The 57236-nt window shown below is 70.8% G+C and carries 52 protein-coding genes and 2 riboswitches (1 of these 54 running past the window's edge); of the genes, 16 read left to right on the forward strand and 36 right to left on the reverse strand.

Features of this window, described 5'->3' with window-relative positions; translation table 11 throughout:
• Window positions 1-124 precede the first annotated feature (124 nt).
• The 8 genes from DQ384_RS21155 to betA all read right to left on the reverse strand — a co-directional run bounded on the left by DQ384_RS21155 (window position 125) and on the right by betA (window position 10273).
• Window positions 125-1285, reverse strand: coding sequence for a helix-turn-helix domain-containing protein (locus tag DQ384_RS21155; protein ID WP_114030610.1), 1161 nt, complete (start codon window positions 1283-1285; stop codon window positions 125-127).
• Window positions 1286-1919: 634 nt separating this feature from the next.
• Complete coding sequence (locus tag DQ384_RS41360) at window positions 1920-2084, reverse strand: hypothetical protein (protein WP_181871319.1); 165 nt, start codon at window positions 2082-2084, stop codon at window positions 1920-1922.
• Window positions 2085-2437: 353 nt separating this feature from the next.
• Window positions 2438-3355, reverse strand: a complete 918-nt coding sequence (locus tag DQ384_RS21165) for a CU044_5270 family protein (RefSeq protein ID WP_114030611.1) — start codon at window positions 3353-3355, stop codon at window positions 2438-2440.
• Entirely contained in the window at window positions 3352-3918 is a 567-nt protein-coding gene (locus DQ384_RS21170; RefSeq protein ID WP_114030612.1) for an RNA polymerase sigma factor, read from the reverse strand. The genes DQ384_RS21165 and DQ384_RS21170 overlap by 4 nt, the downstream gene beginning before the upstream one ends.
• A 136-nt stretch (window positions 3919-4054) precedes the next feature.
• Window positions 4055-5044, reverse strand: a complete 990-nt coding sequence (locus tag DQ384_RS21175; protein WP_114030613.1) for an ABC transporter substrate-binding protein — start codon at window positions 5042-5044, stop codon at window positions 4055-4057.
• Between the two features lie 20 nt (window positions 5045-5064).
• Entirely contained in the window at window positions 5065-7056 is a 1992-nt protein-coding gene (locus DQ384_RS21180; protein WP_220183050.1) for an ABC transporter permease subunit, read from the reverse strand.
• 79 nt (window positions 7057-7135) lie between these two features.
• A complete protein-coding gene (locus DQ384_RS21185) occupies window positions 7136-8197 on the reverse strand; it encodes a quaternary amine ABC transporter ATP-binding protein (RefSeq protein ID WP_114030615.1) in 1062 nt (353 codons plus the stop codon).
• A 429-nt stretch (window positions 8198-8626) separates the two neighbouring features.
• A complete protein-coding gene (gene betA, locus DQ384_RS21190; RefSeq protein ID WP_114030616.1) occupies window positions 8627-10273 on the reverse strand; it encodes a choline dehydrogenase in 1647 nt (548 codons plus the stop codon).
• A gap of 152 nt (window positions 10274-10425) precedes the next feature.
• Between betA and DQ384_RS21195 the strand changes: the two genes are divergently transcribed.
• On the forward strand, window positions 10426-11196 hold the full coding sequence (locus tag DQ384_RS21195) for an IclR family transcriptional regulator (protein WP_220183051.1): 771 nt from the start codon (window positions 10426-10428) through the stop codon (window positions 11194-11196).
• A gap of 12 nt (window positions 11197-11208) precedes the next feature.
• On the opposite strand, the gene DQ384_RS21200 is transcribed toward DQ384_RS21195, so the two are convergent.
• On the reverse strand, window positions 11209-12324 hold the full coding sequence (locus tag DQ384_RS21200) for an aromatic ring-hydroxylating oxygenase subunit alpha (protein WP_245966665.1): 1116 nt from the start codon (window positions 12322-12324) through the stop codon (window positions 11209-11211).
• Window positions 12325-12747: 423 nt separating this feature from the next.
• Here DQ384_RS21200 and DQ384_RS21205 point away from each other — a divergent pair, with 423 nt between their 5' ends.
• The 3 genes from DQ384_RS21205 (at window position 12748) to DQ384_RS21215 (ending at window position 14360) form a co-directional block, all read left to right on the forward strand.
• Window positions 12748-13107 (forward strand): VanZ family protein, encoded by a 360-nt coding sequence (locus tag DQ384_RS21205; RefSeq protein WP_220183052.1) that lies wholly within the window; start codon window positions 12748-12750, stop codon window positions 13105-13107.
• Between the two features lie 151 nt (window positions 13108-13258).
• Entirely contained in the window at window positions 13259-14011 is a 753-nt protein-coding gene (locus DQ384_RS21210; protein ID WP_114030617.1) for a GntR family transcriptional regulator, read from the forward strand.
• Window positions 14012-14135: 124 nt separating this feature from the next.
• A complete protein-coding gene (locus DQ384_RS21215) occupies window positions 14136-14360 on the forward strand; it encodes a hypothetical protein (RefSeq protein WP_114030838.1) in 225 nt (74 codons plus the stop codon).
• Between the two features lie 95 nt (window positions 14361-14455).
• Here the strand turns inward: DQ384_RS21215 and DQ384_RS41365 are convergent, their stop codons facing one another.
• On the reverse strand, window positions 14456-15883 hold the full coding sequence (locus DQ384_RS41365) for a flotillin family protein (RefSeq protein WP_181871320.1): 1428 nt from the start codon (window positions 15881-15883) through the stop codon (window positions 14456-14458).
• A 185-nt stretch (window positions 15884-16068) separates the two neighbouring features.
• Here DQ384_RS41365 and DQ384_RS21225 point away from each other — a divergent pair, with 185 nt between their 5' ends.
• Both DQ384_RS21225 and DQ384_RS21230 read left to right on the forward strand, forming a co-directional pair.
• Window positions 16069-16623, forward strand: coding sequence for a gamma carbonic anhydrase family protein (locus tag DQ384_RS21225; protein ID WP_114030618.1), 555 nt, complete (start codon window positions 16069-16071; stop codon window positions 16621-16623).
• Between the two features lie 89 nt (window positions 16624-16712).
• Window positions 16713-18065, forward strand: coding sequence for a hypothetical protein (locus DQ384_RS21230; protein ID WP_114030619.1), 1353 nt, complete (start codon window positions 16713-16715; stop codon window positions 18063-18065).
• Between the two features lie 505 nt (window positions 18066-18570).
• Here the strand turns inward: DQ384_RS21230 and DQ384_RS21235 are convergent.
• The 6 genes from DQ384_RS21235 to DQ384_RS21265 all read right to left on the reverse strand — a co-directional run bounded on the left by DQ384_RS21235 (window position 18571) and on the right by DQ384_RS21265 (window position 25023).
• A complete protein-coding gene (locus DQ384_RS21235; RefSeq protein WP_114030620.1) occupies window positions 18571-18852 on the reverse strand; it encodes a metal-sensitive transcriptional regulator in 282 nt (93 codons plus the stop codon).
• A gap of 64 nt (window positions 18853-18916) precedes the next feature.
• The gene (locus DQ384_RS21240; protein ID WP_114030621.1) at window positions 18917-20020 is read right to left on the reverse strand and encodes a glycosyltransferase; all 1104 of its coding nucleotides are present in this window, start codon (window positions 20018-20020) and stop codon (window positions 18917-18919) included.
• A complete protein-coding gene (locus DQ384_RS41370) occupies window positions 20017-21009 on the reverse strand; it encodes a hypothetical protein (protein ID WP_181871321.1) in 993 nt (330 codons plus the stop codon). The genes DQ384_RS21240 and DQ384_RS41370 overlap by 4 nt, the downstream gene beginning before the upstream one ends.
• Window positions 21010-21198: 189 nt before the next feature.
• Entirely contained in the window at window positions 21199-23358 is a 2160-nt protein-coding gene (locus DQ384_RS21255; RefSeq protein WP_245966666.1) for a (Fe-S)-binding protein, read from the reverse strand.
• 197 nt (window positions 23359-23555) lie between these two features.
• A complete protein-coding gene (locus tag DQ384_RS21260) occupies window positions 23556-24188 on the reverse strand; it encodes a TetR/AcrR family transcriptional regulator (protein WP_114030622.1) in 633 nt (210 codons plus the stop codon).
• A gap of 16 nt (window positions 24189-24204) precedes the next feature.
• Entirely contained in the window at window positions 24205-25023 is an 819-nt protein-coding gene (locus tag DQ384_RS21265) for a sugar phosphate isomerase/epimerase family protein (protein ID WP_114030623.1), read from the reverse strand.
• 106 nt (window positions 25024-25129) lie between these two features.
• On the opposite strand from DQ384_RS21265, the gene DQ384_RS21270 reads away from it, so the two are divergent.
• The 5 genes from DQ384_RS21270 to disA all read left to right on the forward strand — a co-directional run bounded on the left by DQ384_RS21270 (window position 25130) and on the right by disA (window position 29272).
• Entirely contained in the window at window positions 25130-25828 is a 699-nt protein-coding gene (locus tag DQ384_RS21270) for a class I SAM-dependent methyltransferase (protein ID WP_114030624.1), read from the forward strand.
• An 80-nt stretch (window positions 25829-25908) separates the two neighbouring features.
• Entirely contained in the window at window positions 25909-26289 is a 381-nt protein-coding gene (locus tag DQ384_RS21275) for a MerR family transcriptional regulator (protein WP_114030625.1), read from the forward strand.
• Window positions 26286-26600, forward strand: coding sequence for a thioredoxin (gene trxA / locus DQ384_RS21280; RefSeq protein ID WP_114030626.1), 315 nt, complete (start codon window positions 26286-26288; stop codon window positions 26598-26600). Before DQ384_RS21275 ends, trxA begins: the two co-directional genes overlap by 4 nt.
• A 72-nt stretch (window positions 26601-26672) precedes the next feature.
• Window positions 26673-28106: a DNA repair protein RadA gene (radA, locus tag DQ384_RS21285; RefSeq protein ID WP_114030627.1), complete on the forward strand. Its 1434-nt coding sequence runs from the start codon at window positions 26673-26675 to the stop codon at window positions 28104-28106.
• A gap of 77 nt (window positions 28107-28183) precedes the next feature.
• Complete coding sequence (gene disA / locus DQ384_RS21290; protein WP_245966667.1) at window positions 28184-29272, forward strand: DNA integrity scanning diadenylate cyclase DisA; 1089 nt, start codon at window positions 28184-28186, stop codon at window positions 29270-29272.
• A gap of 31 nt (window positions 29273-29303) precedes the next feature.
• Here disA and DQ384_RS21295 read toward each other — a convergent pair whose 3' ends face one another.
• Window positions 29304-30017 carry a hypothetical protein gene (locus DQ384_RS21295; protein ID WP_114030629.1) on the reverse strand — a complete coding sequence of 238 codons (714 nt, stop codon included), beginning with the start codon at window positions 30015-30017 and terminating at the stop codon, window positions 29304-29306.
• 210 nt (window positions 30018-30227) lie between these two features.
• On the opposite strand from DQ384_RS21295, the gene DQ384_RS21300 reads away from it, so the two are divergent.
• Entirely contained in the window at window positions 30228-31097 is an 870-nt protein-coding gene (locus DQ384_RS21300; RefSeq protein ID WP_245966668.1) for an HhH-GPD family protein, read from the forward strand.
• A 13-nt stretch (window positions 31098-31110) separates the two neighbouring features.
• On the opposite strand, the gene DQ384_RS21305 is transcribed toward DQ384_RS21300, so the two are convergent.
• The 5 genes from DQ384_RS21305 to DQ384_RS21325 all read right to left on the reverse strand — a co-directional run bounded on the left by DQ384_RS21305 (window position 31111) and on the right by DQ384_RS21325 (window position 38961).
• Window positions 31111-32055 (reverse strand): sugar phosphate isomerase/epimerase family protein, encoded by a 945-nt coding sequence (locus tag DQ384_RS21305; RefSeq protein ID WP_114030631.1) that lies wholly within the window; start codon window positions 32053-32055, stop codon window positions 31111-31113.
• A 383-nt stretch (window positions 32056-32438) separates the two neighbouring features.
• Entirely contained in the window at window positions 32439-34994 is a 2556-nt protein-coding gene (locus tag DQ384_RS21310) for an ATP-dependent Clp protease ATP-binding subunit (RefSeq protein ID WP_114030632.1), read from the reverse strand.
• 309 nt (window positions 34995-35303) lie between these two features.
• Entirely contained in the window at window positions 35304-35636 is a 333-nt protein-coding gene (locus tag DQ384_RS21315) for a histone-like nucleoid-structuring protein Lsr2 (protein WP_114030633.1), read from the reverse strand.
• A 1421-nt stretch (window positions 35637-37057) separates the two neighbouring features.
• Entirely contained in the window at window positions 37058-38299 is a 1242-nt protein-coding gene (locus DQ384_RS42235) for an RDD family protein (protein WP_114030634.1), read from the reverse strand.
• Window positions 38300-38415: 116 nt separating this feature from the next.
• On the reverse strand, window positions 38416-38961 hold the full coding sequence (locus DQ384_RS21325; RefSeq protein ID WP_114030635.1) for an amino-acid N-acetyltransferase: 546 nt from the start codon (window positions 38959-38961) through the stop codon (window positions 38416-38418).
• A 391-nt stretch (window positions 38962-39352) separates the two neighbouring features.
• Window positions 39353-39554: riboswitch (cyclic di-AMP (ydaO/yuaA leader) on the forward strand.
• A gap of 86 nt (window positions 39555-39640) precedes the next feature.
• Here DQ384_RS21325 and DQ384_RS21330 point away from each other — a divergent pair.
• Window positions 39641-40627 carry a C40 family peptidase gene (locus DQ384_RS21330; protein WP_245966669.1) on the forward strand — a complete coding sequence of 329 codons (987 nt, stop codon included), beginning with the start codon at window positions 39641-39643 and terminating at the stop codon, window positions 40625-40627.
• A gap of 124 nt (window positions 40628-40751) precedes the next feature.
• Here DQ384_RS21330 and DQ384_RS21335 read toward each other — a convergent pair whose 3' ends face one another.
• The 5 genes from DQ384_RS21335 to DQ384_RS21355 form a co-directional block, all read right to left on the reverse strand.
• Window positions 40752-40943 (reverse strand): helix-turn-helix domain-containing protein, encoded by a 192-nt coding sequence (locus tag DQ384_RS21335; protein ID WP_307784623.1) that lies wholly within the window; start codon window positions 40941-40943, stop codon window positions 40752-40754.
• A gap of 572 nt (window positions 40944-41515) precedes the next feature.
• Window positions 41516-42298: a type III pantothenate kinase gene (locus DQ384_RS21340; protein WP_114030637.1), complete on the reverse strand. Its 783-nt coding sequence runs from the start codon at window positions 42296-42298 to the stop codon at window positions 41516-41518.
• A complete protein-coding gene (locus tag DQ384_RS21345) occupies window positions 42298-44856 on the reverse strand; it encodes an L-aspartate oxidase (RefSeq protein WP_114030638.1) in 2559 nt (852 codons plus the stop codon). The genes DQ384_RS21340 and DQ384_RS21345 overlap by 1 nt, the downstream gene beginning before the upstream one ends.
• A gap of 109 nt (window positions 44857-44965) precedes the next feature.
• Window positions 44966-45844, reverse strand: coding sequence for a pantoate--beta-alanine ligase (gene panC, locus DQ384_RS21350; RefSeq protein WP_114030639.1), 879 nt, complete (start codon window positions 45842-45844; stop codon window positions 44966-44968).
• A 60-nt stretch (window positions 45845-45904) separates the two neighbouring features.
• Complete coding sequence (locus DQ384_RS21355) at window positions 45905-46795, reverse strand: Rossmann-like and DUF2520 domain-containing protein (protein WP_114030841.1); 891 nt, start codon at window positions 46793-46795, stop codon at window positions 45905-45907.
• A gap of 251 nt (window positions 46796-47046) precedes the next feature.
• Here DQ384_RS21355 and DQ384_RS21360 point away from each other — a divergent pair, with 251 nt between their 5' ends.
• Window positions 47047-48012 carry an SAM-dependent methyltransferase gene (locus DQ384_RS21360; protein ID WP_220183053.1) on the forward strand — a complete coding sequence of 322 codons (966 nt, stop codon included), beginning with the start codon at window positions 47047-47049 and terminating at the stop codon, window positions 48010-48012.
• Window positions 48013-48157: 145 nt separating this feature from the next.
• Here the strand turns inward: DQ384_RS21360 and DQ384_RS21365 are convergent, their stop codons facing one another.
• Complete coding sequence (locus DQ384_RS21365) at window positions 48158-49360, reverse strand: cytochrome P450 (protein WP_114030641.1); 1203 nt, start codon at window positions 49358-49360, stop codon at window positions 48158-48160.
• 89 nt (window positions 49361-49449) lie between these two features.
• The gene (locus DQ384_RS21370; RefSeq protein ID WP_114030642.1) at window positions 49450-50226 is read right to left on the reverse strand and encodes a TerC family protein; all 777 of its coding nucleotides are present in this window, start codon (window positions 50224-50226) and stop codon (window positions 49450-49452) included.
• A gap of 160 nt (window positions 50227-50386) precedes the next feature.
• Window positions 50387-50502: riboswitch (SAM riboswitch) on the forward strand.
• Window positions 50503-50553: 51 nt separating this feature from the next.
• On the opposite strand from DQ384_RS21370, the gene DQ384_RS21375 reads away from it, so the two are divergent.
• On the forward strand, window positions 50554-51894 hold the full coding sequence (locus DQ384_RS21375; protein ID WP_114030643.1) for an aminotransferase class V-fold PLP-dependent enzyme: 1341 nt from the start codon (window positions 50554-50556) through the stop codon (window positions 51892-51894).
• A gap of 18 nt (window positions 51895-51912) precedes the next feature.
• Entirely contained in the window at window positions 51913-53097 is a 1185-nt protein-coding gene (locus DQ384_RS21380; protein WP_114030842.1) for an NADH-quinone oxidoreductase subunit D, read from the forward strand.
• Window positions 53098-53381: 284 nt separating this feature from the next.
• Here DQ384_RS21380 and DQ384_RS21385 read toward each other — a convergent pair whose 3' ends face one another.
• The 7 genes from DQ384_RS21385 to ftsH all read right to left on the reverse strand — a co-directional run.
• Window positions 53382-53837 (reverse strand): DUF3180 domain-containing protein, encoded by a 456-nt coding sequence (locus DQ384_RS21385; protein ID WP_114030644.1) that lies wholly within the window; start codon window positions 53835-53837, stop codon window positions 53382-53384.
• Window positions 53838-53867: 30 nt separating this feature from the next.
• Window positions 53868-54374 carry a 2-amino-4-hydroxy-6-hydroxymethyldihydropteridine diphosphokinase gene (folK, locus tag DQ384_RS21390; protein WP_114030645.1) on the reverse strand — a complete coding sequence of 169 codons (507 nt, stop codon included), beginning with the start codon at window positions 54372-54374 and terminating at the stop codon, window positions 53868-53870.
• Complete coding sequence (gene folB / locus DQ384_RS21395) at window positions 54371-54733, reverse strand: dihydroneopterin aldolase (protein ID WP_114030646.1); 363 nt, start codon at window positions 54731-54733, stop codon at window positions 54371-54373. Before folB ends, folK begins: the two co-directional genes overlap by 4 nt.
• On the reverse strand, window positions 54726-55166 hold the full coding sequence (locus DQ384_RS21400) for a nuclear transport factor 2 family protein (RefSeq protein ID WP_114030647.1): 441 nt from the start codon (window positions 55164-55166) through the stop codon (window positions 54726-54728). The genes folB and DQ384_RS21400 overlap by 8 nt, the downstream gene beginning before the upstream one ends.
• Window positions 55163-56020, reverse strand: coding sequence for a dihydropteroate synthase (gene folP, locus DQ384_RS21405; protein ID WP_114030648.1), 858 nt, complete (start codon window positions 56018-56020; stop codon window positions 55163-55165). Before folP ends, DQ384_RS21400 begins: the two co-directional genes overlap by 4 nt.
• Window positions 56021-56117: 97 nt before the next feature.
• A complete protein-coding gene (folE, locus tag DQ384_RS21410) occupies window positions 56118-56705 on the reverse strand; it encodes a GTP cyclohydrolase I FolE (protein ID WP_114030649.1) in 588 nt (195 codons plus the stop codon).
• 4 nt (window positions 56706-56709) lie between these two features.
• Window positions 56710-57236 carry the final stretch of an ATP-dependent zinc metalloprotease FtsH gene (gene ftsH, locus DQ384_RS21415; protein WP_114030650.1) on the reverse strand. Its footprint extends 1489 nt past the window's final position, so only the last 527 of its 2016 coding nucleotides appear in the window; its start codon lies beyond the right edge, outside the window; it ends in the stop codon at window positions 56710-56712.

A 57236-nucleotide genomic window follows, 5' to 3' on the forward strand; every position in this document is an offset into this window, starting at 1 on the left:
CACGGACAGGATCAGGAGATCAACCTGGCCATTGACCAGGACTTTTGATGGCCGCCGACCAGGAACCGCTGTCCGTCAGCCTCGACTTTTCTGTCCGCTGATCAAGAGTTCCACGTGACCGCTCTCACGCTGCCACGGTTTCGTGCACGCTGGGGTGATATCGCGTCTGATCCGGCGCCACGTGTCTGGCGGTTTCCAGTGACTCCATCGCCTCTGCGTGGCGTGCCGTCCACACCTCGGCGCGTGCGCGGTCCACCCAGTAATGACCGGCCCGTGCCGCCGGATAGCCGTTCGGCATCCGTACCTTCGCGGCTCGCTCCAAGGCCTTTCCGTGCCTGTCTCGATCGCTGGCCATCGCCATGCCGTGAATCAGGCAGTTCGTCGGTCCGAACACCACCTCATAGGCAGGCGTCTCTCCCGTCTGTTCGGCGATGCGTGTCGCCTCCCCGAGCCAGTCCTCCGCACCGTCCGGATCGCCTTGGCGGCCGGTCAGGACGGCCGCCTTCAGGTGCAGGGCGCCGCGTACGGCCTGCGTGGCGACCTCGCCGTCGTCGTCCAAATCTCGGAGTGCCTGCTCCACGAGCCGCACGCCACGATCATGGCGTGCGGCGTCGGCCATCAACTGGGCGCGGTTCCATCGTTCGATGGCGACTTCCCTCGGATCGCCCGACTGCGCGGCCGCTGCCGCCATGCGGGACAGGCCGAGCCGGGCCAGGTCATTGAAGCCGATTCTGTGGGTGACGACATATACGGTCCGGCAGACCTCCGACAGAATCCAGTGAGCACGCTCCCGGTCACGACCAGGGGGGTCGTGCAACAGGACAAGGTGGTTGGCCTCCGCGATCAAAGCCGGTAGATCCTTCCCGATCTCGACGAACCTGCCCTGCGCGCGTTTTTCGATCAGGCCGCGGAGTTCTGTTTCCAATACGGGCAGCGGTCGTGGCGGTGGATCGTCCTCCAGTGGGTGGACGTCCCAGCCGTCAAGCGCCACGGCGATCGGGGCGAGGAGCGTGTCCAACTGATCCTTTTGGAGCATGTGGATGTAGGGCTGCCCGCGCAGCGTGGACATGTCGACTCCCATGGCACGGGCGACCGCCGCGAGGATGGGTTCGCTGGGATGCCTGTCACCGCTCTCGATTCGCGACAGCATCGACGGGGAGACGTGCGCGCGTTTCCCGAGATCCCTGAGTGAATATCCACGCAACGCACGCAGCTCAGCGATACGCGGCCCGATGCCCTTCTGCTCATGCTTGCCCTGATTTACTGGCGCAACACGCTCGTACATAGGCCCCGCCCTTGCCTTGAAGCATCGATGACTTCAGACTACGGCGTGGGGCTTTCTTGCTGCAGGATAATTGCTCTTGCGGATACGGTGACAGCACGGCGTTCTCGCTGTGGTGATCCCTTTAGATGACGGACGCGATGTCCATCAGCAAATTGATCCGCCAATCAGCTTCTACGGTTATCGGGTGATCAGCCCAAAGCTGTCCCCATGGGCCGCGACGTATGTGCGCAGCGGTCGACGCCGGGGCGCAGCAGCCGTACGGCCTCGGCGTTGTCAAGGCCCTGGGCGACGACGGCCCATCGAAGCCCACTTCGTCACCGCGTACGCCCAGCGCGCCGGAGTGCCGCCGGACTACCCTGCCGCCCAGGTAGCGGCCACGGCCGCCATCGCCACCCACTGCGCGCGGATGGCCGACAGCACCTCGCGCAAGGCCCTGTGGTCAGCGGCCAGGCGCTTGGAAACGACCACCCTGCTCGGCGCCTTCAAAATCCACCCGCTCACCGGAGCCCAGACCGCCCACCGAACCGTACTCGTACGCTGGGGAGCGGACGGGCTGACTTCGTCAGTGTGAGCGAGAGCGCTCGTAGGACAGCAATCAGGCGATCGGGTCGCCGATCACATGTTCGTTGCCGGGTCAGCAGTAGTCGGCGTGGATCTCCTGGCGGAAAGACTCTTCTGACTGTGGCGTCGCCTTTCCGATCCAGTTCACCACCTGGGTGCTGCCCGCGAGCTTCGGCGGCACTTCGTCCCGCAGGAACGCGGAGCCGGTGGGACGGTCGCTCGACAGTCGAACTTTCACATCAAGGTGAGGCGGCACGGGGGACGTCAAAGAATTCTCTTGTTTCGCGAAACCCCGCGCGTCCCCCAGAACGACCATTCCCCTCTGCACGTCTGGCCGATTGGGCTCTGACGCCTTCCATACAAGCCGTTCGGTCTCCCAGTCCGCCACCTCAAACGACGAGATAGCCTCACCATCGCATAACGGAACCACGAATCTGAGTTGGCCGTCGCCCGTGCGGCCGACTCCGACGGGCCGAGGGAGATCGTCCCCGAGCGGAGGACGACATGCCGCCAGCAGTAAGGCGCAGGACGAAATGAGAATCACCCTGGCCGCCGCCGGCTGTACTCGTGTCCAATCATGTGCGAGAGGACTCATTTCTGGCCGGCGCCGTCTACCAGCTTGGCGTCCAGGCGGGCCGTCAGGGTGAGCGGCGTGCCCGCCTTGATCTCCGGGTCGGTGCCGTCCGCGGTCTGGACGCCGTACGTGCCGAGGAAGCGGAAGTCGACGGGGTCGAGGATGAGGTCGTAGCGGGCGTCCCGGCCTGTGTAACTGAACGCGACCCCCCGCCTGCCGGCGGCGTCCGCGACGTCCTCGGTGACGCTCACTCCGGGGATCGTCGCGAGGCCCCGGAACAGCGCCGCCCGCACGTCCGGCGGGAGCGCCAGGGTGCCCATGAGCTGATAGACGGCCTGGAAGAGCTGCTCGTCCATGGAGGGAGCCGGCCCCGAACGCCACGTCCGCCGGTCCAGGTCCTCCAGCGTCACGCGGATCCTCCCCAGCACGCTCTCGGGGGTGACCGGCTGCTGGGCCAGGTCGGCCGCGCCGAGCCCCGGATGGTTGCCCTGCACGAGCAGCTTACCGTTGGGGAACAGGCTCGCCACCTGCTTGCCGTCGACGCTCGTCCACTCCTCGGAGACGACGCGCCGGGAGAGGTCCACGCCGAGGGCACCGCGGTACGGAGCCTGGAGTTCCTTGATGTACAGCCACTGGCCAGGGCCGGGCACCTGCCCACGGTCGTCGTAGGCGGCCTGCGCGGCCCGCTCGCCCAGCTCCCGCACGCTCGCCACCGGCACGGCGCGGGGACGGTCGCGTGCCACCACCACGGTGGTGCCCACCGCCACGGCCAGTGCGCCCGCGACCGCGATCCGTCGGCCGAGCCGCCTGGCGTGCCGCGGCCCATGGCGGAGCTCGCGTTCGCGCGCCGCCGCCAGCAGCCGCGCGCGGGCGGCATCCTCGGCCCGCGCCGTCATCGGCGGCGTGTCGCGCCTGAAGTCCTTGATCGTGCTCATATCGGCTCCTCGTCTCCTAGTGCGGCCCGCGCCTTCTTCCTGGCCCGGTGCAGCCGCGACCGCACGGTTCCCAAAGGAATGCCGAGCGCCTGGGCGACCTGCTCGTAGCTGAAGTCCTCCCAGGCCACCAGCAGCAGCACGTCGCGATCGCCGCGCGACAATGACGCGAGCGCCCCCGCCAGCTCGCGGTCCTTGTCGCGCGCGGCGACCCTGCTGACCACGGCGTCGGCCATCGGCTCCGGCAACGGATCCACGCCCGTGCGGGCCAGGGCTCGGAGCATGCGCTCCTCCTGACGCCTGTGCCGGGCGATGAGCGTGGTCGCGATGCCGTACAGCCAGGGCCGGGCCAGCGGGAACGCCGGGTCGTACGACCCGCGTCGCCGGAACGCGGCCAGGAAGGTCTCCGCCGCGATGTCGTCGGCGGCCTGCGTGCCCACCCGCCGCGCGGCGTACAGGTGGATCTGTCGTGCGTACCGGTCGAACAGCGTGGCGAACTGCTCCGGATCGCCTGCGGATCGCCGGATCACCTCGGCGTCGTCGAGCTCGGCCGTCTCAATGGTCAACGGCCCTCCTTAGTGTCGGTCGGTCACCCTGCTGTCTCCCGCACGCCCCGTAGAGGTTCTCGGAGGCGAAGGAAAGGTGACGTACGCCACAGGCTTGGAGGTATCGCCCACGCACGACGGCGACGGCAAGGAGGGGTCAGCTCGCTGGAAGCCAGGGCTTGATCTTGTCGGGGTTGGCGGTGACCCATTTCTCGGCGGCGGCTTCGGGGGTCATCTTGTCCTCGGAGATGTACTTGGCGACGAGGTTCTGGTCGTCGTTGGTCCAGGTGAAGTTCTTGACGAGCTGGTAGGCGGGGCCGGCGGCGTCGGCGAACTTCCTGCTGACGATCTTGTCGAGCTCGTAGGGCGGGTAGTCGCACGCGACCTTGGCGGCGTCGGCGTCGCAGCCCTCGGTGTAGGCGGGCAGGTTGACCTTGACCAGTTTCACCTCGGACAGGAACCACTGGGGCTCGTAGAAGTAGCCGATCATCGGCTTCTTCTGCGTCTCGGCCTGCCGGAAGCCGGTGATCAGCGCGGCCTCGCTCCCGGCGTAGACGACCTTGTAGTTCAAATCGAGGTTCTTCACCAAGGCTGCGTCGTTGGTGACGAAGGACGGGTCGCCGTCGAGCAGCTGCCCCTTGCCGCCGGACTCGGAGGTCTTGAACAGGTCCGCGTACTTGTTCAGGTTCTTGTAGTCGGTGATGTCGGGGTACTTCTCGGCCATCCACGGCGGCACGTACCAGCCGATCACGCCTTTGTTCCCCGTCGGACCGGCCTCGACGGCGACCTTCTGGTCCTCGATGTACTTCTTCTTCAGGTCGTCGTGGCCCCAGTTCTCCACGATCGCGTCGACCTCGCCGGTGGAGAAGCCCTGCCAGGCGACCTCCTCCTTGAGGTCCTTCTTGGTCACCGTGCAGCCGAGCTCTTTCTCGGCGACGTAGGCGATCACGGCCGCGTTGGCCTCGTACCCGACCCAGGGGTTGATCGCGAGGTTGAGCGCGCCGCACGCCTGCTTCGCCGAGGAGGAGCCCGAGCCGGACGCGGCCGGGGCCGCCGTGGTCTCGCCCACCTTGGCGCCGGCGCACGCGGAGACCGTGGACACGAGGAGACAGGCCGCTCCGGCGAGCGCGATCCTGGGAACTTTCATCAGGTCCTCCTGAGGGGGTGTCAGAGCCGCCCATGGGCGGCGGCGTCGGCGCGCCGGGCCGCGGCCTTGGTGAGCGCGGCGAGCATGGTGCCGAGCACGACGATCGCGAGGCCCGCGGCCAGGCCCTTGCCGCGAAGCTGGAGCTGGGAGAACCCCGACACCACGTCGTAGCCGAGCGCGCCCGCGCCCACGAGGCCGCCGACGACGACCATGGCCAGCACGTAGATCAGGCCCTGGTTGGCGGCGAGGGCGACCGCCCGGCGGGCCATCGGGAGCTGCACCTTGGAGATGACCTGCCACGGGCTCGACCCGGCGGCCGTGGCGGCCTCCACCGCGCTCACCGGCACGCCCCGGACGCCGTCGGCCACCAGCTTGATCGCCACGGGGGCCGCGTAGACCACAGCCGCGATGATCGCGGTGAAGCGCGTCGCGCCGAACAGGCCGAGGATCGGCACGAGGTACACGAAGGCGGGCATGGTCTGCCCCGCGTCGAGGATCGGGCGGATCACGCGGTCGGCGCGGCCGTCCCGTCCCATCCACACGCCGGTCACGACGCCGAGGGCCATGACGAGGACGGTGGCGACGAGCGTCGCGGCGAGCGTCACCATGCCGTCCTGCCACAGGCCGAGCGCGACGAGCAGGGCGAGGCAGGCGGCGCAGACGACGGCCACGCGCACGGTGGTGAGCACGAGGGCGGCCGCGGTGACGACGAGCAGCACGAGCCACCACGGCGAGCCGGTCAGCACGGCCTCGAACGGGTTGAGCAAGCCGTAGGTGACGACGTTCTTCAGGGCGTTGGTGTAGGTGTACAGGTTCGCCTGCGCCCACTGGCTCGCCGCGTCGGCGGCCCTGCGTACGTGGGAGCCGAGGCCGGCCTCGCCGGGGAACACGGCCGCCCACACGTAGACGTGCGAGAGGTACACCAGCACCGCGGTGGCGGCGAGGACGGCGGTCACCTGGACGCGGCGCCAGAGCGGGCGGCGGGCGCGCCCGGCGCGGCGGGCGGTCTCGACGCGCCGGCCCGCGGCGGAGGTCACGCGGTCGAGCACGATCGCCATGATCACGATGGCGAGGCCGGCGTTGAAGGACGTGCCGACGTCGAGCGTCTCCAGCGCCTTGAGGACGGTCTTGCCGAGTCCGGGCGCGTCGATGAGCGCGGCGATCGTCGCCATGGACAGGGCCGCCATGATGGTCTGGTTGACGCCGACGATGATGGTCCGCTTGGCGAGCGGCAGCCGTACCTTCGCGAGCAGTTGCCAGGGGGTGGAGCCGAGCGACGCGCCCGCCTCGACGGTCTCGGGGGGCACCTCCCTGATGGCGTGGGAGGTGATGCGGATCGCGGGCGGGATCGCGTAGATCATCGTCGCCACGGTGGCGCTGGCCGGGCCGATCAGGAAGAAGAGCGTGAGCGGCGCGAGGTAGACGAACGTCGGCATCGTCTGCATGAAGTCGAGCACGGGGCCAGCGAGCCGCTCGAACCGATCGCTCAGCCCGGCCCAGACGCCGAGCGGGATGCCGACGGCCAGGGACAGGACGACGGCCGCGAGCGTGAGCGCCAGCGTGTCCATGCTCTCGCGCCACAGGCCGAGCAGCCCGAACGAGGCGAACCCGGCGGCGGTCAGCAGCGCGACGCGCAGGTTGGCGTACAGGACGGCCACCGCCGTGGCGATGCCGGTGACGCCGAGCCAGCCGACCACGGGGACCGGGCGGCCGAAGGAGGGGGCGCTGATCAGGGCCTGGACGAAGGTGACGAACTGGTCGATGAACAGGCGGATGTAGTTGACGAAGTAGAGGAACAACGGGTTCTCGTTGCGGCTGTCGTCGATGACGTCGGCCGCCGCGCCGATGCGCTCGTGCAGGGGCGTCAGCTCGGCGCCGCCGAGCGGCAGGGTGGCCTGGCCCCGGAAGATCAGCCACAGGACGAGCCAGGCGGCCAGGATGCCCGCGAGGAGGTACGGGCGCGTCCATACCGGACGCCGGGCGGGCACGGGCGCCGTGACCTGGGACGTCACCACGCCGCCGCCCGCGTCGCGGCGAGGGCGTCGTGAGGGTGTCTCACATCGCGATCACGTCCGAGAACCGGAGGACGCCTCACTCCGCGATCACCTCCAGGACCTCGGCGGCGCCGACCACGCCGAGCAACTCGCCGTCCGCCACGACCCGCACGGGTCGGTCCGCGCGCAGGACGGTGGGCACGGCCTCCTTGATGACGACGTCCGGCCCCAGCTCGGGCCCGTCCAGCGCGTCGCCGGCCTCGGGCGGCCGCATGATCCAGCGCAGGGTCAGGACGTGTGAGCGGGAGACGTCCCTGACGAACTCGCGCACGTAGTCGTCGGCGGGCGCGCCCACCACCTCGTCCGGGGTGCCGGTCTGGACGAGCGCGCCGTCGCGCATGACCAGGATGCGGTCGCCGAGCCGCAGCGCCTCGCCGAGGTCGTGCGTGATGAAGACCATCGTCTTGCCGACCTCGCGGTGCAGCCGGATGACCTCGTTCTGCATGTCGCGCCTGATCAGCGGGTCGAGCGCCGAGAACGGCTCGTCGAAGAACAGCACCTCGGGGTCGCCGGCGAGGGCGCGGGCCAGGCCCACCCGCTGCTGCATGCCGCCGGAGAGCTGGTCGGGGTAGGAGTCCGCGTACCCGGTCAGGCCGACGAGGTCGAGCATCTCGGTCGCGCGGCTGTACCGGGGGGCCTTCTTCACACCTTGGATCTCCAGGCCGTAGGCGATGTTGTCCAGCACCCGGCGGTGCGGCAGGAGGCCGAAGTGCTGGAAGACCATCGCGAAGCGGTGGCGGCGGAGGTCGCGAAGTTGCTTGTCGGCGGCCCTGCGGATGTCCGTGCCGTCCAGGACGATCTCGCCCGCGGTGGGCTCCACCAGGCGGGTCAGGCAGCGGACCAGCGTCGACTTGCCCGAGCCCGACAGGCCCATGACGACGAACACCTCGCCGCGCCGCACCGAGAACGACGCGTCGCGCACGGCGGCGACGCAGCCGGTGCGCTCCTTGAGCTCGGCGCGCGACAGCTCGGCGAGCGGGGAGCCGGGGACGTCGGCCGCCCGTGGGCCGAAGACCTTCCACAGGCCGCGCACGTCGAGGATCGCCGGGTTCTCGCTCGCGGCCGTCGGGGAGGTCTCTGCCGGCGACGTCGCCGTCATGGTCACCTCGCGGGTCGAGGGGGGTGGAGGCCGGTCACGCCCCCAGGTGCCACCGGGACAGTGACCTGCCACGGACCACTCCAAAAGGCATTTCGGTTGCATATTGCGCACCGGAATGCTTAATGAGGAACAGAATCGACCTTCGCGGGTGCCCCGTCAAGGCTTGCCGGGTTTCCCTTCCCGACCGAAACCCGCACGGCGAGACCCCCCGATTCGTGAGAAGCACCGAACCCACGACCGCTCACGTGGACTCGCCGCACAAGGGCGCCGGTAACCACCGCCGCCCCTTCCCGCCGACGCGTCGCCGATCGTTGTCGCCACACCAGCGGAACGAAGCGGTGACCGCGCACGTGCGGCGCGGCGGCGGTGAGTGGGGCGGCACGGGTCAGGGCTGCCGAGGCGATCGGCCCAGGATCCGGTCGCCATGTCTCAATCGGTGGCCACGGGTGAGTGGCCGGGGTGGCGGTAGAACTCGGTGTGGTCCGGGGGCAGGGGGGTGTCGCCGAGGATGAGATCGGCGGATTTCTCGGCGAGCATCATCACGGGGGCGTAGATGTTGCCGTTGGTGATGTAGCGCATGGCGGAGGCGTCCACGACGCGCAGGCCGTCCAGTCCGTGGACGCGCATCGTCGCCGGGTCCAGCACGTCGCGGTCGCCGACGCCCATGCGGGCGGTGCAGGACGGGTGCAGGGCGGTCTCGGCGTCGCGGGCCACCCAGTCGAGGATCTCCTGGTCGGTCTGGACGGACGGCCCGGGGCTCAGCTCGCCGGCGTTGAAGTCGTCCATGGCGGGCTGGCCGAGGATGGCGCGCGCGACGCGGACCGCCTCCACCCACTCCCGCCGGTCCTGCTCGGTGGACAGGTAGTTGAAGCGCAGCGCGGGCCGCACGGCCGGGTCGGCGCTCCGGATCTTCACCGAGCCGCGCGCGTCCGAGTACATCGGGCCGATGTGCACCTGGTACCCGTGCCCTCCGGCGGGCGCCGAGCCGTCGTAGCGCACGGCGAGCGGCAGGAAGTGGAACATCAGGTTCGGGTACGCCACCTCGTCGTTGCTCCGCGCGAAGCCGCCCGCCTCGAAGTGGTTGGTCGCCCCGGGCCCCGACCGCAGGAACAGCCACCGCGCGCCGATGTCCAGGCGCCGGCGCCACTTCATCGCGGGCTGCATCGACACCGGCCGCCTGCACCCGTACTGGACGTACACCTCCAGGTGGTCCTGCAGGTTCTCCCCCACACCGGGAAGGTCGTGGACGGGCGCGACGCCCACGGCCTCCAGCTCGGCGGCGGCACCGACGCCGGAGAGCTGGAGGAGCTGCGGCGTGTTGATCGACCCGCCGCAGAGGATGACCTCGCCCGCCCGTACGGTGCGGCCGTTGTACTGGACGCCGACCGCCCGCCTGCCCTCGAAGAGGACCTTCGTCACAAAGGCCCGCGTCCTGACCTCCAGGTTGGGGCGGCTCTTCACCGGGTGCAGGTACGCGCGGGCGGCGGACAGCCGGCGGCCCCGGCGGATGTTCCGGTCGAACGCCGCGAACCCCTCCTGCCGGAAGCCGTTCACGTCGTCGGTCAGCGGGTACCCGGCCTGCTGGACGGCCTGGAAGAACGCCTCGAACAGCGGGCCGGACGCCGGGCCGCGTTCGAGCACCAGCGGTCCGCCGTGGCCGCGGAAGGGGGTGCCCGGGTCGGCCGTGCTGTTCTCCATCTTCCGGAAGTACGGCAGGCAGTGGGCGTAGTCCCAGGTCTCCATGCCGGGGTCGGCGGCCCAGCGCTCGTAGTCGAGCGGGTTGCCGCGCTGGAAGATCATGCCGTTGATGCTGCTGGACCCGCCGAGCACCTTGCCCCGGGCGTGGTAGATGCGGCGGCCGTTCATGTGCGGCTCGGGCTCGGACTCGTACTTCCAGTCGTAGAAGCGGCTGCCGATCGGGAACATCAGCGCGGCGGGCATGTGGATGAACACGTCCCAGGGGTAGTCCGGGCGACCGGCCTCCAGGACCAGCACCCGGACGGACGGGTCGGCGGACAGCCGGTTGGCCAGAACGCAGCCGGCCGATCCACCACCGACGATGACGAAGTCGTACATTCTTGCCCTCGTCTCGCTGTCGTCGCGCTCGCGCGGACGGAGATCGACGTTCGTTCGTAGCGATTGACGCACAAGGTTGCGGTGGACGCAACCATTGAGTATCGAATGCCCAAATGGACTTGGCCATCGCCGACCGCCTACAGTCCGGGGCTATGGGCAACGATTCGTCGGCCGGCGTGCAGTCGGTCGACCGGGCGATCAGCGTGCTGGAGATCCTCTCCCAGCGTGGCGAGGCCGGCGTCAGCGAGATCGCGGCCGAGATCGGCGTCCACAAGTCCACCGCCTTCCGGCTGCTCGGCGCGCTGGAGGCCAGAAGCCTGGTCGAGCAGGCCGAGGACCGCGGCAAGTACCGGCTGAGCTTCGGTGTGATCCGCCTCGCGGGCGGCGTCTCGGCGCGCCTCGACCTCACCCAGCAGGGCCGGCCCGTCTGCCGCCGGCTCGCCGAGGAGGTCGGCGAGACCGTCAACATCGCCGTCGTCCGCTCCCACTACGCGGTGAACCTCGACCAGGTGCGCGGCTCGTCCGCCGTCACCGCGCACAACTGGGTCGGCCAGCTCACTCCCCTGCACGCCACCTCCAGCGGCAAGGTGCTGCTCGCCCACCTGGACGACGGGCACCGTGACCGGCTGCTCGCCGCCGCCGGCCTGCCCCGGTTCACGCCCGCGACCCTCACCACGGCCGCCGAGCTCCTGCCGCAGCTCGACGAGGCCCGCGCCCGCGGGTACGCCGTGACGGTGGAGGAGTACGAGATCGGGCTGAACGCGATGGCCGCCCCCGTGCGGGCCTACGACGGGGAGGTCGTGGCGGCCGTGAGCGCCTCCGGGCCGGCGTACCGCTTCACCGAGGCGCGCATGCACGAGCTGGTCCCCGTCCTGATCGCCGGCGCGGCCGACATCAGCCACCGCCTGGGCTACGCGGGCTGAGCCCGGCGCCGGTCAGCGGGTGATGCCGAGGCGGCCCGTGACCCACTCGTGGAAGTCGGCGATGTGGTGCTCGCTCGGCACCAGCACGCCCCCGGCCGCGTACGCGCGCGAGGCCATCGCGGGCTGGCAGCGCTCGCACGCCTCGAAGTCCTGCACGTTGACCCGGTGGAACAGCTCGACGGAGGGGCCGAGGTCGCTGCCGCCGTCCACGACCTCGGGCAGGAACAGCCAGTCGCACTCCACGACCGTCCGGTCGGCGGCCAGCGGGAACATGCGGTGCACGATCGCGTGGTCGGGGACCAGGTTGACGAAGACCTGCGGCCTGATGGTGATCGCGTAGTACCGCCGGTCCTGGTCGTCACTGACTCCCGGAATGCGGTCCACGCCCGGCGAGCCGTCGATCGTGAACCCCTCGACCTCGTCGGCGAAGGCCGCGCCGTGGCCGACGTAGTACTGCGCCGCGTACCCCTCGGCGAACTCGGGCAGCACCGCGGTCAGCTCGGGGTGGATCGTCGCGCAGTGGTAGCACTCCATGAAGTTCTCGACGATCAGCTTCCAGTTGGCCTTGACGTCGTACGCGATCCTGCGGCCGACCTTGAGCTTCTCGATGCCGTAGTTCTCGATGGAGGCGAGGTCGCCGAGCCGGGTCGTCACCGCGCCGAGCACGTCCTGCTCGAAGGGCGGCGGTTCGGCGGCGAGGCAGACCCAGACGTAGCCGATCCACTCGCGGGCGTGCACGGTGACCAGGCCGTACTCCCTGCGGTCGATGTCGGGCATCTTGCTCAGGTTGGGGGCGGCGATCAGCGTGCCGTCGAGGTCGTACGTCCACGCGTGGTACGGGCAGGTGAAGGCGCGCCGCACCCGGCCGGACTCCTCGGTGCACAGACGGGCGCCGCGATGGCGGCAGACGTTGAGGAACGCGCGCACCGAGCCGTCCCCGGCGCGGCTGACGATCACGCTCTCGCGCCCGACCCGCGCGGTGCGGAACGCGCCCGGCCCGTCGAGGTCGGCGGACCTGGCCACGCAGAACCACATCGACTCGAAGATCCGCTCCTGTTCGAGGGCGAAGACGGCCTCGTCGGTGTAGAGGCCGCCCGCCAGGGTGGCGATCAGGCTGGACGTCACCACGACTACCCCTCGGGTTCTGAATGGCGGAACAGATCGCGCTGTGCGCAACAGACTGCGTCCCAGGTGAGCCGCCTGTCAATACGCCGCGAACCGCCCCTCACGGGTACGGGGTGTAGTCGTCATGGAGGGGGTCGGTGGAGGCCGGGGGCTTTCCCGGGGGCCATGTTTGTATTACTCGGTCCGGTCCGGCGCCGGGCGGTATTTCTTCCCGGGGGCCGGTGGCTATCCGGAAAGATGTCCGTCATGCGCCTCGAATGGCACCTCTGGGGATATGTCGTTATAGCTACAGTTCTATGCCTCCCCGCCGCCGTCCTCGCGGCGCATTTACTGGCCACTTGGCGCTCCCGCCGGGGTCGTCCGCGCCCATTTCGTACGGCGTACGCCGATGTTTTCTCCGTCACCGGAACCCTCCCGTGGATCTGGATGATCTTGACGCCGGGATCCGCTTCGGGGGTCACGCTGCTGCCTCTCAGCGATCTGGCCGAGCTCGCGACGGCCCCGCCGGGAACGGTGTTGGCGCAGGTGGGAGGCAACCTGCTCGTCTTCGCGGCGCTCGGCGCGCTGCTGCCCGTACGGTCGCCGCGCCTCGCCTCGGTCTGGCGCGTGGCCCTCCTGGCGGCCGCTTTGTCGATCACCGTCGAGGTGTTGCAGTACGGACTGCACCTCGGCCGGGTGTCCTCCGTGGACGACGTCCTGCTCAATTCGGCGGGAGCCGCGCTCGCGAGCCTCGCCACACGGCGGTGGCACGCACGCCCCTTGACGACCGGGACCGGTCCACAATAGCGACCCCAGAAAACCCCGGAGATCACCACATAGGCACGATTCGCTCAAAAGAAGCACGGGACCAACCTCCGTATCTGTGCGATCGTGGACAAGGCGGGGCAAGTTCTCTGGAGACGCGGACCGCATTGGTGACTGAGGGTGATAGAGAGTGATGGCATCTTCCCCGGTTCCACATGAACCCCCGATCTATCGCCGCATCGCCGATCGTCTGCGCCAGGCGATCCTGGCGGGCGAGTTCCGGGATGGGGATCGACTGCCGGGCGAGAACGCCCTCATGTCCGAGTACGGCATCGCCAGGGCGACGGCGCGGCAGGCCCTGGCCGTTCTCATCAACGAAGGGGTGGCCGTGCCGAAGCGCGGGTCGGGGGTCTACGTACGCCATTTCCGGCCGATCCGGCGCCACGGCTCGCGCCGCCTCTCGCGCGAGCAGTGGGGCACCGGGAAGGCGATCTGGGACTCCGACGTGACGGGCCGCCCCTTCACGGTGGACGACATCGTCATCGCGCGCGAGGCGGCCGCCGAGGACGTCGGCCGCGTGCTCGGATGCGGGGAGGTGTGGGTGCGCCGGCGGCGCTACTCGGTCGACGGACGGCCCGTGCAGCTCGCCGCCTCGCACTTCCCCGCCGACCTGGTCGAGGGGACGCCGATCACGGTGCCCGACACCGGCCCCGGCGGCGTCTACGCACGCCTGGGCGACCTCGGCCACGCGCCCGTGCACTTCACCGAGGAGGTGCGCGCCCGCATGCCGTCCCCCGACGAGGCCGCCAAGCTGCGGCTTCCCGCCGGGACGCCCGTGATCGAGGTGTGCCGGTCGGCCTTCGCGGCGGGCGGCACGGCGGTCGAGCTCAACAAGATGATCATAGACGCCGCGTCGTACGTACTTCAGTACGACTTCGACGCATGAGTCAAGGGTGACGTCAAGCGTTAGGTTGACCTGTCCCCACCGATCATTGATTTCTCTAGAGATGTCCCTCACCGTGAGGGTGAAAGGTACAAACCTGGCGCACCTCGTGGGAAGGGTGGACGGGATGTCGTTCGACCGGCACCTCGCCGAGATCGCCCGGGAGTTCCCCGACTGGACCATCTGGAGGAGCGACGCCGGGCGATGGTGGGCCACCCGGCACCGCCTGCTGACCGAAGAGGAACGCGAGGCGGGCAGTGCCATGACCATCGACGCCGACGATTCCGAGGGCCTGCGCGAAAGGCTGCTGGAGCAGCAGGAACTCCTGCCCCCGGCCGATCCCGAGACCTGATCGCCTGCGACGCCGGCGGCAGGAAGCGCGGAAACCTCCGACCCGATCGGGGGCGGAGGTTTCCGCGTCGGCCTCGTGGAGCGTCCCGCACCCGCCTACTGGCGCTGCGCGGACAGCCCGTCCTCGCCGGAGCGGTTGCCGGACACCGGCACGTGGACATCGGTGGACTCGAAGAAGCCGCGGACGCGTCCCTGCCCCGGAGCCTCGTGGTCGTTGGCCCCGTGCCCGTCGTTCGCCCCCGGCCGCCGGGCGTCGCCGTCGACCTCGACGGTGTCGTCCGGACGGATCGGCCGGCCCGCGAGCCCCTGCCCGGCCATGTCGTGCCGCTCGAACTCCACGTACTGCTCGTGGTCGTCGTACGCGGCGTTCACGGGGAGCACGGTGTCCTCGAGGCCCTCACGGCGCGCGTCCTCGCCCGGCCGCGCGCCGCCGTCCACAGCGGACGCCACGCCGCCCGTGCCCGCGCCGGGCCCGAACGCCTCGCCCCGCTCCTCGTCGCGATCGGCGCCTGAGCGCGGCCCGCCGTTCGCGCCGTCGGCGTCGTCGGCGTCGTCGGCGTCGTCCGGGCCGTGCGGGCCGTCCACGCCGTCGCCGTCCGCGTCGCCGAGCACGACCCGCACCGAGTCCTGCTCGTCGGCCGCCGCGGCGTCCCGCGGCTCGTCGACGTGGGTGAACACCGGACGCGGCGGCAGCACTGCGGCCTCGTCGATCAGCGTGCCCGCGGCGTTCTCGCGCTGGAGCAGGTCCGTCAGCACCGAGCCCATCTCGTTGAGACGGCGCATGACCTCGGTGTGGGTGTCGGTGAGGAACGTCACCCGGCGGCCTGTGTGGTCGTCCAGCGCCGTGGCGCGCTGCTGCGCCGAGGACAGCGTCTCGGCGGCCTCGGCCCGCGCGGCCTTGAGCGTCGCCTCGGCCTCGTCGGAGGCGGCCTGGCGCGTGGCCTCGGCCCGTGCGTCGGCCTCGGTGACCAGGCGCTCGGCCTCCAGCTGGGCGGCCTTCAGCGTGCGGTCGGCCTCGGCGCGGGCGTTGCGCAGCGTCTCCTCCGACTCGGCGCGGGCCGTGCCCAGCGTCTCCTCGGCGTCCGAGCCGGCCTGGGCCAGCAGACGCTCGGCGGCGGCGGTCGCCTCGTGGACGCGGCGCTCGGCCTCGGCCTGGGCGGAGGAGAGGATGCGTTCGGACTCGGCGTTGGCCTCCTCGCGCGTCTTGGCGGCGTCGGCGTCCGCGGCCTCGCGCTTGGACTTCGCCTCCTCCTCGGCGAGCTTCAGTATCGCGCTCAGCCGCTGGCCCAGCTCGTCGTAGTCCTGGGGGGCTTCGGCCAGGCGGCGGCGGGCCTCCGCGAGCTCGATGCGGCCCTGCTCGGCCTGGTCGATCGCCCGCGCCAGCCGTTCCTCCAGGTCACGGATCTGATTACGCGTTCGGACCATGTGATCGTGGACCTGGCGGCGGCTGTATCCACGCATCACGACCTCGAAGCCGAGGTCCTCGTGCATCATGTCGGGAAAGCTGTCGTGCTGGTTCGTCATGGCTGAGCCCTGGGGGTCTGGATTCGAGTGGGGGTCGTGCATCGGGTGGCGACACGTCAGGACACGACTTTCCTGCCATCTGCCGGACTCCGCAACCCGAACGCATGGCCTCATGCGGTCTTATAGCGCCTACCACCCTGTAACACGTGGAAACCGGCAGATGGCCGCATGGCATCCTCGGTGACATGAGTGAGTCCTCTCCGGCCGTCCCGTACGTCGCCGCGCTGGGCGCCGACGCGCCGTCCATCCACCCCGAGGCGTACGTGGCGCCGTCCGCCGTGGTGGTGGGCCGGGTGCGGCTGGGACGGGGCGCGAGCGTCTGGTACGGCGCCGTCCTGCGGGGTGACGACGAGGCGATCGAGATCGGCGACGAATGCAACGTCCAGGACCTGGCCTGCCTGCACGCCGACCCGGGGTTCCCGGCCGTCCTGGAGCACCGGGTCAGCGTGGGGCACCGCGCGGTGGTGCACGGCGCGCACGTCGAGGCGGGGGCGCTGGTGGGCATCGGCGCGGTCGTGCTCAACGGCGCGCGGGTGGGCGCGGGGTCGCTGGTGGCGGCCGGGTGCGTGGTGACGCCGGGCAGGCGTGTGCCGCCGGGGGTGCTGTTCGCCGGGGTGCCGGGCGCGATCGTCCGCGAGCTCACGGACGCCGACCGGGCCACCTTCGCCCGTACGCCGGACAACTACATGGCCAAGGCCGCCCGCCACCGCGCCGCCACGCCCGTGCCGCCCACGCCCTGACTCCCCGCCCCGGCCGCGTGCGAGGCCGCGGGCCGGGGGAAGGCGGGCGGGGTGCGCTCCCGGGGCCGGTGAGCTGCGTCACCAGTAGCATGGCCGCCGTGCAGTGGGACCCCTTCGAGGCGATCGAGCGGGATGTCCGCGCCATGCTCGCGGACCCGCGGTGGGCCGACGTCCCGGCGCCCACGCAGGCCCAGGCGATGGCCGCCCGCCTGCTGCGCACCGAGGACGGCGCCTGCTGGCTGTTCGGCGCGCACGCCCGCTGGTACCGCCACGACGCCTCGGACGGCGCCTGGCACCTCTCCGCGCCCCCGGCGGACCCGGGCGTGCGGGCCGCCGCGCGCGCTCCCCAGCCGCCTCCTCCGATCCCGGACGAGCTGCTGCCGGGCCCGTCGGACCTGTCGTACGACCGAGGCTCCACGCAGGCGTTCGTGGGGCCGGACGTGTCCCGCCAGATGACCGTGCGCATCCGCGAGCTGCTGGTCGAGGCGTGCCGTCCGAAGGAGGACGTCCCGCTGGTGTCGGGGCCGCTGCGCGAGACGTTCTACGCGGACGTCACGGCGGCGGTCGCGGCGATCTGGGGGACGATCATGTGGTGCGCCTACGCCCCGGCGTTCGACGGCAACGAGGTGCTGCTGTCGATGTTCGGCGAGTTCCTCGCGCGCCCGCTGCCCGGGGACGACTGGGTGCGGTGGCTGCCGCCGATGCCGCTGGAGGCGCTGACCGGCCTGTACGCCGAGCGGCTGGACCACGGCGCCCAGGGGCAGGGGTTGCGCCTGGCGGGGCTGATGGCCGGCACCGCCCGCGTCCTGGCCCCCGACCCGCGTTTCTCGCCCCGCGCGGGCGCCCTGCTGGCGATGGTGGAGCCCTTGCTGGCGCGTCCGTGGCTGGACCACCGGGCCCGGGGCGCGACGGCGGTCAGGGACGCCTGGCTGGGCCGCTGCCCGCGCCCTCTGAGGGCCGCCGTGCTGGCCGAGACCTCGCCGGAGGACCACTTCCGGCACCGCCTGTACGACATGGTGGAGGCGCTGTCGTTCGTCGCGTCCCACGGGGCGGACCCCCGGGCGGTGGCGGCCTCGCTGCTGGCCGCCGACGTCCACGAGCTGGCGCCCGGGGAGGCGGCGCGGCTGTACCCGTTGCTGGATCCCGAGCTGCGGCGGACGTACTACGCGGTGCTGGTCGGCCCGGACCATCCCCTGCGCGGCTGCTGGCCCCGGGACGGTGAGCCGCCGGACGCCCTGCACCCGCCCGACCGGGCCTCGGCGGCGGCGCTGCTGGGCGCGGGCTACGCGACGGGGCTGGCGTGGTGCGCGCTGACGGGGACGGCGCCGCCTCCGCGCGGGTTCCCCTCTTCGGCGGCGACGGTGAGCTGTCTGATCGGCGAGCGCGACGACCCGCTGCCCGAAGCCCCAGAGACCTCAGGTGAATGGATACACCACACCTGAGCCACCCGTCGTGACCTAAACGTTGAATTAGGTAATTTGATACTTACCTCGCGTATATCATTCCCCGCCCCCCTATACGGGGATTTGGCCGAATTGTGATCTACGATCCTGGAAATGGTTCCACGAGGACACGGGCGGCCCGGCGAATGGTCCCGATGGGCCATGTCGCCGAAAGCCACCCGGCCGTAACCTCGAAGTGGGTGTGGGCTGCGGAAGGAAGGACGACGCGGTGGGGCACGACAACCTGGACTCGAGAGTCCATGACCGTGTCGCGTTGGACGAGATCGCGCTCTACGCGGAGGTGCTCAGCGCCGTCGCTGTCAGCGAACGACAGCTGACGTTGGATGAACTCGACAACGCGCTCGGATTGCGTACTTCGGTGAGTCACTGAAGAAGGTCGCAGAACTGGTCCCGGACTCCTCGGGGGTTCGGGACGGTTTTGTGAAAAGGCCACTTACCACCCGGCGTGACTAGTCCGACCGGGCCGGGAAACGGCCGGACACTACTACGAGCGCACTAGCCTCGCTATCGCCGCCGAGGCCTCCTTGACCTTCGCCTCCGCCTCGGGGCCGCCGTTGTTGATGGCGTCCGTGACGCAGTGGCCGATGTGGTCCTCCAGGAGCCCCAGCGCCACGGCCTGCAGGGCCCGCGTGGCCGCCGACACCTGCGTGAGGACGTCGATGCAGTAGGAGTCTTCCTCCACCATGCGCTGGAGGCCGCGAATCTGCCCCTCGATCCGCCGAAGTCTGGTCAGATAAGCCTGCTTGTCTCCGCTGTACCCATGCATAACGTCTACAATACCGGTTCGGGGTATACCACAGCGGCGCGCGCGTCGGGCACCCGGGGTCGGCTCAGCGTCCCCCGGCCGCCTTCGCGCCGCGGCTTCGCAGCTCGCCGGCCAGTTCCTCCCAGCGCGCGGCGACGACCGGCGCGGCGTGCCGTGCCGCCGACTCCCGCGCCCCCGCCGACAGCACCATGCGCTGACGCTCGTCGTCGATCAAGGTCAGCATCGCGCCGGCGAACGCCTCGACCTCGTCCTCGCCCCTCGGCACCAGCACGCTGTCGCGGCCAGGGGTGACGAACTCGCCCGCGCCGCGCGCCCCCTCGAACCCGACCACGGGGACGCCGCAGCCGAGCGCCTCGATCACCGTCATGCCCGGGCTCTCGGCCAGCGAGGTGACCGCCACCAGGGACGCCTTGGCGAACTCGCCGGGCAGGTCGGGCGTCGTGCCCATGAAGTACACGTTGTTGTGCAGGTTCAGGCTGCCGACCAGCGCGCGCAGCCGCTTCTCCTCCGGCCCGCCGCCGTAAAGCCGCAGCCGCCAGTCCGGCCGCTTGTCCGCCACGATCGCGAAAGCGCGGACGAGCTGGTCGAACGCCTTGCCCGCCAGCCACCTGCCGCCCGCCGACACGATGCGGTTGTCCATGCGCGAACGCGGCCACGGGCCCTGCGCGAGCGCGTCCGGGACGACCTCCAGCCTCGGCCCGCCGGCGCCCTGGAAGATGCGGGCGAAGTCGTCCCTGACCGTCTCGGTCGAGGTGACCACGGCGTCCAGCTTGGGGTAGAAGCGGCGGACCGGGTCCGGCACCGCCGGGCGGCTCCACTCGCGGGCGACGCGCAGCATCTCGCGCGAGACGTGCCGGGCGGCCTGCACGCTGAGCCCCGCGCGGGTGGTGACGAGCAGGTCGGCGCGCATCCCGCGCAGGGCCCGCCACAGGGCCATCTCGGTGCGCATCTGCCCGCCGGGCAGGAGGTGCCGGACGCCGGGCCGCGCGTCGATCAGCCAGCGCACCGAGAGCCGCCGGTCCACCGGGAAGAACGGGGTCTCGCGGACCCGCCGGACGCTGACGATCTCCACCTCGTGCTTGGACGCGAGCGCCGCGGCCAGGTTGAGCACCGCCCGCGTGTCGCCGCGCATGCCGTACACCGAGGGCACGAGAAAGCAGATCTTCATCCGCCCACCTCGAGGCGCAGCTCGTCGTCGGGGGTGTAGCACGGGCGGACCGGCACCCCGTCCACCCGGGTGTCGGGGTACTGGACCCGGCGTCCCTTGCCGTCCACGTCGTCGATGTGCGCCCCGAGCGGCAGCGGGACGTCGAGGCCGTCGACCTCCAGCGACGGCTCCCACAGCCCCTCGTACTCCGGCGTCGCGGCGATCACGTCGCACAGCGACAGGGCGGCGTGGAAGCGCACGCCCTTGACGGTCGCGGTGGCCGTCACCGCGGTCTCGGGGCCCGCCGAGCGGCGCAGGGCGAGACGGGCGGTGTGGTGGGAGTCGTCGTCGTCGAAGCCGGTGTAGGCGAGCAGGCCGGTGACCTCGAACCTGCCCTCGCGGAACCACACCGCCCGGACGTCCGCCACCGGCTCGACCTGGAAGATCTTGACGGCGAGGTAGCCGCCCCGCGTGCGGTAGGCGCGGTAGGCGAGGGTGCGCCGGCTGAGCGCGTAGGCGTCGAGGCGGTCGAGCGAGAAACCGGGGTCCACGCACTGGACGCGCGTGCGCCTGACCCGCAACCCGGACCGTTCCCACGTGGGGCGACCCGCGTCCCCGTCCGGGGGCTCCGCGAGAGCGGGGGCCGGGCCGGGCGGCTTCGCGCCGGGTTCGGCGTCGGGCTTGGCGTCGGGCTTGGCGTCGGGCTTGGCGTCGCCAGGCTTCTCGTGGCCGGCGAGATCGCCGCTTTCCAGGTGGTCACGGCCGGGTTCGTCGTGTTCGAGGTAGGCGTCCCAGCGGCCCGGCGTCAGGCCGAGCGGCGCGAGCGACACCGCGACCGACGCCTCCCGCACCTCGGCCCCGGACGTGCCCAGCACCACCTGGGCCTCGGTGCCCGTGCCTCGCTGCCGCAGGACCAGCCGGGTTCCGTCGGCCAGCGGCTCGGCGATGGCGAGCCGGAGCGAGAGGACATCGGCCATCGTGACCTCGGCATCGGTAACGACAACGCGCACCGCGCCCCCTCCCCGTCGATTGAGCCGCGCGACGTTGAGGTTACCGTGATTTCTCCGTTATGTGGAGAAAGGTTTTCGGGTCCTGCCTTTCGCCTGTTGGCGAAGGACGGAGCCGGGCCCTGGACGACGGGATTTTCCACCGGTACGGCCGTCTCGGGCCCGGCTCGGGAACGCCTCCCGGACGGACGCTCAGGCGCCGACGGGCTCGTCCATCTGCCCGTGCCGGCCCCGCTCGCCCTTGACCGAGGTGATCAGGAGCTGGGCGACGTCCACGACCTCCAGCGACTCCTTGGCCTGGCCGCTGTTCTTCTTCTCGTTGATCGCGTCGCCCAGCATCACCAGGCAGAACGGGCAGGCCGTGGACACGGTGTCGGGGTCGGTGGTCAGCGCCTCGTCCACCCGCTCGGTGTTGATCCGCTTGCCGATCCGCTCCTCCATCCACATGCGCGCCCCGCCCGCGCCGCAGCAGAACCCGCGCTCCTTGCACCGGTGCATCTCCTGCGTCCGCACCCCCGGCACCTTGGCCATGATGTCGCGCGGCTGGGCGTACACCTTGTTGTGCCGGCCCAGGAAACACGGATCGTGGTAGGTGATCTTCTCCTCGATCGGCGTGACCGGGGTCAGCCTGCCCTCCTCCACCAGCCTGGCCAGCAACTGGGTGTGGTGCACCACCTCGAACATCCCGCCCAGCTGCGGATACTCGTTGGCCAGGGTGTTGAAGCAGTGCGGGCAGCTCGCCACGATCTTCTTCACCCCGGCCTCGTTCAGCGTCTCGATGTTCTGCCGGGCCAGCATGTCGAACAGGAACTCCATGCCCAGCCGGCGGGCCGGGTCTCCGGTGCACGCCTCCATGGGGCCGAGCACGCCGAACTTCACCCCGGCGATGTGCAGCAGCTCGGCGACGGCCTTGGTGGTCTTCTTCGCCCGGTCCTCCAGCGCGCCCGCGCAGCCGACCCAGAACAGGTATTCGAGATCGTCGGGCACCTTCTCCTCGATGACCTGGACCTCGATCGGGTCGACCTCGCGCGAGGCCAGCTCCTCGATCCACTCGGCGCGCTTCGTCTCCGGCACCCCCCACGGGTTGCCCTTGTTCTCCAGGTTCTTGAGCATCACGCCGGCCTCGGAGGGGAAGCTGGACTCGATCATCACCTGGTAGCGGCGCATGTCGATGATGTGGTCGATGTGCTCGATGTCCACCGGGCACTGCTCGACGCAGGCGCCGCAGTTGGTGCACGACCACAGCACGTCGGGGTGGATGACGCCCTGCTCGCCGACCAGCGGCCTGCCCGCCAGGGCCAGCACGTCCTCGGGCAGATCGGCCCGTTCCTGCTCGCCGGCCATCAGGTAGGGGGCGATGGCGAAGGCGTGGTCGCGCTGGTCCAGGATCAGCATCTTGGGCGACAGCGGCTTGCCGGTGTTCCAGGCCGGGCATTGGGACTGGCAGCGGCCGCACTCGGTGCAGGTGTAGAAGTCCAGGAACCCCTTCCAGGTGGTGTCCTCGATCTTGCCGCGGCCGAACACGTCGGTGTCGGGGTCGGCCTCCTCGAAGTCCAGCACCTTGCCGTTGCTGCGCATCTGGGGCACGGCGCCCAGGCCGTCGGGACGCCGTGAGAACGCGACGTTCAGCGGCGCCAGGAAGATGTGCAGGTGCTTGGAGTTCACCACGATCACCAGGAACACCAGCATGACGCCGATGTGCAGCAGCAGCCCCACGGACTCCAGCGCCTCGCTCGTCGGCAGCACCTTGGCCACCGCCTCGGACGCGAACGCGCCTGACTTGTACGGGAAGCTGCCGGTGTTGACGGCCGCCCCTCGGAACAGGAACATCGTCCAGAGCACGTTGAAGATCATGAAGAGGATGAGCCAGGCGCCGCCCAGGTGCGAGCCGGAGAACCGCGACTCGCGTCCGAGCTTCTTGGGCGAGTTCTTGACGCGGATGGCCGCGAAGGCCACGAGGCCCAGCAGGCAGGCGACGGCGATGAGGTCCTGGAGGAAGCCGAGGACGGGCCAGGTGCCGACGAGCGGGATGTGGAAGTCCGGCGTGCCGGTGATCGCGCCCTGGATCAGCGCGCCGTAGGCCTCCAGGTAGACCGTCGCCAGGATGACGAACGCCCAGAACACCACGAAGTGCGCCACGCCCGACGGCGTCCACTTGAGCAGCTTCTTCTGCGCGAACACCTCGACGACCTGCGCCTTGAGCTCGGCGCCTGCGTTCTCCCTGGCGTACTGCACGCGTTCGGGAGCGGGCTGGCCGCTCGTGGCGAGGCTGTATAGCCAGTGCGCGCGGCGACCGGCGAGGGTGACCGCGAGCGCGGTCATCACGAGCCCGATGATCGCTACCAGGAGCACGGGTCCTCCAAACTAGGGCGTTGGCTGCCCAGCGTAGACACACCGGTCATCCACCGTGACGGCGAAGCCACTCCGAATAGTACCCGGCAGTAACTTATGGCCATGCACGGGTACGACCCCAGGCCTTACCACGACTGGAACAGTGCCCATGACAATGCACAGAACAATGCTCTGTGAAGGTCTCGGGCCGGGATCGATCAGTCGGCGCCGAGGTAACGCTGGATCGTCGGCGCGAGAAGGCCGACGAGCTCCTCGATGTCGACGGACGCCACCGGCTCCACCTGGAGGACGTACCGCAGCAACACCACGCCAAACATCTGCGCGAACGCCGCCTCCATGCGGAGCGGCGGGATGTCCAGGCCGACCGCCACCCGCTCCAGGATCGCCCGGGTCATGAACTCGCGGATCATCGCGACGACCCGCTCGTTGGTCATCGCGCTGCGCACGAGCGCGACGATGGGCTCGCGCGCCATCGGATCGGCGGTCATCGTCAGGATGAACCTGGCGACCCGCTCGCCGACCTCCTCGCGCGGCCCCTCCAGAACGAGGGGGATCACCTTCGAGGGATCCACGGGCAGGTGGAGGGCCGCGACGAAGATGCCCTCCTTGGTGTCGAAATAGTGGTGGACGAGCGCCGGATCCACCCCGGCCTCCCGGGCGATGCCCCGGATCGTCGCCTTGTCGAACCCCTTCTCCGCGAAGATCTTGCGGGCCGCGACGACGATCTCGCCGCGCGTGTCCGCCGAGCCTGGGCGCCTTCCCGGACGCCGTCTTTCCGCCGTCACCCCTCCGCCTTCCGCGCCGTCATCGCCGGTCTCGGATCGGATCATGCCGACAAGGACCCGATCATGTCGAGGTGGAGGACGCCGCGAAGTGCAGCCGGGCGAAGGCCAGCCCTTCGGCCAGGTCGTCGATGCGCTCGCTGCGGCCGGCCGCCTTCCGGGTGTTGATCTCCAGGACGATCAGGCCGCCGTACCCGGCCGTGGCCAGCCGCTCCAGGACGCGGGCGCAGGGCTGACCACCCCGGCCGGGCACCAGGTGCTCGTCCTTGTTGGTGGTGCCCACGCCGTCGGCGAGGTGCAGGTGGGCGAGGCGGTCGCCGAGCTTCTCGGTCATCTGCAGCGCGTCGGACCCCGACACGGCCGTGTGGGACAGGTCGAGGGTGACCTGGGGGAAGTCGTGGTCGACGACGTCCCAGCCCGGGGAGTACGGGACGACCTCGGCGCCGCGGGCGCGCAGGGGGAACATGTTCTCGACCGCGAAGATGACGTCGGTCTCGTCGCGCATGCGGGCGAGACCGGACTCGAAGTCGCGGGCGTAGTCGCGCTGCCACCGGAACGGCGGGTGCACGACCACCGTGCGCGCGCCGAGCCGCTCGGCGGCCTTCTGCGCCTTGACCAGCTTGGCCCAGGGGTCGCGGCCCCAGACGCGCTGCGTGACGAGGAGACAGGGGGCGTGGACCGCCAGGACGGGGATGCCGTAGTGGTCGGACAGGCGCTCGATCACGTCGATGTCCTGGCTGATCGGGTCGGCGCCGACCATGACCTCGACGCCGTCGTAACCGAGGCGCGCGGCCAGCTCGAAGGCGTCCGGAGTGCGCTCGGGATACACCGACGCGGTGGACAATGCGATCTTGGCGTTCGGGACACGGATGACGTCGGTCACATCTGCCAGCCTAAGCCGGGTCGCGCCCAGGTCGCGTTGCGCAACCCGGATGCAACGGAGATCACACGCGCCTGTACGGCGTTATGCCTGGTCTAGCGTATTCCCCATGGCGCGGATCGTCGATGGGGCCATTCCCAGCCCGAACATATGGAACTCGCCCCGGACCTACGAGCTGGAGAACCGGGCGGTCGACCCGGACGGCGTCGCCGAGGCGGCGATGTCGGCGATCCGCCCGTGGACGGGGGGCGCCGTCCTCGACATCGGCTGCGGCACGGGCTACCACCTGCCGCGGCTGGCCGCCACGGCGCACACGGTCATCGGCGTCGAGCCGCACGCCGGGCTCGCCGCGCTCGCCGCCGAACGCTGCCGCGGGCTGCCCCGCGTGTACGTGCGCACGGCGACCGCCCAGGCGCTGCCCGTCCCCGACTCCTCGGTGGACGTCGCCTTCGCCCGGTGGGCGTACTTCTTCGGGCCCGGCTGCGAGCCCGGGCTGCGCGAGCTGTCCCGGGTGGTGCGGCGCGGCGGCGCGGCGTTCGTCATCGACCTGGACGCGGGCCGCGGCGACTTCGGCGCGTGGTTCAGCCGCACGGTGCCGTCCTACTCGGCGGCGGCCGTGGAGGCGTTCTGGTCGCGGCAGGGCTGGCAGCGCCGGGAACTGGACCTGCGCATGGTCTTCTCCACCCGCGCCGACCTGGAGGCCGTCCTGCGCATCGAGTTCGCCCCCGACGTCGCCGAGGAGGCCATCGCGCGCACGCCGGGGCTGGAGGTCGCCTACCCGAACATCCTGCGCTGGCGCCTGTTCTGACACCCCTCATCCAGGGATGCGCCGGCTTGACCTTGACGTTGACGTCAAGGACTAGCGTGAGCGCGGATCAGGGAGGACCGATGCGGATCGGCGAGCTGGCGAGGCGGGCGGGGGTGAGCACCCGGGCGCTGCGCTACTACGAACAGCAGGGGCTGCTTGCGGCCAGGCGGACGTCCAACGGCTACCGGCAGTACGACGAGTCCGACCTGAAGCTGGTCGCCGAGATCCGCTCTCTGCTCACGGTGGGCTTCACGCTGGAGGACGCGCGGCCGTTCGTCGAGTGCCTGCGCGCCGGCAACGGCTCCGGGAACGCCTGCCCCGAGTCCGTCGAGGTCTACCGGCGCAAGCTGGCCGAGATCGACGAGCAGATCCGCACCCTGTTCGGCCGCCGCGCCGAGGTGGCGGCCCAACTCGCCGAGGCGTGCCCGGGATGCGCGCTGAGAACCGGAGGAACGACATGATCACGCTGACCGCCGAGAACTTCGCCGAGCAGGTGCTCGAAAGCGACAAGCCCGTCCTCGTGGACTTCTGGACGGATTGGTGCCCGCCGTGCCGCATGGTCGCGCCGATCCTGGAGGAGATCGCGGGCGAGTACGCCGACCGGCTGACCGTCGCCAAGCTGAACGCCGAGGACTACCCCGAGATCGCCTCCCGGTACGGCGTCATGGGCTTCCCGACGATGAACCTGTACCGGGACGGCGAGGTCGTGCGCCAGGTCGTCGGCGCCAAGCCCAAGCGGCTGCTGCTGGCCGAACTGGAGGGGCAGTTCTAGCGCCCGCTCCAGCCCCCGCGGCGGGCGCGCGGCCGATGTGCTTTGTCGGTGCGGGCCGATAACGTGCCCCCCATGACCAAGACGCAGAAGGCCGGGTACCGCTGCGCCGAGTGCGGGTGGCGCACCTCCAAGTGGGTGGGCCGCTGCGGCGAGTGCCAGGCGTGGGGCACGGTCGACGCCGAGGACGCCCGCGCGGGCGTGCACGTCGTCCAGGGGGGTGCCGTGACCTCCCCCGCGCTGCCGATCGGCCAGGTCAAGGCCGAGTTCGCCCGCGCACGCACCACCGGCGTCGGCGAGCTCGACCGCGTGCTCGGCGGCGGGCTCGTCCCCGGCGCCGTGGTGCTGCTCGCCGGCGAGCCGGGCATCGGCAAGTCCACGCTGCTGCTGGAGGCCGCGGCGAGCATGGCCCGCCACGAGACCGTCCTGTACGTCACGGGCGAGGAGTCCGCCGCCCAGGTGCGCATGCGCGCCGACCGCATCGGCGCCATCCAGGACCAGCTCTACCTCGCGGCGGAGACCGACCTCGCCGCCGTGGTGAGCCACGTCGAGAAGGTCCAGCCCCGGCTGCTGATCGTCGACTCCGTGCAGACCATCGGCTCGTCCCAGGCCACGGGGGTGCCGGGCGGCGTCACGCAGGTCCGCGAGGTCACGGGAAACCTAGTGCGCCTGGCCAAGGACCGCGGCCTCTCCACGGTCCTGGTCGGCCACGTCACCAAGGACGGCTCGATCGCGGGCCCCCGCGTGCTGGAGCACCTGGTCGACGTCGTGCTGCACTTCGAGGGCGACCGCCACTCCCGGCTGCGCATGGTGCGGTGCATCAAGAACCGCTTCGGCCCCACCGACGAGGTCGGCTGTTTCGACCTGAACGAGCGCGGCATCGTGGGGCTGCCCGACCCGAGCGGCCTGTTCGTCTCGCGCCGCTCCGAGCCCGTCCCCGGCACGTGCGTCACCGTCACGGTCGAGGGCACCCGCCCGCTGCCCGCCGAGGTGCAGGCGCTGGTCGGCCCCACCGAGGCCCAGCAGCCGCGCCGCTCGACCTCCGGCCTCGACCCCTTCCGCGTGACGATGATCCTCGCCGTCCTGGAGCGCCGGCTGAACGCCCGGCTGAGCGGCTGCGACGTCTTCACCGCGACCGTCGGCGGCATCCGGCTCAACGACCCCGCGGTCGACCTCGCGGTGATGCTCGCCGTGGCCAGCGCGGCGGGCGACCGTCCCCTTCCGCCGGGCCTGATCGTCCTCGGCGAGGTGGGGCTGGCGGGCGAGCTGCGCCCGGTCAGGGACATCCGGCGCAGGGTGGCCGAGGCCGCCCGGCTCGGCTTCTCGCACGCCCTGGTCCCCACCGGCTCGCTCGAACAGGAAGCGCCCGCGCTGCCGTCCCCGGACGGGCGCGAGGCCCGCAGGCCGGTCCCGGTGGCGAGGCCGCCCATCCGCACGACGAACTTCTCGCAGGGTTTCGACGTCACAGAAGCAGAGAACGTCTGGGACGCGTTGACGCACGTCACATGAGCCGCGCCGCCGCGCTCCCGGTCCGGGACGCCATATCGCCGCTAAACTGGGCGAGGTCAGCGACCATCGGGGGTCAAGTGGCGAACAACTCCAAGGGCGTCGACGATCGCCGACGACCCACCCTTGCCGCGCTCGCTCCGGGCACCGAGCTTCGCGACGGCCTGGAGCGCATTCTGCGTGGGCACACGGGCGCGCTCATCGTCCTCGAATACCATCGCGGGGTCGAAGAGGTCTGCACGGGCGGGTTCACGCTCGACGTCGAGTTCTCCGCGACGCGCCTGCGCGAGCTGGCCAAGATGGACGGCGCCATCGTGCTGGACTCGGCGGCCAACAAGATCGTGCGCGCGGCCGTCCACCTCGTCCCCGACCCGTCCATCCCCACCAACGAGTCCGGCACCCGCCACCGCACCGCCCAGCGCGTGGCCCGGCAGACGGGCTCGCCGGTCATCTCCATCAGCAAATCGATGCGCATCATCGCGCTGTACCTCGACGGCGTCCGGTACGTGCTGGAGGAGTCGGCGGCGATCCTGTCCAAGGCCAACCAGGCGCTCGCCACGCTCGAACGCTACAAGATGCGCCTGGACGAGGTCTCCGGCACGCTGTCCGCCCTGGAGATCGAGGACCTGGTCACGGCGCGCGACGTCGCCGTGGTGGTGCAGCGGCTGGAGATGGTGCGCCGCATCTCCGGCGAGATCGAGGGCTACGTCGTCGAGCTCGGCACCGACGGGCGGCTGCTGTCGCTCCAGCTCGCCGAGCTGGTGGCCGGGGTCGAGGAGGACCGCGACCTCATCCTGCGCGACTACCTTCCCGCGCAGGGCGGGCACCGGCCGCGCTCGGTGGCCGATTCACTCGCCGAGCTGGACCGGCTGTCCCCGGGCGACCTGCTCGACCTGTCGGCGGTGGCGCACGTCCTCGGGCACGACGGCTCCGAGGCGCTGGACAAACCGGTCAGCCCGCGCGGCTACGGCCTGCTCGCCAAGGTGCCCCGCCTGCCCGGCAGCGTCGTCGACCGGCTCGTCGACCACTTCGGCGGCCTCCAGAAGCTCCTGGCTGCCAGCACCGACGACCTCCAGTCGGTGGGCGGCGTCGGCGAGTCCCGCGCCCGCAGCGTCCGCGAGGGCCTCTCCCGCCTCGCCGAGGCGTCCATCTTGGAGCGATACGTCTGAGGTGGGGCGCCCTTGCCGCGCCCCGAACGGGTCAGGAACGGCGCAGGTGGAAGATCACCTTGGGGCTGCGCAGGGTGCCCAGGCGCGCCATGGCGACGTACGTGCCGTCGTGCGCCTTCGGATGCGAGGCGCGGCAGTCCGGCCCCGACCGGTGGCGGTCCCAGTCGACCATGCGCACGTGGGGGACGCCGCGCCGGAGCCGGCGGACCTCCTTGCGCTCGCCGCTCAGGCAGTCGGACGTCGACCAGACGCGGTCGTCGCCCGAGGTGATGCGGACCTCCACCGCCCGCGGCCCCACGTCCACCGAGCAGTCGACGCGGCCGGTGTTGACGACGGCGAGCAGGAATCGCGGGGTGCCCTTCCGGTGGTAGACCTCCGCCTCGCCGCGAAGGCTGAGCACCAGGTCGGACTTCTCGCACGGGTCGCCGGGCCGCTGGGTGGGGGTGGGCGTGGGCTTCGGCGTCACGGGCGCGGGTGTGGGGACGGCGGCCTTGGCGGCGGGCGGCGGAGTCGGCGCGGTCGCGGTCAGGGTCGTGGACGGGGTCGCGGTGACCGTCGCCGTGCCGCCCTTCGGGGCCGCGCCCCCATGCCGTGAGTTCGGCCCGGACCCCCCGGACGCGCTCGTGCAGGCCCATGCCACGACGGCCACCACGACGAGGGCGCCGGTGAGCACCGACACCCTGCGGCGCCAATAGACGTCCGGCCCCTCTACGCCGACGTCGCCACGGAACGTGTCCGGATCCATACTGACAGTATGGAGACTTGTGAGCCGCCGGGCGTGTCGACCCGCCGATCCCCCAAAACCCTCACCACGAAACCGTCCGCCAAATCCCCCCAAACCCCCAGCAATCCCCACGCGTCGGCGAGTAGGGGCGGCGGCGATGCCGGCGCCCTCGTACGGCGAGGTATGCGGTGGACGCTCGTGGACACCGCAGGAGGTTCTAGGCTCGGCGGCGTGGGAAACGGACTACACGCGGCCATCCTCGACTGGTACGCCGACAGCGCGCGGGATCTGCCGTGGCGGCGGCCCGAGGCGACGCCCTGGGGCATCCTGGTCAGCGAGATCATGCTCCAGCAGACTCCGGTGGCCCGCGTCCTGCCGATCTGGACGGAGTGGATGGAACGCTGGCCCACGCCGGCCGACCTCGCCGCCGAGCCGCCCGGCGAGGCCGTGCGCCACTGGGGGCGCCTCGGATACCCGCGCCGCGCGCTGAACCTGCACGCGTGCGCCCGCGCGATCACCACCGGCCATGACGGCCGCGTCCCCTCGACGTACGACGAGCTGCGCGCGCTGCCGGGCATCGGTGACTATACGGCCGCGGCGGTCGCGAGCTTCGCGTACGGCCGCAGCCACGCGGTCCTGGACACGAACGTGCGGCGGGTGCTGGCGCGGGCCGTACGGGGCGAGGAGTACCCGCCGACGGCGACCACGGCGGCGGAGCGCAAGCTGGCCGAGTCGCTGATACCGCCCCTGGACGCGCCCCGGTGGGCGGTCGCGGTCATGGAGCTCGGCGCCCTCGTCTGCACGGCCCGCACGCCCCGCTGCGCCGACTGCCCGGTGGCCGCGATCTGCGCCTGGCGCCTCGCGGGCCGGCCGCCGTACGAAGGCCCTGAGCGACGTGGGCAGACGTACGCGGGCACCGACCGTCAGTGCCGCGGACGGCTGCTGGCGGTCCTCAGGGACGCGCACGGCTCCGTCGCGAAGGCCGACCTGGACGCGGCGTGGACGATCGACCCGGTCCAGCGCGAACGCGCCCTCGACGGCCTCGTGGCCGACGGCCTCGCCGAACCCCTCCCCGACGGCACCTACCGCCTCCCGGCCTGAGCTTCGGGGCGCCTTAGGCGGCCAGTTTGAGGCCGAGGGACGTGAGGTTGCGGCGGGTCCAGTCGAGTTCGTCGGCCAGGGTGGCGACCAGGGCGGCGGGGCCCTTGCCCTTGGCGGGGGACGCCAGGCCGTGGGCCTCGACCTCGATGTGCGCCCCGCCGGTGCCCGGACCGGCCAGGATGGTGGCCAGCGTGTTCTCCAGAATCGACTCGGTGCCGGGAACCTCGCCGGTGTGGTTGTGCACGTGGCCCAGCTTGACCACGGTCGCCCCGGCGGCGGCCACCCCGCGCAGCGCGGCGCCCGGCTCCTCGACGCCGCAGGTCAGGTGGCAGGCGTCCAGGCAGACGCCGAGGTATTCGGAGTCGATGCCGCACACCCGCCGCACGACCTGCTCGGTGGTCTCCAGCACGCAGCCCGGCCACGGCTGGAAGCCGACCCTGATCGTCTTGCCGGTCACGCTGTGCAGGCCGCGCAGCTCGCGCGAGAGCCGGTCCAGGCGCCGGGAGGCGATGGCGTGCAGGTCGGCGGGCCAGTCGCGGCGCCAGCCGATGGGGATCGTCGAGATGCTGCCGAACCGGACGTCCTCCGGCAGCAGGAAGGCGAGGATCTTCGCCAGCGCCATGGTGTACCGGTACCGCTCGGGCTTGGCCCAGTCGGGCCCGGGGCTGTCCTGCCCCATGCCGCGGCCGCCCGCGCCGTTGAGGCTGACGACCTCCAGGCCGCGCTCCTCCAGCGAACGGCGCAGCCGGACCAGCTCGATGCGGTCGGCGGTCAGGTGGTCGGCGACCGCGGGGGCCAGCCACAGGCCGATGCCCAGCCGGTCCACCCCGAGGCGCCTGCGCACCGGCACGGCGTAGCGGGTGAGGTGCGCGATGAGGTTCTCGAGGTCCTCCGCGGGGTGCACGCCCGCGTTGTAGGACACGTGAACGAGCGTGCCGTCCTCATGACTCAGGCGCATTGGGTGCCTCCCAGGCGTACTGCTCTTCACGGGCTCCGTCGCCTCGCACGGCCCGGTAGGGTCGCGCGGCACGGCGGAGGGTCTCCTGCCTGCCGGGAATCCGGCCTGGCCCGCCCGAGTCTGCCCGGGGACGCCATCTGGCGCGTCCGCCCGGCAGCGGATCCGCCGCTACGTCGGCGGGCGGATCTCGGTCTACCGCACCGTACTCAGTGGATCTTGTGAACCACTTGGTCGAGACTTGGCCCGATTCGCTCTACGGAGTGTAGTACTACCTTCGGTGGTGGCATAACTGATCTCGCCAAAGAGATCTCACGAAATACGGAAGACCCCCCGTGAGTCTGCTCACAGGGGGTCTTCGCGGAGAGTTCAGCCGATTGTCGGCCTCACGGGCGCGTCCGGTCCGACGGACCGGCCGACGCGCCGGCGCGGCTGCCGGCGGTCGCGGCGTCGGCGATGGCCGCCGCCGAGTCCGGGATCTCCGGCTGCGCCTTCTGCTCACCCGTGAAGGTGAACGTGGCGGCCTCGCCCTCGCCCTCGATGGCGATCTTGACGATCTGACCCGGACGCAGGTCGCCGTAAAGGATCTTCTCGGACAGGGCGTCCTCCAGCTCGCGCTGGATGGTGCGGCGCAGCGGACGCGCGCCGAGGACGGGGTCGTAGCCACGGTCGGCCAGCAGCTGCTTGGCCTCCTGCGTGAGCTCCAGGCCCATGTCGCGGTCCTTCAGGCGCTGGTCCACCTGGGCGAGCATCAGATCGACGATCTGGATGATCTCGTTGGGCGTCAGCTGGTGGAAGACCACGGTGTCGTCGACACGGTTGAGGAACTCGGGCCGGAAGTGCTGCTTCAGCTCCTCCTGAACCTTCGACTTCATCCGGTCGTAGTTGCCCTCGACGTCGTTCGTCTTCGCGAACCCGACCCCGATGCCCTTGGAGATGTCGCGGGTACCGAGGTTGGTCGTCATGATGATGACGGTGTTCTTGAAGTCGACCACCCGGCCCTGGGCGTCGGTCAGGCGACCGTCCTCCAGGATCTGGAGCAGCGAGTTGAAGATGTCCGGGTGGGCCTTCTCGATCTCGTCGAACAGGACCACGGAGAACGGCTTGCGCCGGACCTTCTCGGTGAGCTGGCCGCCCTCTTCGTACCCGACGTAGCCGGGCGGGGAGCCGAACAGCCGCGAGACGGTGTGCTTCTCCATGAACTCGGACATGTCCAGCATGATCAGCGCGTCCTCGTCCCCGAACAGGAACTCGGCGAGCGCCTTGGACAGCTCCGTCTTACCGACGCCGGACGGACCGGCGAAGATGAACGAGCCACCCGGACGGCGCGGGTCCTTCAGACCGGCGCGCGTGCGGCGGATCGCCCGGGACAGACCCTTGATGGCGTCGTCCTGGCCGATGATGCGCTTGTGGAGCTCGTCCTCCATGCGGAGCAGCCGCTGGGACTCCTCCTCGGTGAGCTTGAAGACCGGGATGCCGGTGGCCGTCGCGAGGACCTCGGCGATGAGCTCCTCGGTGACCTCGGCGACGACGTCCATGTCGCCGGCCTTCCACTCCTTCTCGCGCCGGTCGCGCTTGAGCTGGAGCTGCTTCTCCTGGTCACGGAGGGCCGCGGCCTTCTCGAAGTCCTGCGCGTCGATCGCGGACTCCTTGTCGCGGCGCACCTGCGCGATCTTCTCGTCGAACTCGCGCAGGTCCGGCGGCGCGGTCATGCGGCGGATGCGCATGCGCGAGCCGGCCTCGTCGATGAGATCGATCGCCTTGTCCGGCAGGAACCGGTCGCTGATGTAGCGGTCGGCGAGCTGCGCGGCGGCGACCAGGGCGGCGTCCGTGATCGTCACGCGGTGGTGGGCCTCGTAACGGTCGCGCAGGCCCTTGAGGATCTCGATCGTGTGGCTGAGCGAGGGCTCGGCGACCTGGATCGGCTGGAAGCGGCGCTCAAGGGCGGCGTCCTTCTCCAGGTGCTTGCGGTACTCGTCCAGCGTGGTGGCGCCGATGGTCTGGAGCTCACCGCGGGCCAGCATCGGCTTGAGGATGCTGGCGGCGTCGATCGCGCCCTCGGCGGCGCCCGCTCCGACCAGCGTGTGCAGCTCGTCGATGAACAGGATGATGTCGCCGCGGGTGCGGATCTCCTTGAGGACCTTCTTCAGGCGCTCTTCGAAGTCACCGCGGTACCGCGAGCCTGCGACCAGGGCGCCGAGGTCGAGGGTGTAGAGCTGCTTGTCCTTCAGCGTCTCGGGCACCTCGCCCTTGACGATCTTCTGGGACAGCCCTTCGACCACGGCCGTCTTGCCGACGCCGGGCTCTCCGACCAGAACGGGGTTGTTCTTGGTCCTGCGGGACAGGACCTGCATCACCCGCTCGATCTCCTTGTCGCGGCCGATCACCGGGTCGAGCTTGCCCTCGCGGGCCGCCTGGGTCAGGTTGCGGCCAAACTGGTCCAGCACAAGCGAGGTGGACGGCGCGGACTCCTGAGGCCCACCTGCCGCCGCGGGCTCCTTGCCCTGGTAGCCGTGGAGCAACTGGATGACCTGCTGCCGGACGCGGTTGAGATCGGCGCCAAGCTTCACCAGCACCTGGGCGGCCACGCCCTCACCCTCACGGATGAGGCCAAGGAGGATGTGCTCAGTGCCGATGTAGTTGTGGCCCAGTTGCAGGGCTTCTCGGAGCGACAGCTCGAGGACCTTCTTGGCGCGCGGGGTGAAGGGGATGTGCCCCGACGGCGCCGACTGGCCCTGGCCGATGATCTCCTCGACCTGCTGACGCACACCCTCAAGACTGATGCCGAGGCTCTCGAGGGCCTTGGCGGCAACGCCTTCTCCCTCATGGATCAAGCCAAGAAGAATGTGCTCAGTGCCGATGTAGTTGTGGTTGAGCATCCGGGCCTCTTCTTGGGCCAGGACGACAACCCGCCGTGCGCGGTCAGTGAACCTTTCGAACATCTCGTCGCTCCTCACAGAGCGGTCAGGCAGCTCGGGATATCCGGGCCCGCCGCATCCGCATGCTAGCCCCGACCGGTGACCGCTCTATACACCAGACGTTCCCCGAGAGCAGGGCGTTCACGCTCCATCCAACTACTGTTGGGGGCCTACGTGTTCCCGCTACGCCCGAAGCGAACGACGTTTAACATCGCTGATATCCGCGAGGCCCCCGGCCGCGCACCGGGACGATCACTCACGCATAACGCGATCATGCGGCTATGGCGGCGATTGGTCCCATCACCGCCACAGCCGGCTGATCACAAAGAGCCGTCAGTGTGCCGCTTCGTACTGCTCCACGACGGAGGAGGCAATACGACCGCGCTCACTCACGGAGATGCCGTGGGCCTTGGCCCAGGCCCTGATCTCCGAGCTCTTTTCCCGGGACGGACGCTGCCCGCCACCACGCTTACGGCCCCGCGCCGGCGCACCTTCGGCCTTACGCGCACCCGAGACGAAAGAGGACAGCGCCTCGCGCAGCTTCTTGGCGTTGTCGTCGCTCAGGTCTATCTCGTAGGCGGAGCCATCAATCGCGAAGGAGACAGTCTGATTGGCCTCGCCGCCATCGAGGTCGTCGATGAGTATCTTCTGGATCTGCGTGGCCATCTGGCAATCCTTTCGCAGAGCATTGTTCGATTCGCCTGCTAAACATATACCCACTAACCCTTGTTGACAATTCAAGGGCCGTGTCGATTGAGGAACCGGGGACCCGCCCTGCCGGGGTCAGTCGGAAGCCCCGGACTTCTCCTGTGGTTCCGCCGCCTGCCGCCGGCCTGCCGCTTCCGAACGGAGTAGCTTGACCACGGCTACGATGACCACCGCAGCCACAACGCCGGGCGGTATCAACGCGGACAATACATCGCTCATTGATCCTCGCTCCACGCGGGGGGGGCGGCATTCACCGGCCCCCCACGCTAATTGTCACACGGTACCCCGTGGGCCCGTACCGTGGTCGCCTGATCAGGGAGTCAGCACCGACTCTATCCCCACAGGAGGTCAGCACGGGTTGCGGGGCGGGCGCCAAACGCCGGCGGAGGACCGTTCCACAACTTTCCCGATCTCATCAGGCTCCTTACCGGATGCCCTTGGAATGGCGGTCTCCGAAAACACCGCCGGAGCCGCCACGACGAGGCCGTCCACGCCGATAATGCCGATGTAGACGGGGATCCGTGACGACAACGACGCGCCTCGGTCTTGTCGCGGGACGCCTGTCCGACGGCTTGTAGGCGGAGATTAGCGCGCCGGGACGGGCCCGAAGATGACGGCGGGCCACCCGGAGACGGTAATGCCGTCGAGAACCAAGAGCCGGGCGAAGTCGGTCCCGCGCTTCATCGCCGCGAGGGAATCGGCGGCGCCGCCGCCCGTCCACCGCGGGACGGATCTTCGCCGCCTTCTTCGCCGGGCGTCACACCGTACCGGGAATGTGTCTCATAGGTCCCGGACGGTATACACGCCGAACGCAATGGCTCCACCAAGAACAGGAAGGCGCGCCGAAGACCGCCGCGTCAGGATCGGCGGGGATTTCCAACGGAGAAGACGAGAAGGCGCCGGCGATCGGCGTCAGGAGCGATGCCGGGACCGGCTACGCGGGGCCGCTATCACCGCCGAACGACAGGGCCGCGGAGAGGGACGCGGGCGTGTGCGGCGGCGAGCCGCCGGCGTCCGCCGGGCGGGCCGTACGGCCGGCCAGAAGGGGCACGGGTCCGTGCGGACCCCGGCCGGCGCGGACGCGGCCGTGCGCGGCGCTCTGAGGGACGTGGCGCGCTCCGGCGCGCTCGGGAGGGGGATGCTTGGGCTGACCGACGCGGGGCGGTTCTGCGGTCATCTGATCGCCTTTCGCGACAAGCGAAGGTGGATTCGGGTTCGTGCAAGGTCCTATCGCATATAGCGGTCTGTCCGTTACCGATTCGCCAATGTTGGCATGACCAATCCCGAGGCGGCCGAGTCCCGCCGGGCCCCGGGAGGGAAGGCCCCGGATACGCGTCAGGGCCGGAGGAGCTCCCCCCCGGCCCTGATACGGCGACCTTTTACTTGACCTTGACGACCACCGTGTTCGCCACCTTGTCGTGCAGCGCCTGCTGGAGCGGCTTGTCCCAGAACAGCCACAGGACGTTCACGAGCGAGAAGATCCACGCGATGTACTTGATGATCGGGATCCACTGGAGAATGTTCGGCCCGAAGAGGACGATCGCTCGCTTGCCCACCACGTCGGTGGGCAGCGGGCTGTCCAATGTGCCGCCCACCGGGACGACCTTGATGCCCATGGCGATCTTGCCGACCGTCTGTCCACGCTGCCGGAGCATCAGGAACTCGTAGGCCACGTAGACGGCCCCGGTGATGATCGCGGTGATCAGCGCGGCGATGAAGACCCCACCGCCTTCGGTGACGGTCCCTGTCGTCAGGTCGATGCTGGGCGCGGTGATGAGGATCGCGCCGACGATGGCCGAGAGGATGAACGTCGGGATCGCCAGGATCACGGCGTCGATGATGCGCGCGACGAGGCGCTGCCACCACTCGGCCAGCGGCGCCGGGGCGCCCGGGGGGACCGGGCCTGCGGCGCCGTACGGCTGCTGGTAGCCGGGCGTCTGGGCGTACCCCTGCTGGCCGTAGCCCTGCGGGGAGTACCCGGGCTGGCTGTAGCCCTGCTGCCCGTAGCCCTGCTCGCCATAGCTTTGCTGCTGCTGGCCGTACCCCTGCTGGCCGTAGCTCTGGTCGCCGTACCCCGGCTGGGCCGCCTGCTGGCCCTGCTGGCCGTACTGCTGCTGACCGTAGCCCGGCTGCTGACCGTAACCCGCCTGCTGGCCGTAGCCCTGCTGCTGGCCGTACGCCTGCTGGCCCTGCTGGCCATAAGCCTGGTCGCCGTAGCCCTGCTGCTGGCCCTGCTGCCCGTACTGCGGCTGCTGACCGTACGCCTGCTGCCCCTGCTGGCCGTACGCCTGCTGCTGCCCGTACGCCTGGTCGCCGTAGCCCTGCTGCCCGTACTGCGGCTGCTGGCCGTACCCCTGCTGGCCCTGCTGCCCGTAGCCCTGGCCCGCCGAGGACTGGCCGTAACCCTGCTGCTGCCCGTACTGCGGCTGAGCCTGCTGGCCGTACTGCGGCTGCTGGCCGTAGCCCTGCTGCTGCCCGTACTGGTTGGGGTGTTCCGATGTCGGCTGGGGACGGTGGACGACCGTCACCTCAGGATCGGTCTGATGCCCGTATTGCGGAGAGCCGGACGACGGGTTGTCGTCCGGTTCGTCGCGTGGGTACGGCGGCTGTCCGGTGCTCACCGTGTCACCTCACTTCGGCTTCGCATGCGGCATATGTCAGACACGCATGCTGTGGTGTTGCCCAACGTAGCGACAGCCGCATCAACAGTCACCTTTCCACCGGGTCATCGCGAGGGTCAAGATCGGGGGACCAGATGGAGCAGCATGCGCGTGTTGCCGAGGGTGTTGGGCTTGACGTGTTCCAGGTCGAGGAACTCGGCTACGCCCTCATCGTAGGAGTCGAGCAACTCGGCGTACACCTCCGGAGACACCGGAGTGCCCTGGATCGGGGCGAAACCGTGCCTGGCGAAGAATTCGACCTCGAATGTCAGGCAGAAGACCCGCCGCAGCCCCAGATCGCGAGCCGCGTCGATGAGCGCGCCGACGATCATATGCCCGATTCCCAGGCCACGGCAGCGAATGTCGACGGCGACGGTGCGGATCTCCGCGAGGTCCTCCCAGAGGACGTGGAGCGCGCCGCACCCCACGACCGCGCCGTCCCGTTCTGCCACCCAGAACTCCTGGACGTCCTCGTAAAGGGTGACGGTCGACTTGCGCAGCAGGCGCGGGCCGTCGCCGGAGTAGGTGTCGACCAACCGCCTGATCGCCCGGACGTCGGGCGTGCGGGCTCGTCGCACCACGACCGTGCTGCCGGAGGGCACGGAGGCCACGACCTGCTCCATGAGGCGCCAGGGTATCCCGCCGGGCCGGTCGCCCGTCTCCGGCGTTACCGCATCGATTCCGGTATCGGACCACCCGAAACCCCGCCGCCCCGACACCCTTGTGGCGGAGGGTAACGGTGTGAACGCATGGTGTCGAAGGTGCGACGGCGCCATCCGCTTCGGCGGGATTTGACGTTCCTCACACTCGCGGACCTGCGCGGCCCACGCCCATCGTGTGGTCAAAAGCCCGTAAACGCAGCGTAATGCGGCTTCGTAAGCACTTCGCGCGTGATCGTCCTGTGATGCCCCGGTTGTGAAACCTCAACAGAATCCGCAGTTCCGGTTGAGGCGGAACCGTGGCTGCACTAGTGTCCAGCGTCGATGCCGGTCATCGCGCAGCGGTGGCCGCGCCGCCGAATCCCGGCCGCGTCCCCGTAGCGGCGGGAACCGGGGACCCAACGGCGCACGCAGGGGGCACGCCCCCGGCGAGCCGCCATCCCCGGGGTGAATCCGAGAGGGAGGGCATGGACGTGTCCTCTGTGGTCACGCGCTCGGTAGGGCTACTCCGGCCCGAACCCGTCAGCTAACCCGGTAGGCGGCCGAGGAGAGGAGCTCGTTGGTGCAGCCTAGGCGCACGCCTGGTAGAAGCGCGGGCAGGCATGCCCGTCCGGAACGAACAGAGCGCGCCCGAGCCGGCGGAGTGACCAAGCGCCTTCCACGCCGGATCGCGCTCGTCGCCGCCGCCCTGACGGCCCTGACGTTCGGCACGCCGCTCGTGTCGGCGACCGCCGAGCCGAAGCCGAGCCTCAAGGAGCTCAAGAACCAGGTCGAGAGCCTCTACAACCAGATCGAGTCGCTCACCGAGCAGTACAACGGCCAGAAGGAACGCCTGAAGCAGGCGCAGCGCTCCGCCGACCTCGCCAAGAAGACCCTCATCCGCAGTGAGACCGACCTGGAGCAGAAGCGCCGCCAGGCGGCGCTGTACGCCCAGGACGCGTACATGACCGGCGGCGTGGGGTCCTCCCTGGCACTCGCGATGTCCGGCGACCCTGACGGCTACCTGGACCGCGCGGCGACCACCTACGCCCTGCAACTGCAGCAGGGCGAGGAGGTCTCCCAGATCACCAAGGCCATGGACATCGCCGAGCGCGCGAAGGAAAGCGCCAAGGCGCGCGAGGGCGAGGTCAAGAAGCTCGTCGCCGACCTGTCCTCACAGCGCGACAAGATCCGCAAGCTGGTCGCCAGGACCGAGAGCGCGCTGTTCAAGCGGGCGCTGTCGCAGGCAGGGCAGACGTACGGCAGGGCCACCCGCATCGACATCCCGATCCCCGGCCAGGGCAAGGCGGCCGAGGCCGCCAAGTGGGCGATGACCCAGCAGCTCAAGCCGTACGTGTGGGGCGCGGCGGGTCCGAGCACCTACGACTGCTCCGGCCTGGTGATGTGGGCCTACCAGAAGGTCGGCATCAGCCTGCCGCACTACACCGGCGACCAGTGGACCGCGGGCACGCACATCAACCGGGAGGACATGCGCCCGGGCGACCTGGTCTTCTTCTACAGCGACCTGCACCACGTCGGCATCTACATCGGCGGCGGAATGATGGTGCACGCCCCGCGCACGGGTGACGTCGTGCGGGTCGTCCCGCTGGGCAACCGACCGTTCGCCGGAGCCGTGCGCATCGCCGACTGACCCCGTTCGGGGCGCGGACGCCCGCATCGCCGACCGCCCCGAACCGCCGATCCGAAGGCTCGGCCATAGGCACAGCGCGCCGGACGGCGGGCGGCCGATTCCCGGGGTGGCGGACCCCCGCGGGCTAGATCAGCCTGCGGCGGGCCGCCCATGCCACGGCCTCGATGGCGGTGGCGACGCCGATGCGGTCGCAGATGCCCCGGAGGCGGCGCCTGACCGTACGGCCGCTGACGTCGAGCCGCCGGCCCACGCGGTCGACGGTCACGCCCTTGGCCAGTTCGGCGAGCAATAGAAGATCATCGTCACTCAATCCCACGCCGTCTGATCCCGGGGGAATGTCATTCCCTCGGGAAACCAGATCCGGATACGCCATCGGGTGTCCTCCCCCACGACGAACTCGGCACATACTCGGAATGCTTCTAGCCCGCCCGTCAGGAACGGTAAACGCCACGTTCAAAGGTCGTCAAGCTCCGGCCCTCCATAGGTGTTAGCTTCTTGATTGACATACCAGTGCATATGTGAACTACTCATGACATGTTCGCGAACCCATAGGCTAGGCCTGACATGCGGGAAGATCGACGAAGGCACCGGCCGGGGACGCGGCCCCGGACGCCCGCGATGCTGGTCGACGACGGGTTCGGCGGCGCGTGCGGTGGGATCACCCCCGCCGCGCATATAAGATCAACGCCTCTCCGCCCCTAATTATCCGTGAAATCACGGGTGCTTTCCGACCTTTTCCGGCCGGACGCGCCCGCGTACGGAAGGTGTCCCCGCGACGGCTTTAGACTCTATGGATCTCGCCCGGCCGCGTAATCGGCACGGGCTCTTCGATTTGGATCTCGGCCGGTCCCCGGATCACGGCCGTCCCCGCCCACGCGGGCGAAAGGGTCAGCTGGTGTTGCGGTTGTAGATGAGCCGCAACCCGATCAGCGTGAGCCACGGCTCGTGCACGTCGATCGATCGCGCCTCGTCCACCACGGGGGACGCGAGCGAGCCGGTGGCCACGACCGTGACGTCGTCGGGGTCGGCGGCCAGCTCGGGCGCCATGCGCTCGACGATGCCGTCGACCTGCCCCGCGAAGCCGTAGATGATGCCGGCCTGGAGCGCCTCGACGGTGTTCTTGGCGATCACCGAGCGGGGGCGCACGAGCTCCACCTTGTGGAGCTGGGCGCCCGCCGCCGCCAGCGCGTCCACGGAGATCTCGATGCCGGGGGCGGTGATCGCGCCGATGTACTCGCCCTTGGCGGACACGGCGTCGAACGAGGTCGCCGTGCCGAAATCGACGATCACGCACGGCCCGCCGTACAACGTGATGGCCGCGAGCGCGTTGACGATGCGGTCGCTGCCGACCTCCTTGGGGTTGTCCATGCGTACCGGGACGCCGGTGCGGACGCCGGGCTCGACGACGACGGCGGTGACGTCGCCGTAGTAACGCCGGCACATCTCGCGCATCTCGTTCAGCACGGACGGGACGGTGGAGCAGATGGCGATGCCGCTGATGTCGGCGCCCTTGAGCAGGGGGCTCTGGCCGAGCAGCCCCTGCAGGACGACCGCGATCTCGTCGGCGGTGCGCCTCGCGTCCGTGGCGAGGCGCCAGTGCTCGATGAGCTCCTCGCCCTCGAAGAGGCCGAGCACGGTGTGCGTGTTGCCGACGTCGATCGTGAGCAGCATCAAGCCCCCCGTAGGTCCAGAGCGATGTCGAGTGCGGGCGCGGAGTGGGTCAGCGCCCCCACAGCAAGGTAGTCAACACCGGTTTCGGCGACCTCACGCGCCGATTCCAAGCTGAGACCGCCGCTGGCCTCCAGGCGCGCCCTGCCGTCCACCAGGCGCACGGCCAGCGCCAGTTCCTCGACGGTGAAGTTGTCCAGCAGGATCTCCTCCGCCCCTTCCGCCAGCACCGGTTCGAGCTGGTCGATCCGGTCCACCTCCACCTCGATGGGCAGCCCGGGGTACGCCGACCGCACCGCGCGGAACGCCTCGGCGACCCCACCCGCCGCCACCACGTGATTGTCCTTGATCAAGGCCGCGTCCGAAAGGGACATGCGGTGGTTCACCCCGCCGCCGCACCTGACCGCGTACTTCTCCAGGGCGCGCAGTCCTGCGAGGGTCTTGCGGGTGTCGCGGACGCGCGCCCTGGCGCCGTCCACGGCCCTGACCCAGCGGTGGGTGAGCGTGGCGATCCCCGACAGGTGGGTGAGCAGGTTGAGCGCGGTGCGCTCGGCCGTGAGGAGGTCGCGCGCCGGGCCGGTCAGGGTCATCAGGACGTCCCCGCGCGCGACGCGCTCGCCGTCCTTCACGTGGCGCTCGGCCGTGACGCGTCCCTGGGAGGCCGCGAGGAACACCGCCTCGGCGACCGCGAGGCCCGCCACCACGCCGTCGGCGCGGGCCACGAGGTCGCCGACGGCCGTCTGACCGGCCGGGACGGTGGCGATCGTGGTCACGTCACCCTCTTCGGCGATGTCCTCGGCGAGGGCCGTGTCGATCACCGCGGCGACCGCCGCCGGGTCGAGGCCGGCCAGGGTGAGGTCCGCCTCCAGGTGGCCGGCGAGCGCCGTCTCCGCGGGCCCGCCTTCATGCCGCCGGTATGTCATGCCCAGTCCTTCCTCGCCCAGGATCACATCCAGGTGTCCCAGCCATCCGGCATCGTCGCGCTCAGGGTGGTCCTCGCGCCAGTGCGAGCCGCGCGTCTCCTCGCGGGCCCCGGCCGCCGCGACGAGCGCGGTGGCCACCGTGAGCAGGTTCGTGGTCTCCCAGGACTCCGTGCACGGCTCGACGGCCACGGGCGTCCACCGGGCGTCCAGGAGGCCGCGGGCGACCTCCGACAGGCTCGCCGCGCCGCGCAGCACGCCCGCGCCCGCGCTCATCCGGCCCTGGACGCGGGCGCGCGCCCGGGGGTCGACCAGCCCGGCGGCGCGGCCGTCGTCCACCGGCTCGCCGGGCGCGGGACGCACCGCGGCGAGGTCGGCCGCGATGCGCTCGGCGAAGACGAGGCCCTCCAGCAGCGAGTTGGACGCGAGCCGGTTGGCGCCGTGCACGCCCGTGCAGGCGACCTCGCCGCAGGCGTACAGGCCGGGGACGCTGGTGCGGCCGCGCAGGTCGGTGCGGACGCCGCCGCTGGCGTAGTGCGCCGCGGGGGCGACCGGGATGGGCTCGCGGACCGGGTCGATGCCGTGCTCCAGGCAGATGGCGTGGATCGTGGGGAAGCGCGTGCGCCACTTCTCCTCGCCGAAGTGCCGCGCGTCGAGGTGGACGTGGGGCGCTCCGGTCTCCAGCATCCTGCGCATGATCGCCTTGGCGACGACGTCGCGGGGGGCCAGCTCGGCGAGCTCGTGGACGCCGGTCATGAACCGCTCGCCCGCGTCGTCGAGGAGGACGGCGCCCTCACCACGCACGGCCTCGGAGATGAGCGGCTGCTGCCCGGTCGCGTCCTCGCCCAGCCACAGCACCGTCGGGTGGAACTGGACGAACTCCAGGTCCCGCACGACCGCCCCGGCCCGCAGCGCGAGCGCCACGCCGTCGCCCGTGGAGACGAGCGGGTTGGTGGTGGCGGAGTAGACCTGCCCCATACCTCCGGTGGCCAGCACGACGGCGCCCGCGCGGACCGCGCCCACGCCGTCCCTGGCACCCTCGCCCATCACGTGGAGGGTGACCCCGCAGGCGGCGCCGGAGGCGTCCTTGAGCAGGTCCAGCACGAGCGCGTGCTCGATGACCTCGATGCCGCCGCGCTCGGGCCCCGGGGCGGCCGCCCGTACGGCCTCGATCAGGGCTCGCTGCACCTCGGCGCCGGTCGCGTCGCCGCCGGCGTGGACGATGCGGTCGCGGTGGTGGCCGCCCTCGCGGGTGAGCTGGAGCCTGCCGCCGGGGTCGCGGTCGAAGCGCGCGCCGTGCCGCATGAGGCGGCGCAGCGCGTCCGGGCCCTCGGTCACCAGGGTCTGCACGGCCCGCGGGTCGCAGAGGCCGACGCCGGCGACCAGCGTGTCGCCGAGGTGCTCGTCGGGCGAGTCGGCGGGGTCGAGCACGGCGGCGATCCCGCCCTGCGCCCAGCGCGTGGAACCCGCGGACAGCACGTCCTTGGTGACGACGAGCACCCGGGCGCCGGGGGCGAGCTCGGCGTAGTGCAGCGCCACGGTGAGACCCGCGATGCCGGACCCGACGACGACGACGTCCGCGTGGACGGTCCAGCCGGGGGCGGGCGCGGTGAGCCGCCGGGGGATGGGCGGGTGGGACATGGATCGCTCCCCTCATTTCGTCAACATGACGATAACGGACGAGGCAAGACGGCGAGGTAGAGGGGTGGGGCGAATGGCGTTATCGCAGGTGAAAGCCCAAAGTACCGGACTAGGGGGCGAGGGTGAGCACGACGTTGTCGATCAGCCGGGTGCCCCCTACCTTCGCCGCGACGACGAGGATCGCCTCCCCCTCGTGGTCCTCTCCGACGGCGTCGAACGTCGCGGGGTCGACCAGGCTCAGGTAGTCGAGCGCCAGCGGAGGATCGGCCACCGCCGCCGCGTCCAGCACGGCGTGCGCCGCGCCCAGGACGTCCTCGGGACGCTTGTGCGCCGCGCCCTCGCGAAGGGCCGCCGAGAGCGCCAGGGCCGTGGCGCGGTCGGCGGCCGAGAGGTAGCGGTTGCGGCTGGACAGGGCGAGCCCGTCCGGCTCGCGGACCGTCGGCGCGCCCACGATGTCGATCGGCAGGTTGAGATCGGCGACCATGCGGCGGATCATCGCGAGCTGCTGGGCGTCCTTCTGCCCGAAGACGGCGACGTCGGGCCGGACCAGGTTGAACAGCTTGAGGACGATCGTCAGCACGCCGTCGAAGTGGCCCGGGCGGAAGGCCCCCTCCACGATCGTGCCCATACGGCCGGACGAGACGCCGACCTGCCGGTCGGGCAGGTAGATCTCGTCGGCCGCCGGGGCGAAGACCAGCTCGACGCCCTCGGCCGCGCAGACCTCCAGGTCGGCGTCGAACGTCCGGGGATAGCGGGAGAAGTCCTCGCTCGGGCCGAACTGGAGGGGGTTGACGAAGATGCTCACCGCGACGTGCCCGGCCCGCTCGCGGGCGTGGCGGATCAGCGAGCGGTGCCCCTCGTGCAGCGCCCCCATCGTGGGGACCAGCGCGAGCGTCCCCGGTCCCTCGTCCCCCGCGGAGGCGCCGACGCCGAGCGCCGCACGGGCCGCGAGGAGCTCGGAACGGTCATGCGCGACGATCACGTCCACAGGTCGCCTCCAGGGGTCTGCCGCCGGGCGCCCGGCCCGGCCGCGTCGGTGTCCGCGGTTTCACGTCCACGTGTTGCCGCCGAGCGCGTCGAGCAGGCGCTCGGCGGCCTCGGGCTTCAGCAGCCCGGCCGCGAGGGCGCGGTCGGCGGTGAGCCGGGCCAGCGCGATGTACGCGTCCGCGGCCTCGGGCGCGGCGAGGATCAGCGCGTCGACGTGCCTGCGCACGGTGCCCGCGTCGCCGCGCACGACCGGCCCGGTGAGCCCGGCCAGGCCGAGGCGCAGCGCGTTGTCCAGGGCCGCGCCGAGCAACGGCCCCAGCATGCGGCCCGGGTGCTCGACGCCGATCTTCCTCAGCAGTTCCTGCGACTCGGCGATCAGCGTCACCATGTGGTTCGCGGCGCCCGCCAGGGCGGCGTGGTAGAGCGCGCGGTCCTCGTCCGGGATCCACACCGGCTCACCGCCCATCTCGATCACCAGGGCCTCGGCGACGGGCCTAAGCACCTCGGGCGCGGTGACGCCGAACGAGCAGCCCACCAGGCGGCGCAGGTCGTCGTCCCTGCCGGTGAAGGTCATCACGGGGTGGAGCGCGAACGGCAGCGCGCCGGCGGCCGTGGCCGGTTCGAGGACGCCGAGGCCGTACGCGCCGCTGGTGTGCAGGAGCATCTTGCCGCGCAGGTCCACGCCGGTGGCGGCGAGGCCGGAGACGAGGCCGGGCAGCACGTCGTCGGGGACGGTGAGCAGCACCAGCTCGGCCTGGCGGATGACGTCCTCGGGCCGGGAGAGTCCGATGCCGAGACGCTCGGCGGCCCGGCGGCGCGAGTCCTCCGAGACCCCGGCGGCGGCCGCGACATGATGCCCGGCCTGCGCGAGCGCGGCGCCGAGCACCGAGCCCACCCGCCCGGCGCCGAGCACGCCCACCGCGAGGCGCCCCGGCCGGTCGCTTGTCCGCATCACGTTCCCGTTCACCTTCATGTATCGAAACCCAGTCGTCCAGAGTAACGGGCGCGCCCCGGGTCGCCGTGGTTCGGCTCCTGTTGGACGCGTTTCCGCGTTGACTTGGGCAATCAAAAGGTGATTTCTGCGTATATATATGCCTAAAGAGGGACGTGCTTTGGTGTCGCCGGTCGCGAATCATCACGGCCCATCGGGGCGGTCAAGATGAGGGTCAAAGCGCGCCGTCATCGTTGGTAGCGTCCAGTGACGTGTGGATGACGTGGCAGGAGGCCTTCCAGCGAGCGCTTTACGGCGAAGACGGCTTTTACATGCGCGAGCGCCCCTCCGGCCACTTCCGCACGTCCGTCGGCGCCTCCCCCGTGTTCGCCGCCGCGGTGCTGCGTCTGCTGATCATCGTCGACGCCCGGCTGGGCGGCCCCGACCGGCTCGACCTGGTCGACATCGGCTCGGGGGACGGCCTGCTCGTGACCGAGGTGCTGCGCGCGGCCGAGCCCGAGCTCGCCGGGCGCCTGCGCGTCACGGCCGTGGACCTCTCGCCGCGGCCCGCCGGCCTTCCCGAGGGCATCGCCTGGACGGCCGCGCTCCCCGAGAGCATCACCGGGCTGGCGATCGCGAACGAGTGGCTGGACAACGTGCCCGTGGACGTCGCCGAGCGGACGCCCGAGGGCCCGCGGCTCGTGCTCGTCGACCCGGGGACGGGCGCGGAGCGGCTGGGCGGCCCGCCGCAGGACGCCGACCGGCTCTGGCTGGAGCGGTGGTGGCCGCTCGGCTCCACGGGCCTGCGCGCCGAGATCGGCAGGCCGCGCGACGAGGCCTGGGCGGCGGTCGTGACCCGGCTCACGCGCGGGCTCGCGGTGGCCGTCGATTATGCACACCCTGTGGATAACCGGCCGCCCCTGGGCACCCTGGCCGGATACCGCGACGGGGCGTGCGTACCCGCCGTACCCGACGGATCCTGCGATATCACCGCACACGTCGCGCTGGACGCGTGCGCGGCCGCGGGCGAGCGGGCCGGCGCGATATCCACAACGTTGACCACGCAACGACAGGCCCTGCGCGATCTGGGCGTCACCGGAGCCCGGCCCCCGCTGAGCCTCGCGTCCACCGATCCGGGCGGCTACCTGCGGGCGCTCGCGCGGGCGTCGGAGGAGGCCGAGCTGATCGACCCGGACGGCCTGGGCGGCTTCGGCTGGCTCGGCCAGTGGAAGATCTGACCGGCCTCCGCGACCTGAGCCCGTTCCTCCGCGACCTGAGCCCGTTCGACCGGCCCGCCGTCCTCAGCCTGTTCTGAGCAGCCCGCCGACCTCGGCCCGTTCGACCGGGCCGCCTGCCTCGGCCTGTTCGCCCGGCCCCGGAGCGTCAGCCCGTGCTGACCTTCAGGGACTCCAGGCCGCGGATGACGTAGTTCGGCTTCCAGGCCGGCTCCTCCACGAGCTCCAGCTTGGGAGCCGTCCGCAGCAGCGCTCCGAACGACTCGGCGAGCTCCACCCGGGCCAGGGGCGCGCCCAGGCAGAAGTGGAGGCCCGCTCCGAACGAGATGTGCGGGTTGTCCTTCCGGCCCAGGTCCAGCCGGCCCGGGTCCGCGAACACCGCGGGGTCGCGGTTGGCCGAGCCGAACAGCAGCGCCACCTCGACGCCCTTGGGGATCTCCACCTCGCCGATGGTGATGTCCTGAAGCACCCAGCGCTCGAACATCTGGAGCGGGGTGTCGAAGCGCATCAGCTCCTCCATCGCCGAGGGCAGCAGCGAGGGGTCGGTGCGCAGCCGTTCGAGCTCGGCGGGGTTGCGGAACAGCGACCACCAGCCATTGCCCGTCACGTTGACCGTCGCCTCGTGCCCGGCGTTCAGCAGCAGCACGCAGGTGCCGATCAGCTCCTCCTCGGTGAGCCGGTCTCCCTCGTCCACGACCTGAGCGAGCGCGCTGATCAGGTCGTCCCCGGGGTCGGCCCGGCGCGCGGCGGCGAGCCCGGCGAGGTAGTCGGAGAACTCCGACGCGGCGCGCACCGCCGTGTGCTGGGCCTCCTCCGAGGGGGTCAGCTCGTACATGCCGCAGATGTCCGCCGACCACGGGCGCAGCAGGTGGCGGTCGGACTCCGGGACGCCCAGCATCTCGGCGATCACGGTCACCGGCAGCGGCTCGGCCACCTCGGCGATCAGGTCGCCGCCGCCGCGCTCGACGAAGGCGTCCACCAGCTCCCCGGCGATGCGGCGGACGCGGGGGCGCAGTTCCTCCACCATGCGGGGCGTGAACGCCTTGGACACCAGGCGGCGCAGCCGCGTGTGGACGGGAGGCTCGACGTCCAGCATCCCGGCGCGGATGACCCGCCAGAAGGGCTCCTGGAAGTCGGGCTCGGGCTCGCGCCCGTACTCCTCGTGCGAGGCCACATGCAGGTAGGAGCGGCCGAGCCGGCGATCGCGCAGCGCCGCGTTGACGTCCTGGTGGCGTGCCACGAGCCATTGCCCGGTGGGCTCGAAGAAGCTGACGGGCGCGGTCTCGCGGAGCTCGCGGTAGACGTCGTACGGATGGGCGACGAACTCGGGGTTCCATGGGTCGAACTGCACGAAGTCATCGTAAACACGAAATGTCACTCAAATCACCCACCCCAGGCCTGCCCGGCTCAAGACACCCCCACCGCCGCGGGGCCGCCGCCTCAGGACGCCCCCGGCACCCCGGGCTCGGGCGACTCCTCGTACCGCTCGCGCAGCTCCACCGGCCGCTGCCGCCCGGCCCGCTTGCGCGCCCGGATGTTCAGCAGCTCGACGACCAGCGAGAACGCCATCGCGAAGTAGATGTAGCCCTTGGAGATGTGCTGCTCGAACCCCTCGGCGATCAGCACGACACCGATCAGCACCAGGAACGACAGCGCCAGCATCTTGATGCTCGGATACCGCTCGACGAACTCGCTGATCGGCCGGGCCGCGAACAGCATCACGATCACCGCGACGATCACCGCGGCGACCATGACGCCGAGCTGGTCCACCATGCCGACGGCCGTGATCACCGAGTCCAGCGAGAAGACGACGTCCAGCAGCATGATCTGCACGATCACGGCCCCGAAGGACGCCGCCACCCGGCCGCTGGAGTGCCCGGAGGTGCCCTCCAGGCTGTCCCCGATCTCGAACACGCTCTTGCCCAGCAGGAACAGCCCTCCGAGGATCAGGATCAGATCTCGCCCGGATATCCCGTGCCCGAACACCTCGAACAACGGCGTGGTCAGCCGCACCACCCAGGACAGCGCCAGCAGCAGCGCCAGACGGCTGAGCAGCGCCAGCCCGAGGCCGACCTTGCGCGCCCGGTCGCGTTGTTCGGGAGGTAGTTTCCCCGCGAGGATCGAGATGAAGATGATGTTGTCGATGCCCAGAACGATCTCCAGGGCGACCAGGGTGAAGAACCCGATCCAGATCGTGGGGTCGGCAACCCAATCCATGAACACTCCTCCAGATCCGCGCACGTCACGACCCGCCGGGGGGGCGAGCCGTTCCCTGTCCAACGCACGAGGCCCCACCGGAGTTCGCCCCGATCACCACCCCTGATCCGGACATCCGAGGTTGCGGGGACGGCGGGTCGGTGGGTTATAGTCCCGACTAGGTCATGAGTGCCAGCGCCAAGCCCCGGCTCGCTGGCCGGCAACCCTCGCGCTCGCGGCGGGGTGCCCCGGGTGAGGACCAGGTCCGGCGCGTGGTGTGCCGGGCAAGCGCGGGCTCCGTCATCTCAACGCCATGACCGAGGGCCCCTGACCTCCAGGAGGCCGGCGTTGTCCGCTGTCACCGATCTGACCAGCCCTTTCCCCACCGCCGTCGTGCCCGCCCAGCCCGTCCCCGCCGGTCGGCACGAGACGCCGGGCATCCCCGCCGTGCTCGGCGCCGACCTGGAGGTCCCCGTCAAGGGGGGCGAGCTGGTCCGGTACGTCAACCTCGACTACGCCGCCAGCGCGCCCTGTCTGGAGCCGGTGAGCGCGGCCGTCGCCGCCGCGCTTCCGGCCTACTCCAGCGTGCACCGCGGCGCCGGGTACGCCTCCCAGCTCACCACAGCCCGGTACGAGCAGGCCCGCCACACCGTCCGCGCCTTCGCCGGCGCGCGGCCCGGCGACGCCGTCGTGTTCACCCGCAACACCACCGACGCGACGAACCTGCTGGCCCGCTGCCTGCCCCGGGGCACCACCGTCGTGGTCTTCGAGACCGAGCACCACGCCTCGCTGCTCCCCTGGACCGGCGCCGTCCGTCTCGCGCCGCCCGCCTTCCCCGGGGAGGCCGTGCGCGCCGCCGACGAGACGCTCGCCGCCATCGACGGCCCCAAGCTGCTGGTCGTCACCGCCGCCTCCAACGTCACCGGCGAGCTGTGGCCGATCGCCGCGCTGGCGCACATCGCCCACCGCCACGGCGCCCGTATCTTCGTGGACGCCGCCCAGCTCGTCCCGCACCGCCGGCTCAACCTGACCGCGCTGGACCTCGACTACGTCGCGTTCTCCGGGCACAAGCTCTACGCCCCGTTCGGCGCGGGCGTGCTCATCGGCCGGCCCGACTGGCTCGCGGACGCCGACCCCTACCTGCGCGGCGGCGGCGCGTCCGCCGACGTCACGGGCGGGGCCGCCGAAGGATCGCCGATCACGACCGAGTGGAGCGGCGACGCCGAGCAGCGGCACGAGGCCGGCACGCCGAACGTCCTCGGCGCGATCGCGCTGGCCGCCGCCTGCGACGCCCTGTCCACCACCGGCTGGACCGCCCTGGTCAAGCAGGAGGAGCGCCTGATCGGCCTGCTGCGCGACGGGCTCGCGCGCCTCGACGGCGTGCGCGAGCTGTCGCTGTGGGGGCCCGGGCACCCGCGCGTCGGCATCGTCTCCTTCATCGTGGACGGCTGGACCGCGCGCGAGGTCGCCGAGGCGCTGTCGTCGGAGTACGGCATCGGCGTGCGGGACGGCCGGTTCTGCGCGCATCCGTTCGTCCGGCACCTGCTCGACGGGGCCGGACGGCTCGACGACGGCACCTGCGCGGAGGGCACGGCCGGCGCCGTCCGGGCGTCCATCGGCATCGGCACCACCGAGGAGGACGTCCTGAGGCTGGTCACCGCCCTCTCGGATCTTGTCTCCCGCCGGTGACGTGACAGCATGGGGTTCATGACCGAACCTCGTGCCGGAGCAGCGCACACCGGGGGGCGCACCGAGCGCGTCGTGGGGATCGGCGCCGGGGCCAAGGAGCTCGCCACCGAGGACATGATCCTCAACATCGGGCCCCAGCACCCCTCGACCCACGGCGTGCTGCGCCTCAGGCTGGTCGTGGACGGCGAGCGCATCGTCTCGGCGGAGCCGATCATCGGGTACATGCACCGGGGCGCCGAGAAGCTGTTCGAGGTGCGCGACTACCGGCAGATCATCGTGCTGGCCAACCGGCATGACTGGCTGTCGGCCTTCGCCAACGAGCTGGGCGTGGTGCTGGCCGTCGAGCGCATGCTCGGCATGGAGGTCCCCGTGCGGGCGGTGTGGGCCCGCACCCTGCTCGCCGAGCTGAACCGCGTGCTGAACCACCTCATGTTCCTGGGGTCCTATCCCCTGGAGCTCGGCGCGATCACGCCCATCTTCTACGCCTTCCGCGAGCGCGAGATGTTGCAGGCCGTCATGGAGGAGATCTCCGGCGGGCGCATGCACTACATGTTCAACCGGGTCGGCGGGCTGAAGGAGGACCTGCCGTACGGCTGGCTCGACCGGGTGTCGCGGACGGTGGGGGACGTGCGCGGGCGGCTGTCCGACATCGAGAACCTGATCTACGGCAACGAGATCTTCCTCGCCCGCACCCGCGGCGTCGGCGTTCTCGACCGCGAGACGATCATGCAGTACGGCGTGAGCGGGCCGATCGCCCGCGCCTCCGGCGTCGACCTGGACCTGCGCCGCGACGAGCCGTACCTCGCGTACGCCGAGCTGCCGGTCAAGGTCGCCACCCGCTCGGCCGGCGACTGCCACGCCCGTTTCGAGGTTCTGCTCGACCAGGTGAAGGACTCGCTCGACCTCGCCGACGCGTGCGTGGAGCGGCTGCGGTCGCTGCCTCCTGGGCCGATCAACCAGCGGCTGCCCAAGGTGCTCAAAGTGCCCGAGGGGCACACCTACGCGTGGACCGAGAACCCGCTGGGGCTCAACGGCTACTACCTGGTCTCGCGCGGCGAGAAGACGCCATGGCGGCTGAAGCTGCGCAGCGCGTCGTACAACAACATCCAGGTGCTCAGGGAGATGCTTCCCGGCCATCTCATCGCGGACATGGTCGCGATCCTGGGCTCGATGTTCTTCGTCGTCGGGGACATCGACAAGTAAGCCAGGTCACCATTTATGGCGTTTTACCAGGCGAGGCGCGACGGGGTCGGCGGGCGCGGGTTTAAGTCCCTCGCTGAGGTGCAGAGACACCTTGCGTAAAGGGACAGGGGTGAAGAGACAAGGGTGGCTCCTTGCGGTGCGGGGCCCGGCAGGTCGACCGCCGGGCCCCGCAGGCGTTTCCGGGCGCGTTCCCCGTGGACGGCCCTCAGGGACAACCGCCCGTGGGCGCACAGGCGCCTTCCCCACGGCAGAGTGGTGCACTTCTCCGCGATGGGCGCCGCGACTCAGGCACGCGCCTGGTCGTCCGGGTCCTTGGGCACCCGGCAGCAGTGTTCGAGGTAGAGGGCCGCGCAGACCAGCACCACGCAGGCGATCAGCGACCCGCCGGACAGGAAGAAGTCGCGCCGGGGGCTGTCCTGGTCCAGCAGCGGCAGCACGTAGAGCACGAAACCGGCGAAGATGCCCGCGCAGGCCGCCCCCACGTACGCCGACGCCTTGGCCAGGGCGGCGAGCCGGGCCACCGCCAGCGGCTCCACCGGCTTGGTGTCGGGCCTGCGCTCGATGCGCGCGCGGGTCATCCACCCGCTGTACGCCTCGCCCACCGCCAGCAGCAGCACGGTGGGAATCGCCGTCCACGGGACGGTCGGCAGGTCGGAGTAGACCTGCTGCAGCACGACCCACGTCACCAGGGCGAACCCGGCCACCAGCACGACGAGCACGCCGGGACGGCTCGGTGTCACGCGATCCTCCTCCTCGTTCCCAGGCCGGGGTCAGTCGGGCGGCTGGAGGGCGAGGTCGGGGCGCAGCCGTACGCCCTGCTGGTCCAGGTCGGCGAGCAGGCCGGCCACCGAGCCCCGCCCGGGGAGCACCGCACCGGGATCGGCCTGCGACCACGGGACCAGGACGAACGCCCGCTCGTGCGCCAGCGGGTGCGGAAGCGTGAGCTCAGGATCCTCCGACAGCAGGTCGCCGACCATGATCAGGTCGACGTCCAGCGTACGCGGCCCCCACCGCACCTCGCGGACCCGGCCGAACGCGGCCTCGACGCCGAGGGCCCGTTCGAGGATCGCCTTCGGGCCGAGCGTCATCGTGCTGCCGATCACCACCGCGTTGAGGTAGGCGCGCTGGTCCGGAGGCCCGCCGACCGGGTCGGTCTCGTACACCGGCGACACCGCCACGAAGTCGAGCCCGGGAGCGTCGAACAGCGCGTCCACGGCGCCCTGGAGCGTGTCGAAGCGGCGGCCGACATTGCTGCCGAGCGCCAGGACGACCTTCATTCCCGCCTCCTCCTGATGGTCACGACAACGTCGTCGAAGGGCAGCGGGATCGGCGCGGCGGGCTTGTGCACCTTCACCTCGGCCTCCTCGACCAGCTCGCTCGCCAGGCACGCGTCCGCCAGGCGCCGGGCCAGGGTCTCGATGAGATCGACCGGCTCCCCCTCGACGATGGCGGACAGCCGCAGGGCCAGCTCGCCGTAGTCGACGGTCTTGGACAGGTCGTCGCCGGCGGCCGCGGGAGCGGTGTCCAGGAAGAGCGTGACATCGACCACGAACTCCTGCCCCAGCTCGCGCTCGGCGGGCAGGCACCCGTGCCTGCCGCGCGCCCTCAGCCCCAGCAGGCTGATGCTGTCACTCATCCGCCTGATCATCCTCGTCATCGTCGGCCTGCAGAACCGGGGAGCCGTGGTAGATCCAGAGCTTCCAGCCCGCGGGAGTGCGGACGAAGGTGCTGGTCGCGACCACCCGGCCCGCGGCGAAGGTCGCGTCGTCGGTGTCGGCCGCGGTGAGGATGTTCTCGGCGCAGGCGAGCACGGCGACGTCGCCCACGACGGTGGTGCGGACGTCGGTCAGCACGAACTGGATGTACGTCGTGTTGGCCATGATCAGCGCCCAGGAGCGCAGGACCTCGGCGCGGCCCGTCACGGCCGACCAGCCGGGATGGACGCACATCGCGACCCGGCCGTCCTCGTCCTCGGCCCAGATCTCGGTCATGCGGTCGAGGTCGCCGCTCTCGATGGCGGTGTAGAACGCCTCGTTGAGTTTCTCGATCTCCGCTGCGGTGGTGCTCATCGGACTTCCTCCCGCCCGTGCCAGGCCGCCGCCACCCGGACGGCGTCGGCGTTGGGACGCACATGGTGCACGCGCACGCACCAGGCGCCGGCGTGGGCGGCCAGCGCGGTGACCGCCAGCGTCGCGTCGTCGCTGCCGCTGAACGGCCTGGGCGTGCCCTCGGGATCGGCCAGGAGGCGGCCGAGGAAACGCTTGCGCGACGCGCCGATGATGATCGGATAGCCCAGCCGGCCGAGCTCGCCGATGCCCGCGAGCAGGGACCAGTTGTGCTCGGACTTCTTCGCGAAGCCGAGGCCGGGGTCGACGATGATCTGCTCTTCCGAGACCCCCTCGGCGAGTACGGAGTCGACCCGCTTGCGCAGCTCTTCCGAGACCTCGCCGACGACGTCGGAGTAGATCGCGCGATTGTCCATGTCGTGGCTGTGGCCGCGCCAGTGCATCACGACGTAGGCCACGCCCGAGGCGGCCACCACGCGGGGCATCGCCGGATCGGCCAGCCCGCCGCTCACGTCGTTCACCAGCCGCGCCCCCGCGCGCACCGCGGCCTCGGCGACCTCGGCGCGCATCGTGTCGACGCTGACCGTCACGCCTTCCTGGGCGAGGGCGCGGATCACCGGCTCGACCCGGCGCAGCTCCTCGGCCAGGGACACGCGGGCGGCGCCCGGTCGCGTGGACTCGCCGCCCACGTCGACGAGGTCGGCGCCCTGTTCGACGAGGTCAAGGCCGTGGCGGATGGCGACGTCGGGGTCGAACCACTGGCCGCCGTCGGAGAAGGAGTCGGGGGTGACGTTGACCACGCCCATCACCAGGCAGCGCCCCGCGTCGGGGAGCCCCGGCACCGTCCATGTGGTCATGGCGTCAAGCCTAGGTGGTTCTCGGGGGCGATCTGCGCCTTGGGTCCGGCTTGTGGATAACGAATCGGCCGGGCCACCCGCGGTCGCACAGGCGGAATCAGCGGCGGCCCAGGATGAGGGCCATGGCCTCGGCCCGGGTCTTGTCACTGTCGCGGAAGTCGCCGCGCACCGCCGAGGTGATCGTCTTCGCGCCCGGCTTGCGCACGCCGCGCATCGTCATGCACAGGTGCTCGGCCTCGATCACCACGATGACCCCGCGCGGGGCGAGGACGTCCATCAGCGCGTCGGCGATCTGGGACGTCATGCGCTCCTGGACCTGGGGACGCCGGGCGTAGACGTCGACCAGCCGGGCGAGCTTGGAAAGGCCGGTGATCTGCCCCTTCTCGTTCGGCACGTAGCCGACGTGGGCGACCCCGTGGAACGGCACGAGGTGGTGCTCGCAGGTGGAGAAGACCTCGATGTCCTTGACCAGGACCATCTCGTCGTGGTCGGCGTCGAAGACGGTGGTCAGGACATCCTCGGGCGACTGCCCCAGCCCGGCGAACTGCTCGGCGTACGCGCGGGCGACCCGGGCGGGGGTGTCGACCAGGCCGTCCCGGTCCGGATCTTCACCGATCGCGAGGAGGATCTCGCGAACGGCCTTCTCGATCCGGGCCGAGTCGACCTTGAGGGGGTTCACGCTCACCCGGTCACGCCTCGTCCTGGGGCGCCGGGTGGTCGTGGCGGAGCAGGGCGCCGGAGCCGGTCTGGTTGCCCGCCGGAAGCGCGGCGCCGTTGCCGTTACCCGCGACCTCCTTGGGGGTGAGGATCGGCGGCCGGTCGGATGGGAGCCGCTTGCCGTACCCGGAGTACGACGGGCGCTTCTCCCTGACGACGATGGGCGCGAAGATCTGCAGGACCTGCTCGCGCGACAGCGTCTCCTTCTCCATGAGCTCCAGCACGAGGTTGTCCAGCACGTCGCGGTACTGGACGAGGATCTCCCACGCCTGGTCGTGCGCGGACTCGATGAGGCGGCGGACCTCTTCGTCGATCGTGGAGGCGATCTTCTCGGAGTAGTCGCGCTCGTGGCCCATGTCACGGCCGAGGAAGACCTCGCTGTTGCCGGTGCCGAACTTGCGGGCGCCGAGGTGCTCGCTCATGCCGTACTCGGTGACCATGCGCCGGGCGATCGAGGTGGCCTTCTCGATGTCGTTGGCCGCGCCCGTCGTCGGCTCGT

Source organism: Sphaerisporangium album (assembly GCF_003323745.1).
GTDB classification, from domain to species: Bacteria; Actinomycetota; Actinomycetes; order Streptosporangiales; family Streptosporangiaceae; genus Sphaerisporangium; species Sphaerisporangium album.

What these genes read in the sequence shown, in the direction of transcription:
- DQ384_RS21155 (WP_114030610.1), bottom strand. Translation starts at nt 1,285, where the DNA reads ATGTACGAGCGTGTTGCGCCAGTAAATCAGGGCAAGCATGAGCAGAAG.
- DQ384_RS21165 (WP_114030611.1), bottom strand. Translation starts at nt 3,355, where the DNA reads ATGAGCACGATCAAGGACTTCAGGCGCGACACGCCGCCGATGACGGCG.
- DQ384_RS21175 (WP_114030613.1), bottom strand. Translation starts at nt 5,044, where the DNA reads ATGAAAGTTCCCAGGATCGCGCTCGCCGGAGCGGCCTGTCTCCTCGTG.
- DQ384_RS21185 (WP_114030615.1), bottom strand. Translation starts at nt 8,197, where the DNA reads ATGACGGCGACGTCGCCGGCAGAGACCTCCCCGACGGCCGCGAGCGAG.
- betA (WP_114030616.1), bottom strand. Translation starts at nt 10,273, where the DNA reads ATGTACGACTTCGTCATCGTCGGTGGTGGATCGGCCGGCTGCGTTCTG.
- DQ384_RS21195 (WP_220183051.1), top strand. Translation starts at nt 10,426, where the DNA reads ATGGGCAACGATTCGTCGGCCGGCGTGCAGTCGGTCGACCGGGCGATC.
- DQ384_RS21205 (WP_220183052.1), top strand. Translation starts at nt 12,748, where the DNA reads ATGATCTTGACGCCGGGATCCGCTTCGGGGGTCACGCTGCTGCCTCTC.
- DQ384_RS21210 (WP_114030617.1), top strand. Translation starts at nt 13,259, where the DNA reads ATGGCATCTTCCCCGGTTCCACATGAACCCCCGATCTATCGCCGCATC.
- DQ384_RS21215 (WP_114030838.1), top strand. Translation starts at nt 14,136, where the DNA reads ATGTCGTTCGACCGGCACCTCGCCGAGATCGCCCGGGAGTTCCCCGAC.
- DQ384_RS41365 (WP_181871320.1), bottom strand. Translation starts at nt 15,883, where the DNA reads ATGACGAACCAGCACGACAGCTTTCCCGACATGATGCACGAGGACCTC.
- DQ384_RS21225 (WP_114030618.1), top strand. Translation starts at nt 16,069, where the DNA reads ATGAGTGAGTCCTCTCCGGCCGTCCCGTACGTCGCCGCGCTGGGCGCC.
- DQ384_RS21230 (WP_114030619.1), top strand. Translation starts at nt 16,713, where the DNA reads ATGGCCGCCGTGCAGTGGGACCCCTTCGAGGCGATCGAGCGGGATGTC.
- DQ384_RS21235 (WP_114030620.1), bottom strand. Translation starts at nt 18,852, where the DNA reads ATGCATGGGTACAGCGGAGACAAGCAGGCTTATCTGACCAGACTTCGG.
- DQ384_RS21240 (WP_114030621.1), bottom strand. Translation starts at nt 20,020, where the DNA reads ATGAAGATCTGCTTTCTCGTGCCCTCGGTGTACGGCATGCGCGGCGAC.
- DQ384_RS21260 (WP_114030622.1), bottom strand. Translation starts at nt 24,188, where the DNA reads ATGATCCGATCCGAGACCGGCGATGACGGCGCGGAAGGCGGAGGGGTG.
- DQ384_RS21270 (WP_114030624.1), top strand. Translation starts at nt 25,130, where the DNA reads ATGGCGCGGATCGTCGATGGGGCCATTCCCAGCCCGAACATATGGAAC.
- DQ384_RS21275 (WP_114030625.1), top strand. Translation starts at nt 25,909, where the DNA reads ATGCGGATCGGCGAGCTGGCGAGGCGGGCGGGGGTGAGCACCCGGGCG.
- trxA (WP_114030626.1), top strand. Translation starts at nt 26,286, where the DNA reads ATGATCACGCTGACCGCCGAGAACTTCGCCGAGCAGGTGCTCGAAAGC.
- radA (WP_114030627.1), top strand. Translation starts at nt 26,673, where the DNA reads ATGACCAAGACGCAGAAGGCCGGGTACCGCTGCGCCGAGTGCGGGTGG.
- DQ384_RS21295 (WP_114030629.1), bottom strand. Translation starts at nt 30,017, where the DNA reads ATGGATCCGGACACGTTCCGTGGCGACGTCGGCGTAGAGGGGCCGGAC.
- DQ384_RS21305 (WP_114030631.1), bottom strand. Translation starts at nt 32,055, where the DNA reads ATGCGCCTGAGTCATGAGGACGGCACGCTCGTTCACGTGTCCTACAAC.
- DQ384_RS21310 (WP_114030632.1), bottom strand. Translation starts at nt 34,994, where the DNA reads ATGTTCGAAAGGTTCACTGACCGCGCACGGCGGGTTGTCGTCCTGGCC.
- DQ384_RS21315 (WP_114030633.1), bottom strand. Translation starts at nt 35,636, where the DNA reads ATGGCCACGCAGATCCAGAAGATACTCATCGACGACCTCGATGGCGGC.
- DQ384_RS21325 (WP_114030635.1), bottom strand. Translation starts at nt 38,961, where the DNA reads ATGGAGCAGGTCGTGGCCTCCGTGCCCTCCGGCAGCACGGTCGTGGTG.
- DQ384_RS21340 (WP_114030637.1), bottom strand. Translation starts at nt 42,298, where the DNA reads ATGCTGCTCACGATCGACGTCGGCAACACGCACACCGTGCTCGGCCTC.
- DQ384_RS21345 (WP_114030638.1), bottom strand. Translation starts at nt 44,856, where the DNA reads ATGTCCCACCCGCCCATCCCCCGGCGGCTCACCGCGCCCGCCCCCGGC.
- DQ384_RS21355 (WP_114030841.1), bottom strand. Translation starts at nt 46,795, where the DNA reads ATGCGGACAAGCGACCGGCCGGGGCGCCTCGCGGTGGGCGTGCTCGGC.
- DQ384_RS21370 (WP_114030642.1), bottom strand. Translation starts at nt 50,226, where the DNA reads ATGGATTGGGTTGCCGACCCCACGATCTGGATCGGGTTCTTCACCCTG.
- DQ384_RS21380 (WP_114030842.1), top strand. Translation starts at nt 51,913, where the DNA reads ATGACCGAACCTCGTGCCGGAGCAGCGCACACCGGGGGGCGCACCGAG.
- folK (WP_114030645.1), bottom strand. Translation starts at nt 54,374, where the DNA reads ATGAAGGTCGTCCTGGCGCTCGGCAGCAATGTCGGCCGCCGCTTCGAC.
- folB (WP_114030646.1), bottom strand. Translation starts at nt 54,733, where the DNA reads ATGAGTGACAGCATCAGCCTGCTGGGGCTGAGGGCGCGCGGCAGGCAC.
- DQ384_RS21400 (WP_114030647.1), bottom strand. Translation starts at nt 55,166, where the DNA reads ATGAGCACCACCGCAGCGGAGATCGAGAAACTCAACGAGGCGTTCTAC.
- folP (WP_114030648.1), bottom strand. Translation starts at nt 56,020, where the DNA reads ATGACCACATGGACGGTGCCGGGGCTCCCCGACGCGGGGCGCTGCCTG.